We start from the raw sequence: 46,121 nt of genomic DNA, 5'->3' as shown, positions 1-46,121 counted from the left end.
TGAACTGCACCCAAAAAGTTGGACACCCAACGAAGTAAGGTGCAGTTTTTTATGAGCAAGTATTCTCTCAGCTTTAAGCTTGAGGTTGTGCAGCACTATCTTTCCGGGCAGGAAGGACAGGAAGCGACGGCAAAACGTTTTGGTATCGATCACAGTGCCGTTCGTAAGTGGTCTGCTGCCTGGAAGCTTCATGGCGAAGCCGGGCTTACAACCCGGCATTTTACCTATTCTCCTGCGTTTAAAGAGTCCGTTATCCTGCATATGCGTGAACACCACCTGTCTGTTCGCGAAGTCTGTGCAAAATTCATTATCCCGGCCTTTTCCACTGTTTGTCAGTGGGAACGACTGTATGATGAAGGGGGATTAGAAGCCCTTACAGACAGCCGACGCAGGAAAAAAACGATGCCAGAACACCCTGAGAATCACCCTGTCCCTCCTTTGCAGGCTCCTCTTGACCCGGATGAACGTGAGGAGCTTGAACAACTGCGTGCTGAAGTGGCATATCTAAAAAAGCTGCAGGCCTTACTCAGGGAAAGGAGCACGTCAGGACGCGGGATAAAGCGCAGGTCGTGAATGAGTTAAGGCTGAAGTTCTCTCTTGCACGCTTGTTAAACGCCGCAGGGCTGGCGAGAAGCACGTTCTACTGGCAACTGGCCAGCGGTAAAAAACCAGACAAATATGCTGATGACAAGCAGCAGATTTTAACGCTGTTCCATAAACATAAAGGACGGTATGGATACAGGCGAATCACGCTGGCTGGCCGCCGGGAAGGAAGCTTACTGAACCATAAAACGGTTCACAGGTTAATGAAGGCTCTGGGTTTAACCTGTTGTATCAGAAGGAAGAAATATAACTCTTACAAAGGCCGGTATGGGAAAGTTGTGGGTAATGTACTGAACCGGCAGTTCAGTGCGGATAAGCCCAACCAAAAGTGGGTTACAGATGTCACGGAATTTAAAATCAGCGGAGAAAAGCTGTATCTGTCCCCGATTCTGGATCTGTATAACGGAGAAATAGTTGCGTACCAGATGGGGCCCCGTCCTCTTCTGTCGATGGTGGATAACATGCTGTCGAAGGCTATATCTGTACTGGGCAAAAACGAATACCCGCTGCTCCACTCAGATCAGGGCTGGCAATATCAGATGGCACATTATCAGAACCGGCTTAAGGAGGCGGGTCTGAGACAGAGCATGTCAAGGAAGGGGAACTGTCATGACAATGCAGTGATGGAGAGCTTCTTCGGCACACTGAAATCTGAGTGTTTTTACCTCACGGAACACGAGAATATCAGCGAGTTGCGCATGGCTATCGATGACTATATCCACTATTACAACCATGAAAGAATAAAACAGAAACTGAAAGGCCTGAGTCCGGTAGAATACCGAATCCAGGCCCAGATAACCGCTTAAAATAAACTGTCCAATATTATGGGGTCAGTTCAAATTGCCGGTTTTTTTTCATGCAGAGCAATGGTCTTCCAGACATTACTCTTTATGAGAAAGCTTCTCAGCCTGAACGCTACCGTCAGCATCTTTCTTCGCATCGGCATTTTCATCGTTCATCGCTTTTTTGAAGCCTTTAATTGCCGTTCCCAGGTCTCCACCCAGTGTACGTAACTTCTTGGTACCAAACAGCAGAACGACCAGTGCGGCAACCACCAGCAGTTTGGTAATACTAATCTCACCCATAGATACCTTCTTGACTTAAACCAGGCTGCATAAGCGCCATATTAACCTGAGAATATTAACGGCCTTTCGACGCGCGCACACAATAGCAATCTGTAACAAGGTGAATCAAGCCTTGTTTAAAAAAACGTCATAATAATTGCGGTGGCGCAAAGCGCCGGTTACGTAACACCGGAAGTTGCGCCCTGACTTGCCTCACCCGCTCAGCAGAAACCTCTGTCATAATCAGCGCGGGTGTCTCTGCAGCGGCAGCAATGGTCACGCCAAAGGGATCGATCACCCGGCTTTGACCGATATTCTTATTACCGCACTCTCCTGCCGCAATCAAGTAGCAGGTGGCATCCAGCGCTCTTGCCGCCAGCAGCGTAGCCCAATGATGTTCTTTCATAGATCCCCTAACCCATGCCGCAGGTAAGACGAGGATTTCTGCCCCCTGCAAAGCGAGGGCTAACGCCAGCTCAGGAAAGCGTAAGTCATAGCAGGTCATTAACCCTACCTTTAACCCGTCTACGTCCAACAGCGGCGCTATGGCGTCGCCTGCATCCACATTACGCGACTCCTGAATCGAAAAGGCATCGTAGAGATGCAATTTCGCATAATGGGCAACAACCTTTCCTCTTCGTAGAGCAACTAACATGTTAAACGCCCGGGCAGGCAATGAAGGTACATGAATGGTCAGAATCGTTGTCATATCGTTTTGTGCGCTTTCACGTAACAACCGCGTCAGAAATCCCCCCTCTAATAGTTGAGCAGACTTCACGGACAGATCCGGGTCAAGATCGTCACGAGCCAGCAGTGCTTCAGGCAGTACCAGCAACGATACGCCCTCTCTGGCAGCCTGTGACATCAATAAGGCGCACGTTTCTGCATTTTTCTCCCATGAGGGACCGACGGCAAATTGCCCTGCTGCAACGAACATATTCCCTCCAGAAAAATTTGTTAAGCTCATCAACAATAATGACTCAGCGTTACATTCGCCCTGTATACTCTACATACTTCAGGTTGCGGCAAGCGCACGAGTCCCCTGGCGCATTGATAACTATGTGACTGGGATGAAAGTGCGCAGTCAACGCATCAACGACCTGAAGTATGATGAGTATAAAATCAAATAGCAGGATTATGCCGTGTTACAACTTCTATTAGCTGTTTTTATAGGTGGTGGTACAGGTAGCGTTGCAAGATGGATGTTGAGTATGCGGTTTAACCCGCTTCATCAAGCCATTCCCTTAGGTACGCTGGCTGCAAACCTTATTGGCGCGTTTATCATTGGTATGGGGCTGGCGTGGTTCAATCGCATGGCCCACATTGACCCAATGTGGAAAGTGCTAATTACCACGGGCTTTTGTGGAGGGCTGACAACATTCTCTACATTCTCCGCAGAAGTGGTGTTTTTACTGCAGGATGGACGCTTTGGCTGGGCGATGGTGAATGTGCTGATTAATCTGCTGGGGTCGTTTGCGATGACGGCACTGGCATTCTGGTTGGTTTCCGCCTCCACCGCACATTGAAGACAAAAAAAACCCGCAATTAAGCGGGTTTTGAATTCTTGCTGTCGTATGCTTACAGAGCGGTTACGTTTGCAGCAGAAGGGCCTTTGGCACCGTTAGTGATTTCGAACTCTACACGCTGACCTTCAGCCAGAGTTTTAAAACCATTGGTCTGGATTGCAGAGAAGTGTACGAACACGTCTTTGCTGCCATCTTCCGGAGTAATGAAACCGAATCCTTTGGACTCATTAAACCACTTAACGTTACCTTTAATCTTAGACATCAAAATTACCTTTACATGAAAAATAGACACAAATGCTGTGTCGGGTATCAGTACAACAATTGTGGTGCTGTTTGTCCAGTCAAACCTTGCCAAAAAGTGATAAATGTCGCGTTATTTTTCAGGTAAAGTTCATATCATTTTGTTATTAAAGGGATTTTAATATTCCAACTGACAATACAGGTAGCCCCTTAAAACTGGAAACGTAGCCAGGCAAAGTAGACATTTCCGTTGTTATACGTTCCTGGAATGTAGGTCATCTGAAACGTTGCCGGGCCATAACCGATTGATGCCAGCGGCAGCAACACGGGCACCGGGATGTAGTTCCAGTTATCACGAGCAGTCATGCCCGCCGTAAAACCCAATCCCATATGGAAGTTATCATCAACCAGTGGTCGCCAGGTTTTTTCCCAGCCATAGCCGCCAATCGGCTCCCACTTATTGTAGGAGTCCTTAAAGGCCATAATATAAAGTCCGTGCCAGTTGCCTTTATCGTCCCAACGCGACTGACCAAATCCAGCCCCCCAGGGACGTTCATTGTAGCGATCTGTTTTATCTTTATCGTAGGCAAAGCGCGCATGCCAGGTAATAGCGGGCACATACAGCTCATAATGTTCCGGCTGCTGCCAGGTTTCACTGACATTATCTTTAAAAGTATCAAACCAGCCTTTATCTTCCGCATAGGCCTGAGGAATAATAGTTAACTGAATAAAAAGAAATGAAAAAATGAATAAATATCGTTTAGCGACAATCACAAATTAATTACCGTCCAGAAATTTAAGATTAATTGTAGCAAACTCAACCTTAATGACAGCTTAACAAAAAATACTATTTTAAAAAATCAGATTATTCTATAGCGTATAATTTAATGGTTATTATCCATATATTTACTAAGCCTTTTCGCATGTAACTCGTAACTTTTATTAACCTGGATTGCTTGTTTTACGAGTACCCTCCAAATAATTCTACAATTTATTAACACAATAATATCAATAACGCATCAAATAACGTACAACAACTGCACCTCACTCTTTTTTTATTGCGATATTCCCTTTTCATCGGCTATGTTTGAAAAATGCCTTGGCCATCGGTTTAATCCGTATCTTTATTGATTTTAATCAGCAAGCGATGACCGTTTATTAGGCACATTCTGACTCCACTTTATGCTCTTTTTTATTTTTTACTTTCTGGGCGTTTACGCGACAGGGGAAACAATGTTGACATTTATTGAACTCCTTATTGGGGTTGTGGTTATTGTGGGTGTAGCACGCTACATCATTAAAGGTTATTCGGCGACCGGTGTACTATTTGTCGGTGGTCTGGTTTTACTGATTGTCAGCGCCCTGATGGGACACAAAGTTCTGCCTTCCAGCGCGGCAACGACTGGCTATACAGCGACAGACATTGTTGAATATATTAAAATTTTGCTGATGAGCCGTGGTGGCGATCTCGGCATGATGATTATGATGCTATGCGGTTTTGCCGCCTATATGACGCATATTGGCGCGAACGATATGGTCGTTAAGCTGGCCTCGAAACCTCTGCAATATATCAACTCGCCTTATATTCTGATGATTGCCGCTTATTTTGTTGCCTGCCTGATGTCACTGGCAGTCTCCTCCGCGACAGGGCTGGGTGTATTATTGATGGCGACGCTATTTCCGGTCATGGTTAACGTTGGAATCAGCCGCGGTGCTGCAGCAGCCATTTGTGCATCTCCTGCCGCCATCATTCTTTCTCCAACCTCAGGGGATGTGGTTCTGGCAGCAAAAGCAGCAGAAATGCCGCTGATCGACTTCGCGTTTAAAACAACATTGCCAATTTCCATCGCCGCCATTATCGGTATGGCTATTGCGCACTTTTTCTGGCAGCGCTATCTGGATAAAAAAGAGAACATCTCACACGAAATGTTAGACGTGGCCGAGATCACCACAACTGCTCCGTCTTTTTATGCCATTTTGCCGTTTACCCCTATCGTTGGCGTACTGATTTTTGATGGCAAATGGGGTCCACAATTGCACATCATCACTATTCTGGTCCTCTGCATGCTCATCGCTGCGGTTCTGGAGTTTGTGCGTGGATTCAATACCCAGAAGGTGTTCTCAGGTCTGGAAGTCGCCTATCGCGGAATGGCGGATGCCTTTGCTAACGTGGTTATGCTGTTAGTCGCGGCCGGTGTTTTTGCCCAGGGTCTCAGCACTATCGGCTTTATCCAGAGTCTGATTTCTATCGCTACATCGTTTGGTTCAGCAAGTATTATTCTGATGCTGGTACTGGTTATTCTGACCATGTTGGCAGCAATGACCACCGGCTCCGGTAACGCGCCATTCTATGCCTTCGTTGAGATGATCCCTAAACTGGCACACTCTTCCGGTATTAACCCGGCATACCTCTCCATCCCGATGCTGCAAGCATCAAACCTTGGACGCACAATTTCCCCGGTATCTGGCGTGGTTGTGGCTGTCGCGGGCATGGCGAAGATTTCACCGTTTGAAGTGGTAAAACGGACTTCTGTTCCGGTCATGGTCGGGTTGTTGATTGTGATTATCGCAACTGAAGTGATGGTGCCTGCAACGTCCGCTGTAATTGGTGGTTAACGCGACCAGTTAATATCCGACCTTGATACGCAAAATCTTTTAAGCTGCATTGAGGCAGCTAGTGAGGACATCCCCAGTCACATAGATAACGATGTGACTGGGGTTTCTAAAGGCAGCCAACAAAGAGGCAGCTTAAGGGATGACGGTATCAGCCACCGTGGTAAATACGCTGCGGCCTTCCTACCTTACCGTGAATAATCTCCGCAATAATCAAATGGCGGCCGGCACAATATTCCAGGTAACGTCTTGAGGTTGTGCGACTGATGGTTAATGCCTGTGCTACCGTTTCCGCCGTATGATGTACCGTTGGGTCGGTAAATAATTTCAACACCGCATTCAGCGTTAAGGCATCAATACCCGTGGGCAGATCCCCTTTCGGCTCTCCGCGCGCGTAGGCATTAAACATTTCATCAATCTGTCGCTGACTGGCGCTGTCGTTACCTGCCAGCATGCGTCTGCGCTGCTGATAGCGCGTAAGCGTCTGTCCCAGGCGCTCATAAGCAATCGGTTTAACCAGATAATCAAAAGCCCCGCTACGCACGGCCTCTGAAACTGTGTCCATATCGCTGGCAGCCGTCGTAAACACCACACCGCCAGGATAACGCGCCTGGGTCAGCTCATGTAGTAAGGTGATGCCCTTGCCGTCCGGTAAATAGTTGTCCAGAAGAATCAACCCCGGCTTGAAACGCTCAATCATCATCCTCGCCTGCTCAAGATTACCCGCCAGCCATATCTGGCTGAAGCCAGGTATATGGCGAATATATTCAGCATGCATTTCCGCCAGTAGCGTTTCATCCTCAACGATCAATAGCGTTAATGGTTCCGTCATCGTTTTTTTTCACTTTCGGAAGAAATAGAGAAAATAAAGTACCGCAGGGATCATTATCTTCGAGTGTAATAACCCCGTCACAGCGCCTCACATAACTTGCAATCAGATACAAACCGATGCCATGTTCACCTGGTTCATCGGTACGGGTACTCACACCCTGTTCAAATATTTTTTCACGCAATGCTTCCGGCACACCGCAGCCCTGATCGGCCACTTCTATGATCACCTCATCCCCTTCATCGCTCAAAAAGAGTTCGATGACCTTATTCCCTTGCTGGGTACGTAAGCTGGCCTCGAATGCATTATCAAGCAGATTACCAACAATTGCTGCAAACTCTGTGCTATCCAGCCCCTCAGGGAGTTGATGTAGTTGGCTACCGGGAACAATGATCATTTTTAACCCTAATTCCCGCGCACGCTGCACTTTACCAAACAGCAAACCAGCAACCTGACGATCGGCAAATGAGCCGCGTAAACTATCGATGAGCTGCTGCTGAGCCTGAGATTCTCCCTGAACCATCTCCAGCACCCGATCGTACTCTTTCATCTGCAGCAGGCCGTTGAGCGTAGACATCCAGTTCAGGTGTTCATGGCGTAGCGTTCTCAGGCTCTCAACGTATTGTTTAATTTGCGTTAATTGCGCATTGAGGGTAGCAATTTCATCTTTGCTGCGAAAACTGATAATCGCCCCAAGTAATTCGTCACCAGAGCGGATAGCTTCACGGTTGGCAATAACGCTCAACCCATTAAAATTCACCATCGCATCCTGACGTTTCTCCGCAATCTGCTGAGTAAAGAAATCCGCGGGCTGAACAACCTCATCAATCGGTTTTCCCAGCCATTGCCGTCCTGGCGATGACAGCCCCAGCATTTTTCTCGCACTGCGATTAATTGCCGTGATGAATCCTTCAGGATCAACGGCAATCAAACCTTCATACACTGAGCTAAACAGCGCTTCCTGCTGACGGACCACGCGAGCAATTTGCTTGGGTTCCATACCGAGCATCTGACGGCGGATGTGTGCAGCAAAAAACCAGGAGAGCAGCATGAGTAACAGTAGCAGCAGAATAAACACCCCGGCCATCGGCAATAAGAAATCCGAACGCCAGCTATCAATTTTGCTAATCAGGTATCCTATTGAGACAACACCAATAATCTTGCCATCCTCATCAAAGATGGGGGTTTTCGCTCGCATCGCCATCCCGATAGATCCTTTACCGGTAATGAAATAACTTTCCCCTTTTTCTAAAGCTCCCGGCTTGGTGAACTGCATCGGGTAGCCAATCTTTTCCGGGTTCGGATGGTAAAGACGAATCGAGTGATTGTCTCCGATTACGACATAGTCAAAATCCGTTCCACTTTGCAGTTTGTCGGCAATGGTTGCAAGACGCTGATAATCGCGGTGTTTGACTGCGGCGATAACGCTGTCATTGGAAGCGATGATCTTCGCCTGGTTCATCGCCATGTCGCGGACATGCGTCGCCAGATAATCTTCAAAGCTGGCGGTGAAGTATTTTGCCAGTGCCGCAATGATAAGAATGGAAACTACCAGGATAAGCAGAAAAATACGTAATGGAAACGCCAGCCTGCGAAAAAAAGAAAACCGTGTTTTATTTTTCTGGATTACCATAAACTTTCCTTGCCGACGTTAACCAACAACTTATTTTGTATTTGTAATAAAAATGTTCTATTCACAAGTTGAAGAATAAAGCAGGATCGTTACAGATTCCCCACCTTAAATCAATTAAACAAATAAAAACCACACCGCGAATGGTGATTAAATTAATTAAAAAACTTAAAACCATAAAACACATTAAAACCTTCTAACTTATTGTGAAATAAATCAAAATTTGCCTCCAAAATACTCCTTACGATGTATACAGCAGGGAAAAAAAGAAATACTCCGTAATAAAAAACAATTCCCTTCAATTGCAAAAAAAACGTTATCAGGTTGCTAAACAGAGCAACAAAAACAGAAACCCAGTAACAAATATAGCATCGGGGCTCTTTTTACTATGTTAGGTAATAATATATTCACGCAAGTTAAACGCTCAGAAAATAAAAAGATGGCGGTTATCGCTCAATTTCTGAAAGAGAATGATTTGAGCGTTGACACTACCGTTGAAGTATTTATCACCGTCACCCGTGAAGACCGCCTCATTGCCTGTGGTGGCATCGCTGGAAATATCATTAAATGCGTCGCGATCTGTGAATCCGTACGCGGTGAAGGCTTAGCGCTGACGCTGGCTACTGAGCTAATCAATCTCGCCTATGAGCGGCACTGCACTCACCTCTTCATCTATACCAAAACCGAGTATGAGTCGCTGTTTAAACAGTGTGGTTTTTCTACGCTCACCAGCGTACCAGGCATTATGGTGCTGATGGAAAACAGTACCACTCGCCTGAAACGTTACGCCGAATCGCTGGCCAAACAGCGCCATGAAGGGCAAAAAATTGGCTGCATCGTCATGAACGCCAACCCGTTCACCAACGGTCACCGTTTTCTGATCCAGCAGGCAGCCGCGCAGTGCGACTGGCTGCATCTGTTTTTAGTAAAAGAAGACACCTCACGCTTTCCCTATGAAGATCGGCTGGACCTGGTACTCAAAGGAACCAAAGATATTCCGCGTTTAACCGTGCATCGCGGATCGGAATACATCATTTCCCGTGCCACTTTCCCATGCTACTTCATTAAAGAGCAGAGTGTTATTAACCACTGCTACACCGAAATAGACCTGAAAATCTTCCGCCAATACCTGGCCCCGGCACTTGGTGTCACGCACCGCTTCGTCGGTACTGAACCGTATTGCACCGTCACCTCCCAGTACAACAACGATATGCGTTACTGGCTGGAGACCCCAACGCTCCCCGCCCCACCGATTGAACTGGTGGAAATTGAGCGGCTGTGCTTCCAGGAGATGCCGATTTCCGCCTCCTGGGTGCGCAAGCTGCTGGTTAAAAAAGATCTCACGGCTATCGCCTCCCTGGTACCAGAAGCCACTCTGCACTATCTGCAAAGCATGGTTGAACGGGCCTCATCGGGCGCGGTAGTCCGCCAAAATACCCCCGCATTAGCAACAGGTGAAAAATGAAAATAAAGCAGGCAGCCGTCGCAGGCACTCTTGAGTCTGGTGATGTGATGATACGCATCGCCCCTCTCGATACGCAGGATATTGACCTGCAGGTCAACAGTAGCGTTGAAAAACAGTTTGGCGATGCCATCCGCACCACCATTCTGGACGTACTGTCCCGCTATAACGTAAGCGGCGTGCAATTAAATGTTGATGATAAAGGCGCACTGGACTGCATTTTACGTGCGCGACTGGAAGCTTTACTGGCCCGCGCCAGCGGTATTCCGGCACTGCCATGGGAGGATTGCCAGTGATTTCCGCTTCTTTGCAACAACGTAAATCCCGCACACGCCGCAGTATGCTGTTCGTGCCGGGCGCCAATGCCGCAATGGTCAGCAACTCGTTTATCTATCCAGCCGATGCGCTGATGTTCGACCTTGAAGATTCCGTCGCGTTACGTGAGAAAGATACCGCGCGTCGTCTGGTGTATCACGCTTTGCAACATCCGTTGTATCACGACGTTGAAACTATCGTACGTGTTAACGCCCTTGACTCCGAATGGGGTATTAACGACCTGGAAGCGGTCGTTCGCGGCGGCGCTGACATTGTTCGTCTGCCGAAAACCGATACCGCCCAGGATGTTATCGATATCGAAAGCGAAATCCTGCGCATTGAAAAAGCCTGCGGTCGCGAGCCAGGCAGCACCGGTCTGCTTGCCGCTATCGAATCGCCTTTAGGTATTACCCGCGCAGTGGAAATTGCCCATGCTTCCGAACGCCTGATCGGTATTGCTCTCGGTGCAGAAGACTACGTGCGTAACCTGCGAACTGAACGCTCACCGGAAGGTACCGAACTGCTGTTTGCCCGTTGCTCAATTTTGCAAGCCGCGCGCTCTGCGGGCATTCAGGCTTTCGATACCGTCTATTCCGACGCTAACAACGAAGCCGGTTTTCTGCACGAGGCCTCGCACATTAAACAGTTGGGTTTTGACGGTAAGTCGCTCATCAACCCACGTCAGATTGAACTCCTGCACAACCTGTATGCGCCAACGCGCAAAGAACTGGCTCATGCACGCCTGGTTGTAGAAGCCGCTGAAGCTGCTGCCCGCGAAGGCCGTGGCGTTGTTTCCCTGAACGGCAAGATGGTCGACAGCCCGGTAATCGAGCGCGCCCTTCTGGTTATCTCCCGTGCAGAACTTTCCGGCATTCGCGAAGAATAAGGCAAAAAAATGACGCAGAAAATCGAACAATCTCAACGACAGGATCGCGTGTCGACCTGGAGTCGTCATGCAGAAAGCGAACTTTCCGCTTATCAGAGCACCGCAAAACGGGATTTGCAGGCGCAAAAACCGCGTGACAAAAAGCTGTGCGCTAACCTGGAAGACGCCATTCGTCGTTCCGGTTTACAGGATGGGATGACCATCTCTTTCCACCACGCATTCCGCGGTGGCGATCTGACGATCAACCTGGTGATGGATACCATCGCCGCGATGGGCTTTAAAAATCTGACACTGGCTTCCAGTTCCCTGAGCGACTGCCACGCTCCGCTGGTTGAACATATTCGCCAGGGTGTAGTTACCCGCATTTATACTTCCGGTCTGCGCGGACCGCTGGCTGAAGAGATCTCCCGCGGTCTGCTGGCTGAACCCGTACAGGTCCACTCTCACGGCGGTCGTGTACATCTGGTACAGAGCGGCGAGTTAAGCATTGATGTGGCATTCCTTGGCGTACCGTCCTGCGATCAGTTTGGTAACGCTAACGGCTACACCGGTAAAGCGTGCTGCGGTTCACTGGGCTACGCCCGTGTTGATGCTGAAAACGCCAAACAGGTTGTCCTGCTGACCGAACAACTGCTGACCTATCCGCACAATCCGGCCAGCATCGCACAGGATCAGGTCGATCTGATCGTACAGATCGAAAGAGTCGGCGATGCTGACAAAATCGGCGCCGATGCAACTCGCATGACCACCAACCCGCGTGAACTGCTGATTGCCCGTAGCGCGGCGGACGTCATTGCCAACTCCGGTTACTTCAACGAAGGCTTTTCCTTGCAGACGGGAACCGGCGGGGCTTCACTGGCCGTTACCCGCTTCCTGGAAGACAAAATGCGCAGCCGCGACATCCGTGCTGACTTTGCCCTGGGCGGCATCACTGCCACCATCGTTGACCTGCATGAAAAAGGCTTAATCCGCAAACTGCTTGACGTACAGAGCTTCGACCGTAACGCCGCAGAATCCCTGGCGCGTAATCCGAACCACATCGAAATCAGTGCCAACCAGTATGCCAACTGGGGTTCGAAAGGTGCATCGGTTGACCGTCTGGACGTTGTGGTACTGAGCGCCCTGGAAGTAGACACCAACTTCAACGTTAACGTGCTGACCGGCTCTGATGGCGTACTGCGCGGCGCATCCGGTGGTCACTGCGATACCGCCGTCGCTGCAGCGCTTTCAATCATCGTCGCGCCGCTGGTGCGTGGTCGTATCCCGACGCTGGTTGATAACGTACTGACCTGCGTAACGCCCGGTTCCAGTGTTGACATTCTGGTCACTGACCACGGTATTGCCGTTAACCCTGCTCGTCCGGAACTGGCTGAACGCCTGAAAGAAGCCGGTATGAAAGTGGTATCCATCGAATGGCTGCGCGAACGCGCGCTGCAGCTCACCGGTCAACCTCGTGCCATCGAATTCACCGACCGCGTGATTGCCGTTGTGCGTTATCGCGATGGTTCGGTGATTGACGTTGTGCATCAGGTGAAGGAATAAGCCATGCACCTGCTCCCTGAACTGGCCACCCGCCATGCTGTTTCTATTCCCGAGCTGCTCACCAGCCGTGATGAGAGACAAGCCCGGCAGCATGCCTGGCTGGCGCGCCATCGTGCGCCGCTGGTCTCATTTACTGTGGTAGCGCCAGGTCCGATTAAAGATAGCGAATTAACCCGCCAGATCTTTAACCACGGTATGACCGCCCTGCTCACGCTGGCGGAGAAATCAGCCTGGACTGTCAGGGAGCAAACCGCACTGGTCTCAGCCAGTGGGCCGGAAGGCTTATTGTCCATTGCAGCACCGGCCAACAACCTCAAGCTCGCCACTATCGAGCTTGAGCATTCGCACCCGCTGGGACGGTTATGGGATATCGATGTCCTGACCCCTGAGGGGGAAATACTGTCTCGTCGTCACTTCGCGCTCCCTGCCCGCCGCTGTCTGCTGTGCGGACAAAGCGCTGCCGAATGCGCGCGGGGTAAAACCCACGCGCTTTCTGACTTACTTATTCGCATGGAGGAACTGCTACATGATGCCGATTCCCGCAACATCGACTGATACCGCAGTCCTTCCTGTAGATTTACCCGACGCCTACGCCACGCTGGCGTGGCGCGCCATGCTGACTGAAGTCAACTTATCGCCAAAACCCGGTCTGGTGGATCGCATTAATAACGGCGCACATAAAGACATGGCGCTGGAGGATTTTCACCGTAGCGCACAGGCCATTCAGGCCTGGCTGCCGCGTTTCGTTGAATATGGGGCATTTAGTGCTCAGTCGGCGTCTGAAGATGTGCTGAAAGGACTGCGTCCATTAGGCATGGCCTGCGAAGCCGATATGTTTCGCGCCACCGCAGGGGTGAACACCCATAAAGGCAGTATTTTTTCACTGGGATTGCTGTGCGCCGCCATCGGCCGCCTGCACCAGCGGAGTGAGGCTGTTACAGCAGAAACCATTTGCTCTACGGCGGCAACTTTTTGCCGCGGCCTGACCGAGCGCGAACTGCGCCATAACAATCAACAACTCACGGCTGGCCAACGTCTTTATCAGCAACTGGGATTAACCGGCGCACGGGGTGAAGCCGAAGCGGGATATCCGCTCGTCATTGAGCATGCCCTGCCACATTACCGCGCACTGCTGGCTCAGGGTCGCGATCCTGAACTGGCGTTACTCGACACATTATTGCTGCTGATGTCTATCAATGGCGACACCAATGTCGCTTCACGTGGTGGCGCTGAAGGTCTGCGCTGGCTACAGCAGTACGCCGCCAAATTATTGCAGCGAGGGGGAATTCGTACCTCCGCCGATCTCTATTACCTGCACCAGTTCGACCAACAGTGCATCGAACGCAATCTCAGTCCTGGAGGCTGCGCCGATCTGCTGATTGTCACCTGGTTCTTAGCCCAGATTTCGCAAGTTCATCATTATCACAATTAAAGATCCTTTCCGGAGAATCATTCATGTCTTTATCAAAAGATAGTATATGGAAGTTATTCGCTCCATTGATTGTAATGGGCGTCATGTTTCTTATCCCCGTCCCAGATGGAATGCCTCCACAGGCCTGGCACTACTTTGCCGTGTTTGTGGCGATGATTGTCGGTATGATCCTCGAGCCAATCCCGGCAACGGCGATTAGCTTCATTGCCGTCACAATTTGCGTTATCGGCAGTAATTACCTGCTTTTTGATGCCAAAGAGCTGGCTAACCCGGACTTCAACGCCGGTAAACAGGCTCTGAAATGGGGGCTGGCAGGCTTCTCCAGCACCACTGTGTGGCTGGTATTTGGTGCTTTCATTTTCGCACTGGGTTATGAAGTCACCGGCCTGGGCCGTCGTATCGCGCTGTTCCTGGTGAAATTCATGGGTAAACGTACCCTGACGCTGGGCTATGCGATTGTTATTATCGACATTCTGCTGGCACCGTTTACACCGTCCAACACCGCGCGTACCGGTGGTACCGTATTCCCGGTTATCAAAAACCTGCCGCCGCTGTTTAAATCATTCCCGAACGATCCTTCCGCTCGCCGTATCGGCGGATATCTGATGTGGATGATGGTTATCAGTACCAGCCTTAGCTCCTCTATGTTCGTTACCGGCGCTGCGCCGAACGTGTTGGGCCTGGAGTTCGTTAACAAAATCGCGGGCATTCAAATCAGCTGGCTGCAGTGGTTCCTGAGCTTCCTGCCGGTCGGGATTATTTTACTGATCGTAGCCCCGTGGCTGTCCTACGTTCTGTACAAACCGGAAGTAACGCATAGTGCCGAAGTTGCCGCATGGGCCGGTGACGAACTCAAAACTATGGGTAAACTGACCCGTAAAGAGATGACCCTGATCGGTCTGGTTCTGCTCAGCTTAGGGTTGTGGGTCTTCGGTGGTGAACTGATTGATGCGACTGCAGTAGGTCTGCTGGCAGTCTCCCTGATGCTGGCTCTGCACGTTGTTCCGTGGAAAGACATCACCCGCTATAACAGTGCATGGAACACGCTGGTTAACCTCGCTACACTGGTGGTGATGGCAAACGGTTTAACCCGTTCTGGCTTTATCGACTGGTTCGCCAATACCATGAGCACCCACCTGGAAGGCTTCTCGCCTAATGCGACTGTCATCGTACTGGTGCTGGTGTTCTACTTTGCTCACTACCTGTTTGCCAGCCTTTCTGCGCATACCGCGACCATGCTGCCGGTTATTCTGGCCGTCGGTAAAGGTATTCCGGGCGTGCCGATGGAACATCTGTGTATTCTGCTGGTTCTGTCCATCGGTATCATGGGTTGTCTGACTCCGTATGCAACCGGCCCTGGCGTAATTATCTACGGCTGCGGTTACGTGAAGTCAAAAGACTACTGGCGTCTTGGCGCGATCTTCGGCGTAATTTATATCTCTATGCTCCTGCTGGTCGGTTGGCCGATTCTGGCAATGTGGAGCTAATCTCCCCGCTCAACGCATAGCTAAAATGATGCCAGTCAGCTAAACCTGACTGGCATTTTTTATGGTTAAATAGATGACATTCAGAAATCATATAAGTATCCGAATTCATCATGACATCAAGATGGCGTTATTGTTCTTTACTGGCTGCGCTTGTGCTCCCGGTTTCAGTGGCTCATGCCGACGAGCTTCAGGCAAAACAGTACAGCGATTTTAATAGCTACGTGCTGGCACTCTCCTGGCAGACTGGGTTTTGTCAGAGTCAACATGAACGTAACCGTCAGGAACCCGACGAATGCCGCCTGCAAAAAGAGACCGCAAACAAAGCGGATTTCCTGACCGTTCACGGCTTGTGGCCAGGTCTGCCTAAATCAATCGCCGCGCGCGGTGTGGATAATCGTCGGTGGATGCGTTTTGGCTGCGCAACTCGCCCTATTCCCAACCTGCCGGAAGCCCGTGCCAGTCGTAAATGTGCCGCACCACAAACCGGTCTGTCACCGGAAAGCGCGGCAAAACTAAGCACAGTGATGCCCGGTGCCGGCGGTAAATCCTGCCTGGAGCGTTACGAATACGCCAAACACGGGGCCTGCTTTGGTTTTGACCCTGACGCATACTTCGGTACGATGGTGCGTCTGAATAGTGAAGTAAAGAACAGCGCATGGGGTGTCTTTCTTGCGGACAACTATGGAAAAACGGTCAGTCGCGATGATTTTGACGCAGCAATTGCCAAAACATGGGGCAAAGAGAGCGTGAAAGCGGTGAAATTAAGCTGCCACGGTAACCCGGCTTATCTGACGGAAATTCAATTTACGCTTAAGGCCGCTATGATTAACGCCCCGCTTTCTGCGACATCGTTCCTGTCACAACCGCATCCTGGTAACTGCGGTAAACGATTCGTACTTGATAAAGTCGGTTATTGATCGCCTGAATGTGAACTAAATCACTTCAAACCTGGGGTAAGTCTCAGTATCATCGGTGAAGTTAAACCCTTGCCGCCTGACGGTGAGGGTTTTCTTTTGGGATTATTTACCTGCGCACCCGCAGTATCGACGACATGGAGTAATAAATGTCCAGACCAACTATCATCATTAACGACCTCGATGCCGAACGCATTGACCGCCTGTTGGAGCAACCTGCGTTTGCTGGTTTACCGATTGCCGACGCTTTAAACGCCGAGCTGGATCGTGCCCAAATGTGTTCTCCAGAAACCATGCCGCACGATGTGGTGACCATGAACAGTCGTGTGAAGTTCCGCAATCTAAGTGATGGCGAAATCCGTGTGCGTACTCTGGTGTATCCGGCCAATATGACTGACAGCAATACTCAGCTTTCGGTAATGGCGCCCGTTGGTGCCGCCCTGCTGGGTCTGCGCGTTGGCGACACTATCCACTGGGAGCTACCAGGCGGTACATCAACTCACCTTGAAGTCATTGCGCTTGAGTACCAGCCTGAAGCTGCGGGCGACTACCTGCGCTAACTCTGTCTTATCAAAGCACCCGCTTTATCTTACAGGGGATGCATCCGCATCCTCTTTCCGGTTTCATTCCTCCCACCGTTGCATTAGCTTTATTGCTGTTTCCCGCACTTCTGTTGGCAAAACATAAATCTGTGTCGTGACTGACAGAATCATATTTAATAGTATGCTGTTATGTATTCATGTAATGACAAGGAGAATGCTTATGTACAACACAATCATAATGCCTGTTGATGTATTTGAAATGGAACTGAGCGACAAGGCTGTTCGCCATGCAGAATTTCTGGCACAAGATAAAGGTGTGATCCACCTGCTGCATGTGCTTCCGGGTTCAGCCAGCTTAAGCCTGCACCGTTTTGCCGCTGACGTTCGCCGTTTTGAAGAGCATCTGCAACACGAAGCAGAAACTCGTCTGCAAACTATGGTCGGCCACTTCAGCATCGATCCTTCGCGGATCAAGCAGCATGTCCGCTTTGGCAGCGTGCGTGACGTCGTCAATGAGTTGGGTGAAGAACTGAATGCGGATGTAGTGGTCATTGGCTCACGCAATCCGTCAATTAGCACGCACCTCCTCGGTTCTAACGCCTCCAGCGTGGTTCGCCATGCAACTCTACCGGTACTGGTTGTGCGTTAATTCGAATTAAGATAAGACAGAAAACCCCAGCCAGGATTTTACCTGGCTGGGGTTTATATTTTATGGCCCTCAGTACAAATGACCAATATTCACGATGGTGCTGACGGTATCACCAAAGAAGGTCAAACGACTCAAAAACACGCCAATGAACAGCAGTACAAAGAGTGTTTTCGCTCTACGTTCACCATTGCGGCTCAGCACGAACGCCACCGCCAGGCACACCAGACTTGCCAGGTAAAGCGGGGATGTAAGCCAGGCATGAGCCGTCATCTGCATGATTGTTCCACCACTTAGCCAGATAATCGGCGCGACAATCAGTACCGCCATGCAGACCAGGATCCCCTGACGCAATGCAGCAACTGCCGGCGTGAGATTCAACAGTGGGATCGCCGCACAACCCATTACCCATACAGTGATAAAGAACAGCAGCATCGTCAGACCATTGGCGATAGCGACCATCGCTGGCGCGGCATAGGTCATGCCCTGCACCGCCACCAGCGCCATACCGAGAAGGGATGCCAGTACAGCCGGGATCTTATGCCCTTTAGCCAAAAACGTTACGCCGACCGCCGCGCCGTATAACGTTGCGCCGAGAATTTCGCGGCTCAGCCAGGCGTGCTGTAAGTTAATCAGGGCATTGTAGGCACGATCCGGATGCGCGAGGTGTAATACCGCCGCAACGGATGCCACCGCCAGTAACAGTCCGCTGACCAGCCAATAAAGACGTTTACTTTCCAGTTCTCCACGCAGCGTACGCAACGTCAGGATTAACGTCATCCCCACCGACATCTGGCTGAGTACGGTAAAGACCACCAGAGGAAGTTCGTATTTTTCCATTACTTGCCCTCCGGTTGCTTCGGTTGACGTGCCAGTATGAAACGCGTCCCGGGGTTAAGCTGCGGCATACGCGGGAATCCCGGCGGGTACTGCACCGCATTATTTGGTATGGGGTCGGCATCCAGGTCAATAAGCGTCAGCGCCCCCACCGGGCAGGCATTCACACACGCCGGATTCATACCGATATCAAGACGCTCGTAACACATACTGCATTTTTCCGCTTTTTTCGTTTCCTCATTAAAGCGCGGAGCGCCGTAAGGACAATTGCGGATACAGTTTTTACACCCGATGCAGCGCTCCGGGTTATGCACAACCACGCCGTCTTCACGTTTGGTGTATGCCTCTACCGGGCAGGCTGCAAGACAGGCCGGGTTTTCACAATGGTTGCAGGCCAGCGAGTAAAATGCCCGCTCCTCATGCGGATAAATTTCTTTATCCAGCGGATAGACATAACGCCAGTACCGCTCCGGCTCCAGTTGGTTAAAACTTTTACACGCCATCGCGCAGCCACGGCAGCCGATGCACTTATCGCTATTGACTAAAAACGCGCGTCTCATGCTGCGGCTCCTTTACTTCCCAACAGAGTAATATCAACAAATTGACTGTGAATGGCCGCACCTGGCGCACCGGTCGCCATTTTGCCCATATCGGCCGGAGTGTCCTTAACCACGTTCTGGACGTTGTAACTAAGCTTATTGAACCAGGATTCATACATCACAAGGAAATCTTCCGGGACGTTGGTAGTGATTTTGGCGCGCAGCTCAACGTGACCCGCCTCGTTGAAAACTTTGACGAGATCGCCTTCAGCAATACCCTTTTTCTGTGCGGCAAACGGATGGATATAAACGAACGGTTCAGGCCAGAAAACCTGCATCCAGTCCAGATTTACGAACTGTGAATGCAATCCGTACTGGAGGTGAGGTGTAAACAGGTGGAACGGCAGCGTTCCCATGGCACCAGCTTTATATTCAGGCAAGGCAGTGTGGCCATTTTCCGCACAGCGCTCAGATTTAAACTCGTACTTGCCAGATGGCGTTTTGAATTTGCGATCATACCAGGCCGCAGAGCTGACCATTTTCGCTTTGCGAGGCCCTTCAAGCAGGTCGTCCCAGCCAGCAATCCCAAATTGTTTACCCATCGCCTCATTGAATTCCTGATCCAGCCAGCTTTTGGCATCAAACTCTTGCGGGAAGGTACACGAACCAGGTTCCAGTTTATTGATGGTTTTAGATAACAGTGCGGCTATTTCCGGGTCGCTTTTGCACTCATACAACGGTTTAATCGCCGGTTGGTTGACGGATAACCAATAGTGCCAATAAGACGAAGATACATCCCATTGCTCAAAGGTTGTGGTGACGGGTAATACAATATCCGCATGCTGAACAGTCTCGTTAAAGAACTGATCGACGCAAACCACCATTTCCAGTTTGTCGAACGCTTTAACCATCTTGTTGCGATCGAAATCCTGGGCAAACGGGTTTTTAGAGGCCACCCATAACATTCGTACCGGTGGTTCGCTGGCGTCGAGAATGCCCTGTGCCGTCTGGTTGATATTCAACGCACGATCAGAGTATTCGCTTTTTTCACCGCTATCGCTGACAAACTCACCCACCGGGCCACCAGCACCTTTCATCCCCACAGAACCCTCTGGCGGTTTCTGCATCATGCCGTGGTAACTGTAGCCCCAGGTTTGCAAATGTCCGTAGCGAGCGCCGCCACCTTCAATACCGATATTGCCAGTCATCGCCACAAAGGCATCGATCGCTCGCACGTTTGCACCGCCATTGACGTGCCGCTGCATACCGTAGCCAATCCACACGGTGGCAGGATTAACAGCAGTAAACTCCTCCGCCAGTTCGCGGATAACTTCTGCTGACAGACCGCAAATTTCTGACGCCCACTCAACAGTGACGTTATTACGCAGGTAGTCTTCAAATTCCGCGTAGCCATGGGAATAGTTGTTCACAAAATCCTGATCAACCAGCCCCTTATCCACCAGATGCCGTGCCATGCCGAGGGCCAGCGCGCCATCTGAACCAGGGCGAACACGCAGGTACAGGTCGGCTTTTGCTGCCGTTTGCGTCAGCAGCGGATCAATAACGACAATCTTCGCGCCTTTTTCCCGAGCCTGGTAGATATACTTCATTGTGTGCATGGAGCACCACGCCGGGTTTGCCCCCCAGATGATAATGTATTTTGCTTTCACAAAATCTTCCGGATCGTTACACCACATATCCCCCATATCGTAATTCTGAGCATCAATACCCGCAGGCCAGCACGGTGTACCGGCGAAGCGCGTGGTGTACCCCAGAGAAGACATCATCCCTTCAACGGCATACCCCATCACTCCGAGGTTGCCGGAATATTTAGACAAAGCCAGCCCCAGCATTGAGCCGTCTTTCTTTTTGATTTCCAGCATTTTTTTGGCAATCCGTTGCATCGCCTCATCCCAGGAAACCCGACGCCATTTGCCGCTACCACGGCCATCCTGAACCATTGGATATTTAATGCGATCGGGGCTGTACACCCGGCGAGGATAAGTCAGTCCTTTCACGCAAGGCGTCCCGTGGGTAAATGTGGACTCCGTAGCCCCTTCCACAAAGGTGATCACATCATCTTTCACCCAGGTTTTCAGGCTGCAGGTGTCGTAGCAGTTACGTGGGCATGCATTGCGATGAATAGTGTAAGTTTTAGGGTTAAATGGAACTGGCGGTTGCGCGTAAGCACAGCGCGATGACAATAATCCCCCCGGTAAGGCGGCTACAGCACTAAGTGCAGCCAGTCCCTTTAAAAAAGAACGTCTGTTCAGAAGTCCCTGTTCATTGCTCATATGATACTCTCGTTATTAATTCACCAAGCCAATAAGATAATTTTTCCGCTATGTTTTGTAGTGCGGCGGTTTGTGCATTTATTTTGATTTTATCGATATAATCCGGCACCCATTTCGCTATATATTCCATTACATACTGATTAAATACCGGCATATATTCAGCAGATTGTCTGGCATTGGCACTCAGTAAAACTGCCAACTCCAGGACATAAGAAATATGATCATCTGGCATGCTATTTTCTTGATTTGCAGACAATCCGAGTTTTTCCATGAACTCCCGGTGGCACAAGGTGGCTTTTCCCATCACAAGCGCCTCGTCTTCCAGGTACACCGAGGCGTAGGGTGCAGCTTTCAACGCTAACGGGCCGACAAAAAGCGCATTGAAATCGTATTCGATATCCAGCCAGTCCTGACCAGTGAAATTACCCGATTCATCAGCCAGTGAAATATAAGCAGACTTAAGTGAACCCCCGTCATAAGAAATAAAAAAATCACGTAACAACAACCCTGCCGACTCAAATTTCGTCAGAGCTTCATAATTTAAATCCATGAATGAAAAGCCCCTCATTCACATAATGAATATATGTAACAAACAGAGGCGTTATAATATCGAAAGGGCTAAATCATTCTTTGATTAAATAAATCATTCGCTACGTTAAAAACGATGTCTTATCAGATTTATTGTTTCAAGAATTGACAATAGGGGGCGGGGAAAATAAAAAAACCGCCAGTGGGTAACTGACGGTTTTGGTTTTGCAGGTGAGTCTTACTTTTCTTATGCTGTAGTTGTACGAATCAGATAATCAAAGGAGCTCAGCGATGCTTTCGCGCCCTCGCCGGTGGCGATGATAATCTGTTTGTACGGTACGGTAGTGCAGTCGCCAGCCGCGAAAACGCCCTTCACGCTGGTTTCACACTTGGCATCGATGATAATTTCACCCATGCGGTTACGTTCAACGGAGCCTTCCAGCCAGTTGGTATTCGGCAGCAGGCCAATCTGAACAAAAATACCTGACAATTCGACATTGTGGACATCGCCACTGACGCGATCGCGATATTCCAGACCGGTAACCTTGCTGCCATCGCCTTTCACTTCGGTTGTTTGTGCATTCAGAATGATATCGACATTTTTCAGGCTGCGAACTTTATTCTGCAGAACCTGGTCAGCCTTCATTTCCGGAGCAAACTCCAGCAAAGTCACATGCTCAACAATACCAGCCAGATCGATAGCCGCTTCAACGCCAGAGTTACCACCGCCAATGACTGCTACGCGTTTACCTTTAAACAGCGGGCCGTCACAGTGTGGGCAATAGGTAACGCCTTTGGTGCGATACTGGTCTTCGCCTGGAACGTTCATGTTGCGCCACTTAGCACCGGTCGCAATGATTATACTGCGCGCTTTCAGTACTGCGCCGGAAGCGGTTTCAATCTGATGCAAGCCACCTTCCGTCGCCGCCGGAACCAGTTTGCTGGCGCTCTGGCTATCAATGACATCAACATCATAATCATCAACATGTGCTTTCAGTGCACCTGCCAGTTTCTGCCCCTCGGTTTTCGGCACCGAGATATAGTTTTCGATATCAACGGTATCAAGTACCTGACCACCAAAGCGTTCGCCCATCAGGCCGGTTCGAATACCTTTACGCGCAGAATAAACTGCAGCAGCAGCCCCAGCAGGACCAGAACCGACGATCAGCACATCGTAAGCGTCACGCTTATTTAGCTCTTCTGCTGCACGTTTCTCTGCGCCAGTGTCCACTTTTGCCACGATTTCAGTCAGCGTCATACGGCCCTGACCAAACTCTTTACCGTTCATATACACCGCCGGAACGCCCATCACGTTACGATCGGTAATCTCATTCTGGAATGTGCCGCCATCAATTGCCGTATGTTTGATACGCGGATTCAGAACCGCCATCAGGTTCAGTGCCTGCACCACGTCCGGGCAGTTATGGCAGGACAGAGAGTAATAGGTTTCGAACTCAAAATCCCCGTCGAGGGCGCTGATCTGCTCCAGCAGAGACTGCGCCTCTTTAGACGGATGACCACCGGTCCACAACAGTGCCAGTACCAGTGAGGTAAACTCGTGGCCCAATGGGGAACCGGCAAAACGCGGCCCCTGGCTGGAGCCCGGATTCGTAATCAGGAACGAGGGCTTACGTACTGCCAGAGTGTTGTCTTCTTTGAAGGTGACTTTCTCTGAAAGCTCAGCAATTTCAGTCAGCAGTTCCTTGATTTCTGCCGATTTAGCGCTGTCATCCAGCGTTGCAATCAGCTCAACAGGTTTGGTCAGTTTCTCAAGATAAGCCTTGAGCTGGGTTTTCATATTTGTGTCGAGCATTGTTCTTCCCTCTCTGAAAACATCATCATGCAAGCCGACTTCGCGGGACTGCATTAATGCAACTTGCGTCATGGTGCTGGAATGAAACAGGCGCAAATTTGCGCCTGTGGAATGCCGGATGCACTGCGTTTATCCGGCCTACAAATTATGCGACTTAAATCTTACCAACCAGGTCCAGAGATGGAGCTAATGTGGCTTCGCCTTCTTTCCATTTCGCCGGGCAAACTTCGCCTGGGTGAGAAGCAACGTACTGAGCTGCTTTAATTTTACGCAGCAGGTCAGACGCATCACGGCCGATACCTTCAGCGGTAACTTCGATTGCCTGAATGATGCCCTGCGGGTCAACAACGAAAGTTGCGCGGTCAGCCAGACCTTCATCTTCACGCATGTTGTCAAAGTTACGGGTCAGGGCGCCAGTCGGGTCACCGATCATCGCATATTTGATTTTGGCGATGGTTTCAGAGCTGCTGTGCCATGCTTTGTGAGTAAAGTGGGTGTCGGTAGAAACAGAGTAAACGTCTACGCCCAGCTTCTGCAGTTCTTCATAATGGTCTGCAACGTCACCCAGTTCGGTCGGGCAAACGAAAGTAAAGTCAGCCGGGTAGAAGAAGAAGACACTCCAACGACCTTCGGTATCTTTCTCGGTTACTTCGATGAACTCACCGTTTTTGAACGCCTGGTTTTTGAAAGGTTTAATTTTTGTATTAATCAAAGACATCTGTACTTCCTCCGTGTTTTCGTTGAGGGATAAGTTAACGAAAATCTCTTCTCAGGGCTAATGCGTTTCCTTTATCAAATCAATAAGCGTTAACTAACAACCGACTCAACCCATTTTGATAACTCTAAGCCAAAAGTAAAAAAGGCCCCCTTTGCAGGGAGCCCCATTACCCGAGTTACCCGCAGATAACTTCAGTGCCAGCAGTGCTGGCTAAGTGTTGCGCTCTACATTACCTTAACAAAGGTTGTAACAGCGATTGGGATTACATCACCCAGCGAACGAAAGGGCAATCGACAGACTGTCGGTCTTACCTATGGCTGTGATAGGTTTTACAACTCAGCCCCCTTTCCTTCTGATTTTATAAGGAAAATCAATGTTCAAACGTACATTACTCTTAGCCCTGTTACCTGCCGTCGTACACGCCGAAGACCTCCCGGACGCCGTTAAAGCGATTGAGAAACAAGGCATTACAATCCTGAAGCCGTTTGACGCGCCGGGTGGAATGAAAGGCTACCTGGGAAAATACCAGGACATGGGCGTGACTATCTATGTCACACCAGACGGAAAACATGCTATCTCCGGCTATATGTATAACGAAAAAGGCGAAAACCTCAGTAATGAGCTGATAGAAAAAGAAATCTATGCACCTGCAGGACGCGAAATGTGGCAGCGTATGGAAAAAGCACACTGGATCCTGGACGGCAAAAAAGAGGCTCCGGTTGTCGTCTATGTATTTGCCGACCCTTTCTGCCCGTACTGCAAACAGTTCTGGCAGCAAGCGCGTCCATGGGTTGAATCTGGTAAAGTTCAGTTACGAACGCTGCTGGTAGGCGTGATTAAACCCGAAAGCCCGGCTACTGCGGCGGCAATTCTGGCAACCAAAGATCCGGCTAAGACCTGGCACGACTATGAGGCCTCCAGCGGTAAAATGAAACTGGACATGCCGGCATCTCCCCCTTCAGAGCAACTGAAGGCACTGAATATCAATCAAAAATTAATGGACGATTTGGGCGCTAACGTGACACCGGCAATCTATTACATGAGTAAAGACAATACATTGCAACAGGAAGTAGGTTTGCCAGATAAGGAAAAATTGAACATCATTATGGGCACTGAATAAAGATAATACGATGAGTGATTATTATCATTTTCATATCGATCGCTCATCACACTTTTTCCTCGTACAATTAACACAGGCTGTGCTACTTTAGTTTTAGTTAACTGTTCATTAAGATTTAAATGGATATGTGCTAAGAATGATTAATAACTTAGACATAATGAAACGGAATATTTCAGAGCAAAGCTAAGACAGGAATGGATATATGGCTAACCTTTACGACCTCAAAAAATTCGATCTCAACCTGCTGGTTATTTTTGAATGCATCTATCAACATTTAAGTATTAGCAAGGCAGCTGAAACGCTGTACATTACGCCATCCGCAGTCAGCCAGTCGCTACATAGATTACGCACTCAGTTTAATGACCCTCTGTTTATCCGCTCCGGAAAGGGAATTACCCCTACCGTGACAGGGATAAACCTGCATCACCATCTCGAAAATAATCTCAATAGTCTGGAGCAGACAATAAATATAATGAATAACTCCACTCTGAAGAAGAAATTTATCATTTACAGTCCGCAAATTATTACCACCACAGGCGTGATGAAGTTAGTTCAATATCTCAGAGAGGATTCGAACGTTGAAATTGAGCATCGGGATATCTTAATGTCTGCAGAAACAGCTGAAGATTTATTGGCTTACCGAAAAGCTGATCTGATAATCACGCTGTCACAGATTGCTAATCGCTCAATTATATGCACCCCATTCAAAACCATCGAAAACGTGTTAATCTGCAGCGGAAATCACCCAAGGATCAATCAATCCAGTACACTTGAACAAATACTGGAAGAGCAATTTACATTATTTCTCTCCGATGACTCAGGCATTAAAGAATTTCAATCAAGAGCGAGTTCTTTTTTAACCAATCGTAAAATCGGTTTCTACAGTGACTCTTTAATTTCCATAACTAATATCATAGCCACTACCGATATTATTGGTCTGGTACCGCGAGAGGCTTACGACTTTTATGCAGCACCGCTTAATCTTAAACAGATTAAAATTGATGTGGCATTACCCAAAGTACAGCTTTTTTTAATGTACAACCGAGCATCACTTAATAATCAGGGATTCGCTAATACCATTAAAAAAATAACGGATAGTGGAATGTGATTTGATACAACAGGTTTTTACACAATACATTCATGGAGAAAATGTCATTACGTAACAAATACAACATTTGAATATTTATATATAAAGATTGCACGATACGCAAAATAGCATATCTTATTACGAGCATTTATTATGAATATCACCCGTAATATCTCATATGGATTTGATATGTCTGTTTACAAAATCCCGCTTAAACAAAACGTACTTGAAGCGGCCCAGGAACGCATATCCTGGACGCTAGAGACTTTACCTCGCATATGTGTTTCGTTATCAGGAGGTAAGGATTCCGGGCTAATGCTGCATTTAACAGCAATGCTTGCACGCCAGTTACATAAAAAAATCAGCGTCTTGTTTATCGACTGGGAGGCACAATTTTCATGCACAATCAATCATATAGAGGAGTTACGCGAACTTTATTCTGATGTTATCGAAGCGTTTTATTGGGTGGCGTTACCGCTAACAACACAAAATTCACTCTCACAGTATCAACCCGAATGGCAGTGCTGGGAACCGAATGCACAGTGGGTTCGTCAACCTCCCGCAGATGCTATTACCGATCCGTCTTATTTTCCCTTCTATCAATCCGGCATGACCTTTGAGCAATTTGTTCGCGAATTTGCTGATTGGTTTTCTGAAAAACGCCCAGCAGCCATGATGGTAGGTATACGTTCAGATGAGTCATATAACCGCTTTGTAGCGATAGCTAACTCGCGAAAACAGCGCTTTGCCGATGATAAACCCTGGACCACCTCAGCGCCTGGGGGGCATACCTGGTATATCTATCCCATTTATGACTGGAAAACTGCTGACATCTGGACGTGGTTCGCTAAAACGCAAAAGCCGTGTAATCCCTTGTATAACCTGATGTATCAGGCTGGCGTTCCTACACGTTACATGCGTATTTGTGAACCGTTTGGACCGGAACAACGCCAGGGGCTATGGCTGTATCATGTTATAGAGCCTGAGCGCTGGGCAGCCATGTGCGCCCGCGTTAGCGGCGTGAAAAGTGGTGGTATTTATGCCGGGCAGGACAACCATTTTTACGGTCACCGGAAAATATTGAAGCCAGAGCACTTAGACTGGAAAGAGTATGCCCTGTTACTGTTGAACAGCATGCCAGTGCCAACGGCAGAACATTACCGCAACAAAATTGCGGTCTACTTACAGTGGTACAGGAATAAGGGAATAGATGACATTCCTCTGATGCAAGAGGGTGATATTGGTTCAAAAGATATTCCGTCGTGGCGGCGTATTTGCAAAGTGCTCCTGAATAATGACTACTGGTGCCGCGCCCTTTCATTTAGTCCCACTAAACCTAAAAACTACCAACGTTATAGCGATCGTATGAAAGCAAAACGTCACGAATGGGGACTCTTATGCAACATCGATTAACTCAGGAAATTACCGGGTTTCTTTCTGGTTTGTCAGAAGAAGAACGAATTGATGCCATCAATGAATTCAGAATGGCAATTCACAGCGTCAGTCCATTTCGTAATGAACCGGTAGATTGCGTGTTATGGATAAAAAACGAACATATCTCTCCGAATGATTACAACCCGAACAACGTTGCTCCTCCGGAGAAAAAACTGCTACTGAAATCCATTGAGGCAGATGGATTCACACAACCTATTGTCGTCGTTGAATCAAGCGCAGAAGAGTATGAGATTGTCGATGGTTTTCACCGCCATGAAATAGGCAAAAACAAACCTTCACTGAAAGCACGGTTAAAAGGTTATCTTCCCGTCACCTGTTTACATCGTGAACGCCATGAACGTATGGCGGCGACAATCCGCCATAACCGTGCCCGCGGGCGGCATCAAATTCACGCCATGTCTGAAATCGTGAGAGAGTTGTCGCAACTGGGCTGGAGCGAAGAGAAAATAAGCACAGAGTTGGGAATGGATAATGACGAGGTGTTGCGACTGAAACAAATCAACGGCCTGCAAGAGTTATTTACCGACCGTCGATTTTCCAAAGCCTGGACTGTGAAATAGCTACAGCGAAGACAGGCGTTCTGCCGCCGCCAACAGCGTCGATTCTTGCTTGGCAAAACACAGACGAATCAGTTTATGTGGGAAAGGATCGGCGCAGAAAACGGACAGCGGGATTGCCGCGACACCTACCTCTTTGGTCAGCCACTGGCAAAACTCAACATCGTTGAGTTCAGAGACTGCACTGTAATCGATCAGCAGAAAATAAGTCCCTTCACAGGGCAAAATTTCCAGCCGACTGTCACGCAGCGCATCCACCAGAACATCACGTTTTTTCTGATAAAACGTCGGCAGGTCACGATAATGCGCTGGATCTGCCCGCAGCATATCCGCCAGCGCCAGCTGTGCCGGCGTGTTGACTGAAAAGGTCAAATACTGATGCACTTTGCGTAACTCTGCGCTGATGGCCTGTGGCGCAACGCAGTACCCGACCTTCCAGCCGGTCATATGATAGGTTTTTCCAAACGACGAAACGGCGACAGCTCGCTCCCGCAACTGCGGATGCGCCAGCACGCTGGAGTGCCCGTGCGCGGCAAAGCAGATATGTTCATAGACTTCATCGCTAACGACAAAAATCTCATGCCCTTTAATCGCCTGCCACAGCGCGTCGAAATCCGCATTGCACCAGACTGTCGCGGAAGGATTATGCGGCGTATTGAGAATAACCAAGCGGGTACGATCGCTGAGTAACCCGGCAAACTCCTGCCAGTCCACACGAAAATGCGGCGGTTGCAACGCAATGCGTTTCACTACGCCACCGGATAACGCCACTGCAGGCGCATAGCTATCGTAGCTGGGATCAAAACAGATAACCTCATCTCCGGGTCGAACCAAAGCTGTAATAGCGGCATACAACGCTTCTGTCGCACCTGCGGTGATCGTAACTTCGCTATCAGCATCTGGCTTGTAGCCGTACAACCCGGCGGTTTTGTCAGCGATGGCTTCGCGAAGCGGCTGTACACCCGTCATCGGCGCATACTGGTTCGCGCCCTGCGCCACATGATATGCCAGGCGTTGTTGTAAATAGTGCGGGCCGTCAAAATCAGGAAAACCCTGGGAGAGGTTAATCGCCTGATGTGCCTGCGCCAGCGCGCTCATTTGCGTGAATATAGTGGTACCTAAATTTGGCAGTTTGCTTTGCACAATCAGCGGGTTATTACTCATTATTGTTATCCCAGCGGGTGATGTTGTTGTTGAAGCCACTATAACACGATGCTAGTATTTGGCAATCAAGACGTTCAGACGTCTATATAAAAATAACCTGCCTCGACAGGACAGCCAAAAGGACAACACAACATGAGTAATACCGAGATTCGCGTCGTCACCGGCCCGGCCAATTATTTTTCCCATACCGGTAGCCTTTCCAGGCTGGAAGATTTTTTCTCTGCCGGGCAACTCGCGCGCGCCGTCTGGGTTTATGGCGAACGGGCCATCGCCGCTGCCCGTCCCTGGCTGCCCGAGGCGTTTAATCTCACCGGTGCAAAGCATCTGCTCTTTACCGGACATTGCAGTGAAACAGATGTGTGCCAACTGGCAAAAGATGCGGGAGATGACCGCAGCATAGTGATTGGCGTGGGCGGCGGAGCACTGCTCGACACGGCTAAAGCGCTGGCTCGTCGGCTGAATTTGCCTTTCGTGGCAATCCCAACCATTGCCGCCACCTGCGCGGCCTGGACTCCCCTCTCTGTCTGGTATAACGATGCCGGTCAGGCACTGCATTTCGAAATATTCGATGATGCCAATTTCCTGGTGCTGGTGGAGCCGAGGATCCTACTCAATGCACCGGAGGAGTATTTACTGGCGGGTATCGGTGACACGCTGGCGAAGTGGTATGAAGCCGTCGTACTTGCGCCACAACCCGAAACCTTGCCACTAACCGTACGTCTTGGGCTCAACGGCGCACTGGCGATCCGCGACGTCCTGCTCGAAAGCAGCGAACAGGCGCTGGCAGATAAACAGCACGGCGAACTGACCCAGGCTTTTTGCGATGTGGTGGATGCGATTATTGCTGGTGGTGGAATGGTTGGTGGTCTGGGTGAGCGTTACACTCGCGTGGCAGCAGCACATTCGGTACATAATGGCCTGACCGTGCTCCCACAGACGGAGAAATTTTTACATGGCACCAAAGTGGCGTACGGCATACTGGTGCAGAGCGCGCTGCTGGGACAAGACGATGTGCTGGCGCAATTGATTGCCGCTTATCAGCGCTTCAATTTACCTACCCGGCTGGCCCAGTTAGAAGTAGATATCACTAACCACGCCGAGATCGATAAAGTGATTGCGCATACTCTGCGCCCGGTGGAATCTATTCACGCGCTGCCGGTGACATTAACACCAGCAACCCTGCGTGCCGCATTTGAAAAGGTGGAGTCGTTTAGCGTGTGAGATGAAGAGCATTAACAGCAGCGTGCGCCGCCTTTCCCACCATAGCGCGCATCCTGCCGCTCACGGAAGAATTCCTCATAGCTCATAGGTGCCAGGTCCGGATGTGTGACGCGCATATGCTCAACATAATTGTCGTAATCTGGCACGCCAATCATTAATCGGGCGGTTTGGCCTAAATATTTGCCGGCTTTTGAGAGCGTTTCAAACATAGTAATTCCCTGTCGTACAAACGCCCTCCCCGTTCAGGAGAGGGCTTATTGGTTAAGAGAATTTTAGTGCGCGCCTTTCGCCTGCGCCACAATCTCTTCAACATTCTCTGGCATCGGTTCGTACGGTGTTTCTTTCGATGTTGGTTTGTCCTCTTTCAGTGCTGCCAGCGCTGTTTTGATGGAGAACAGACCCAGTACCACCACGACAACCATGAAGAAGACAGTCAGCCCGGCGTCAAGACGGTTGTTAAACACCAGTTGCGTAAGCTGTGACTGAGTATACTGTGCCGGAATGTTACCGCTGTCGATCATAGCCTGGAACTTGTTAGCGATAGCCAGGAAACCAATTTTCGCATCAGGGCTAAACGCTTTCTGCCAGCCAGCGGTCAGCGTACAAATCAGCAGCCACGCCGTTGGTACCAGGGCTACCCATGCGTAACGCTGGCGCTTCATCTTGAACAAGACCACGGCACACAGCATCAGCGCCATACCTGCCAGCATCTGGTTGGCGATACCAAACAGCGGCCACAAAGTGTTGATACCACCTAATGGATCCACCACGCCCTGGTGCAGGAAGTAACCCCAGGCCAGTACGCATAGCGCCGTCGCCAGCAGGTTAGCAGGCAGCGAGTCGGTACGCTTCAGGCTCGGCGACACCACGCCCAGCAAGTCTTGCAGCATAAAGCGCGCGGCTCGTGTACCGGCATCAACCGCCGTCAGAATAAACAGCGCCTCAAACAAAATCGCGAAGTGATACCAGAACGCAACATCCATCATGCCACCCAGCGCACCGTGCAGAATGTACGCCATCCCCACAGCCAGCGTTGGTGCACCACCTGCGCGGGAAATAATGGATTGCTCCCCGACCTCATTGGCGATTTGATGCAGAGTATCCGGGGTGATCGCAAAGCCCCAACTGCTCACTACCTGTGCTGCAGAAGCCACCACATCTACTGTACCCGCCGGAGCCAGCACCGCCATCGGGCTGTTCATCGCAAAGTAAACGCCCGGATCGATGATACAGGCGGAGACCAGCGCCATAATGGCGACAAAGGACTCCATCAACATCCCACCGTAGCCGATAAAACAGGCCTGCCCTTCATTCGCCAGCATCTTCGGCGTAGTACCGGAAGCGATCAGCGCATGGAAGCCAGACACCGCCCCGCAGGCAATAGTAATAAACAGGAACGGGAACAGGTTACCTGTCCACACCGGACCGGTACCGTCAACGAACTTGGTTAACGCAGGCATGGTCAGCGTCGGGCGCATGATCAAAATACCCACCGCCAGGCCAACAATCGTCCCGATTTTCAGGAAGGTAGAGAGGTAATCACGCGGAGCCAGCAGCAGCCATACCGGCAGCACGGCTGCCACAAAACCGTAGCCCACCAGCATCCAGGTCAGTTGCACGCCGGTAAAGTCAAAGTACGGTGCCCAGGTCGGGCTTTCAGCAACCCAACCGCCGGAAATAATGGCAAATACCAGGAACACCAGGCCAATGACTGACACTTCACCAATGCGACCTGGACGCAGATAGCGCAGATAAACGCCCATAAAGATCGCCAGCGGGATGGTGAACGCCACGGTGTAGGTTCCCCACGGGCTGTGAGTCAGCGCTTTGACGACGATCATCGCCAGTACCGCGAGGATAATCACCATAATCATGAAGCATGCCACCAGCGCAATAACGCCTGCCGTCGGCCCCATCTCTTCTTTCACCAGTTCGCCAAGGGAACGGCCATCGCGACGGGTTGAAACAAACAGCACCATAAAGTCCTGCACCGCGCCCGCCAGAACTACCCCGGCCAGCAGCCAGATCATCCCCGGCAGATAGCCCATCTGCGCCGCCAGCACCGGACCGACTAACGGACCTGCCCCGGCGATTGCCGCAAAATGGTGACCAAACAGCACTTTTTTATCGGTGGGAACATAATCCAGACCGTCGTTATGGCGCACGGCTGGCGTCATACGCGTCGGGTCAAGCGCCAGTACATTTTTAGCGATGTACAGGCCATAAAAACGATAGGCAATAAGATAGACACAGACCGACGCTACCACTATCCACAGCGCGTTGATCTGTTCACCACGGTTTAACGCAATATATCCCAGGGCAAATGCTCCCATGACGGAGAGCAATGTCCAGACGAGGTATTTCCCTGATTTGTTCATAGTTGTTATCCGTTTGCGTGTTCCAGAAAGATGTTACATTTTGTTTCTATAACATCTTTTCCGGATTTAACAACCTGACAACCACATAAACCCGAGACACTACTGACTATTTACATTGCATTGTTAACTAGATCACTTCATTTACCTGTTAACAATGCAATTTCATTTTACTCTGTCGGCAACTTCACCCCATCACCGCAGTTCCTAAACGACAGGTACAGCAGCGGCGTCCCTGCTCATCGAAAATCACGATTTCCCAGCTTTGGTTTTGACGACCGAGATGCAACGGTTGGCAAACACCACGCACTTTTCCCTGCGAAACCGCGCGATGGTGCGTCGCGTTCAACTCCGTGCCCACCACACATTGTCCGTCGCGAGTCATCAGGTAGCCCGCCATCGATCCCAGCGTTTCCGCCAGCGCCGCCGACGCGCCACCATGCAGCAGACCAAACGGCTGATGGGTACGAGCATCCACCGGCATTTCGGCTTCCAGTACATCATCACCCAGTCGGGTATAGTTGATACCTAAATGCGCAACCAGCGTGTTCTGACTGGTTGCATTCAGTTCATCAAGGGTTAAATGTCGTTTCCAGATCATCGTCATGCTCCCAGCGTAGAGCCGCCGTCCACCACGATATCCTGCAAAGTAATATGGCTGGCCAGATCGGAGGCGAGGAATAAAATGGTGTTGGCAATTTCCTGCGGACGGGCGATTTTCCCTAACGGAATACCGAGCTTAAACTGCTCGCCAAACCCACGAATACGCTGCTGTTCGGCGTCATCACTGACCCACAACGTACGCTGCATATCAGTATCGGTCGATCCAGGAGAAACCACATTACAGCGCACACCGCTGCCTGCCAGTTCCAGACCGACAGTCAGTGCCAGGCTTTTCAGCGCGGCTTTTGACGCCCCATAAGCACTCATACCGATCCGCGGCGTGTGCGCTGCATCAGAAGCTACGGTCACTATCGCCCCGCCCTGCTGGCGACGAAACTGCGCCATCGTCTGCTGAAACAGATTAAACGCGCCACCGACATTGACAGCAAACGTCTGCTGCCAGTCTTCCTGGCTCAGTGCGTCGGTTGGCCCCATACGCAAAATCCCAGCGGCATTGACCAGCACATCCAGCCGCTCACTCTTTTGCAACACGCGCTGGCACACCTCAGCCACCTGCCCGGCATTTGCCACATCCAACACTTCAGTGGCAAACGGGTACACATCCTGAGAAAACTCACGATCAAACCCTGTTACCCGCGCACCGGCGTCAACAAACGCCAGTGCCGTGGTGTAACCAATACCTTTACCTGCGCCAGTCACCCAGACAGTTTTACCTGCGAAATCAAACCCGGCCATTACTTCACCTCGCGGGAAAGCAGTTTCCACCAGGCGTCAATCGTCGGATTTTTCGCCAGCATCACGAAGTCGATATCGCTATGCACTTTACGCCAGCGTGCCGCCAGCGCCATCATACGCACTGAATCCAGGCCGTAGTCGATTAGATTTTCATCATCCATCGGCTCATCGGATTCATCCAGCAGCGGCAGAATAACGCTGCGTAGTGCCTCTTTGCTGGTGGGAACAGGTGCCGGCAATAACTCCTGCGTCATCACCACGCGACCGGAACGCCCTGCCACATATTTCAGCGACATCATGTGTTCGTCACGACTAAAGTCCGCCAGCGCATCGGCCACCATAAACGGCTTGATATCGCGCATAAAGGCATCCGTTGCCGTAGTCATACACCCGATATGGGCATAAACGCCGGTAATAATCAGCTGATTACGTCCGGTCTCTTTCAGCATCTGTTCCAGCGGAGAGCGATGGAATGCGCTGTAACGCCATTTCACCAGAATGGTATCCGCTTCGTCCGGCGCCAGCGCATCAACGATTTTTTGCTGCTCAGGCGAGCGTGTCAGACCCGGTCCCCACATATCATTAAGCAGGGCCCGATCTTCATCGCTCTGATCTTTCGGCTGTGCGGTGTAATAGACGGGGATATTGTGTTCTTTGCAGTACTGGCGCAGCGCGGCGATGTTCGCCACCACCTGCTTCATCATCGGGCAATTCTCGCCCCAGAAGCTGATAAAGTAATCCTGCATATCGTGTACCAACAGCGCAGCACGCTCTGGTTCAAACGCCCAGTCGACTTTGTTCACCGGAACATCAAGCGCTGTGGGCAGTGCATAAGCCTGCAGTTTAGGAATCGCCATCTTTTATTCTCCTTCAGGCCAGTGAGCGTGATGCCAGCCACTGACGTAATTGTTTTTTATCCACTTTACCGACCGGGGTCAGCGGCAATGACTCAACGCACTCCACACGGTCCGGTAATTTGAACTCCGCCACGCCCTGCTCGCGCAGAAAACGACGTACCTGTACCGCACGCAGCGGCTCTTTAACCACCAGCCAGGCACAGCTTTTCTCACCCATCAGCTCATCATCCATACTGACCAGCGCAGCGTGGATCACCGCCGGATGACGCAGTAACAGGTTTTCAATCTCTTCCGCGGCGATCTTCTCCCCACCCCGGTTGATCTGATCTTTCTCACGCCCTTGCACGGTGATGTAACCATCCTGATCGATAGAGATCAGATCGCCGGAGCAATAAAACCCGTTAGCATCAAACGCGCTGGCATTGTGCTCGGGGCTTTTGAAATAACCACGGAAAGTGTACGGGCCACGCGTCATCAGGCGTCCTGTTTCGCCCTGTGGTAAAGGGTTACCATCAGCATCCGCTACCCAGACTTCATCATCCGGACACATTGGCCGCCCCTGGGTATTGATGATGCGTTCCGGGCTGTCGTCCAGACGGGTGTAGTTCACCAGCCCTTCCGCCATACCAAAGACCTGCTGCAACTGGCAGCCAATTTCCGCCGGGATACGTGCCGCCAGCGTTGCGGAAAGTCGCGCCCCCCCCACCTGAAGCAGCGTCAGGGAAGCCAGTTGCGCATTGCTGCCCCACTCTCCAATCGCCTGTAGCCAAAGACTCACCGCAGGCGGCACCAGCGCCGTAACGTTAACCTGATGCTTTTCGATCAGCGGGAAGCACAGCGTCGCGCTCGGATCGGCCGCCAGTACCACGGTTCCACCCGCCAGGAATACGCCCAGCGAACCTGGTGAACTCATGGCGTAGTTATGCGCCGCCGGAATAGCGCACAAATAACGCGTTTGCTCAGTAAAATGACAAATCTCATTACTGCGACGCACGCTGTAGTAGTAATCGTTATGAGTGCGCGGGATCAGCTTTGGTGTGCCGGTGGTACCACCGGAAAGCTGGAAATACGCCACTTCATCGGCAGGCGACGGCGTGGCGCTAAAATCAGCAGCAGGCTGGCTTATCGCATTTTGCAGGTTGTGCTCACCCTCATCATTGAGCAACAGCACCACGCGCACGGAGTTGTGCTGCGCTACAAACGTGTTCAGAAAATCGTCACCGGCGAACAGCGCGTGCTGGCGATCGGCAATCAGCAGCGCTGGCTCAATTTGTGTCGCATAAGCATTAAGCTCTGTTCTCTGATGGCTGAACAATGCAAAAACGGGCGCAACACCCAGCTTAAGCAGCGCAAAGAAAGTGATATACAACTCGGCCACATTGCCCAACTGCACCAGCGCAGTTTCTCCGGGTTTGATCCCCTGACGACGCAAACTGCAGGCGAGATTGTCAGCCGCCTGGTTAAGCTGTCGGTAACTAAGATGGCGTTCCCCATCAATGACTGCCGTGTGATCGCTGTCGGCATGGCGGGTTAAAATGTCAGTCAGTGGCAGATCCTGCCAGTAGCCTTTTTCACGGTAGCGACGGGCAAATTCTTCCGGCCAACGGGTGAAAGGAATACTCATCATCACTCCTTAGAGCCTGTCAATAAGGCGTATATTGTTGCAGCCAGTTTGCCCCTGGGCAGTGCTCACAATCCTCACGTACTACAAGTACAATCCGGTTGCTCCGCGCTGTCCGTGTCCAAACTGGCAAATAAAATAACCTGATGGACCAGGCTCTTAATGCAGTCCAAAAACATTCAACATAGTCGAAAGCTTGGCGCCAGTTTCGCGCCACTCCGCAACAGGAGATGAGGCAGGGACAATTCCGGCACCAGCGAAGAAACGCACCTGATTGCGCAGCAGTTTCGCGCAACGGATCGTGACCACCCATTCGCCATTACCTTCGGCATCACACCAACCGACGATGCCGCCAAACAGTTCACGGTCAAATGGCTCCAGTTCAGCGATCAATTTCGTGGCGACCTGATGCGGGAAGCCGCTCAGCGCAGGTGTTGGGTGCAGCAGGCATGCCAGCGTCAGCGCATTCTCCTGGGCGTTGGCTTTACCTTCAAACGGTGTACCGAGGTGCCAAAGCGTTGGTGTCGTCACCAGTTGAGGAGATGACGGGAGTTGCAGTTCACTACTGCGTTCGCGCAAAACCGTTTTCATCGCCTGCGTCACCAGTTCATGTTCATGTCGGTCTTTCTCGGAGGCCAGCAGGCGGATACCCGCTTCCCGATCCAGTACATCATCCGGCTGACGACGAGCAGAACCCGCCAGCGGCAGTGAGCTAAAATGTTCGCCCTCTTTACGTAACAGCAATTCAGGGCTGGCACCGAGCAGGACGCCACCATCTTCTAATGGCACATGGAAGTTGTAGCTCGCCGGATTTTGCGCCACCAGACGTTCCAGCAGCGCACCGCTGTCAATGACAGCATCCGTCTCGATATCGATCAGGCGTGACAGCACCACTTTGTCAACTTCCGGAGTTGCCGTCAGCGCTGCCGCCCGGGAAACCATCTGTTCAAAAAAGTCCTGTTCCGGGATCGATTTACGCTCAATGACGCTCAGTGACTGATGCGCGGTAAAGTAACGTGATGATTTTTGCTTCTCCGTGCGGGAGAAAGTCTGCCATGACTCAGGAATAAACAGTGATGACGGCTGGCGGGTATCAAAAGGAATAGCTCCAACCATGATGGGGTTTGCGATACCCTGCGATTTAGCATCGGCAAACAGTGCGTGCATTTTCTGTTGGAAAGGGCTGTCTGGCGAATCGCCATCAATTGCCGGTTCCGCATAGCGGGCAAAGCATCCTGACGTCGTAAAGCTACGATACGGCGACATAAAGAAAAAATTGTCGGGAGCGAGAGTTGCCATAGTCTGCGTTTTTTCCTCGGCCAGTGACGTATCCATATCATCCTCCAAAAAATGATAAAGGTTTTAATAATGATTATCATTTATATTTTCGGTCGCTAACCTAAAAGCAAAGCGACAGCATGTCAACTCTTGCGGTAGCACAATGTGCGACTTAGGCTTGCATACCTGTCCCGTAACAATGAAAATGAGAAGCATTAACTACATTGATAACAGGAAGCTTATTTGTGAGACTCCTCGCTTTTTACCGCACTGCGCTCTTACTGGTTGGACTGTCTATTTCAGGAATTTCTTTAAGTCATGCCGCTGACTGGCCGCGTCAGGTTACCGACAGCCGGGGGACGCACACGCTGGAACAAAAGCCTCAACGTATTGTTTCCACCAGCGTCACTCTGACTGGCTCTCTGCTGGCCATTGATGCGCCCATCATCGCCAGCGGCGCTACCACGCCAAACAATCGCATTGGTGACGCTCAGGGATTTTTACGCCAGTGGAGTGACGTGGCAAAAGCCCGCAAGCTGAGCCGCCTGTATATTGGTGAACCGAGCGCCGAAGCCGTTGCGGCACAAATGCCCGACCTGATTCTGATCAGCGCCACCGGAGGAGATTCCGCTCTCGCGCTCTACGATCAACTTTCCACCATTGCCCCAACGCTTATCATTAATTACGACGACAAAAGCTGGCAATCACTGCTGACGCAGTTAGGTGAAATCACCGGTCATGAGGAACAGGCAGCGGCGCGTATTGCCGAGTTTGATAAACAACTGCTGGCGGTCAAACAGCGTATTACCCTGCCGCCGCAGCCTGTTAGCGCACTGGTGTATACCGCTGCCGCGCATAGCGCCAATCTGTGGACACCAGAGTCTGCGCAGGGCAAGCTGATGGAACAATTGGGATTCACGCTGGCACCACTGCCTGCCGGACTGCACACCAGCCAGAGCCAGGGTAAACGTCACGATATCATCCAGCTTGGTGGTGAAAACCTGGCGACAGGTCTGAACGGTGAAGCGCTGTTTCTGTTTGCGGGAGACAGCAAAGACGCTGACGCCATTTACGCGAATCCCCTGCTTGCACACCTGCCTGCAGTGCAAAATAAACGCGTTTACGCGCTGGGAACCGAAACGTTCCGTCTGGATTACTACAGCGCCACACTGTTACTACAACGTCTCGCTGCACTGTTTAGTTAAGTCGAAGCCGCTTTACATCATTGCCGGGTGAAGGCTTTGCCTTACCCGGCTTAGGGCACAGGTCAGATAAACCCTCAGGCGATATCGGGTTCTGGCGGTGCCTGACGGAATCGACGTAGTTCCCCCAGTAACAGCAGCAATAACAGGCCAACAATTACCAGACCAAATCCACTGGCGCTCGCCGATGCTACCGGCGTCATCATCGCGCCCAGGCCGCCTAACAGCGCCGCACCAATGGCATCTCCGGTCACATTTTGCGCGGTCCACAAACCGTTAATTCTCCCGAGCATCGCTTCCGGCGTCTGCGTCTGTAACATCGTGTACTGCAACAGAGAACTGACCGCACTCAGCCAGCCGAACAGCGCGAGGCAGATAACGCCCAGCGCCCAGACCGGCATCAACGCAAACAATCCGATGGCGAAGAAAGAGGCCACAGTAGAGGCCAGCATGATTAAACCAGGGCGAACGCTGTGCGCCAGTTGCCCACTGGTCAATGCCCCCACTGCGGCACCCAGCGGAATGGCGGCATACAGCAGACCAATCTGTGCTGCAGACATCTGCCAGCCGATGGCCAGCGCGGGGTAAAGGACACGCACCGCACTGGCCATCGTCAGAAGGCCGCCAAGCAACGCAATGCCGCCGATCAGCGGGCTGGCGAGCAGAAAGCGAAACGCCGCCAGCAGCGATTTGAGCGGGTGTTCACGTGGTTGCGGTGGCGGTGGCAATGCAGGAAGACTGAGCAGCGGTAGCAAGGTAATAAAGGTTCCCGCGGCTGCCAAACCATAGTTCCACTCAACGCCGCCGGTGGCGAGTAATACCCCGCCAATCATCGGTGAAATAACCGACCCGAGACGTACCGTCAGCATGGTAATCGCCCCGGCCTGCATCAGATTTTCACGCCCAACCAGCGCTGGAGTCGCCGCCAGCAGCGCCGTCACACCCAGCGAGGCAAAAAAACCGTCCCATAAGCCCAGAATATAAATAGCCAGCAGTGAAGGCTCCGGGAGTAGCGCATTCAGGCACAGACCAATAAACCCGATACCACAGGTTCCGCGTGCCAGCAGGATCACCTTTTTGCGCTCATAACGATCGGCCAGTACACCACCAACCATCAGACCAATAAACATTGCGCTACCGGTTAACGTCACCGACAGACCGACCTGCCAGGTAGACTGGGTCATCATCTGGATCTGTACCGGAACCGCGACACCGAGTAGCCCCAGAGAGACGATGGAAATAAAACGGGCAAGGAAGACTGCGCGAAATGCAGGATGAGTCTTTAACAGGCTGAGATTCAGCAGCCAGGGTTTTCTATTCATTACAAAGCCTTAAGATACATGCTCTCATTGAGGTCGCAGCCTGAAGAATGAGGTGCATACCTGTTTTTTTAAATATCCATTCTGTGGCTGCACATGCTAACATACCCAAATAAGATCGATAACGATAATTACTATCATTATCAGGGAAGTTGATATGTCATGCTCTGTTTCCGTGACACGCGCCTTTGCCGTGCCCGGACTATTGTTATTACTTGTTCTCTCCACCGCATTAAGTCTGGTTATTGGCGCCAGGTCGATACCCGCGTCTGCGGTTCTGGATGCGCTGACCGGCACCTGTCAAAGTGCTGATTGCACCATCGTGCTGGATGCGCGACTTCCGCGCACGCTGGCAGGACTCCTTGCAGGCGGTGCGCTGGGATTGGCTGGCGCATTAATGCAGACGCTCACACGTAACCCACTTGCCGATCCAGGCATTCTCGGTGTCAATTCCGGGGCCAGCTTTGCCATTGTGCTGGGTGCATCGCTGTTCGGTTTTTCCTCCCCGCAAGAGCAGTTGTTGATGGCCTTTTCCGGAGCGCTGGCCGCATCGCTGATTGTGGCATTTACCGGCAGTCAGGGTGGAGGACAGTTAAGCCCGGTGCGTCTGACGCTGGCAGGTGTCGCGCTGGGGGCAGTGCTGGAGGGATTATCCAGCGGTATCGCCCTGCTCAACCCGGACGTCTATGATCAGCTGCGTTTCTGGCAAGCGGGATCGCTGGATATTCGTAGCCTGCAAACGTTGAAAGTGGTGCTGGCTCCAGTGCTTATTGCCGGTGCTGTCGCGTTGTTTCTGAGCCGTTCCCTGAACAGCCTGAGCCTGGGAAGCGACACCGCTACCGCGCTGGGTAGCAAAGTCGCCCGCACCCAACTTATTGGTCTGTTGGTGATTACCGTACTGTGCGGTAGCGCAACCGCTATTGTCGGTCCTATCGCCTTTATCGGCCTGATGATGCCACATATGGCACGCTGGCTGGTGGGAGCCGATCATCGCTGGTCGCTACCAGTGACCCTACTCGCAACCCCCTCTTTGCTGCTGATTGCCGATATCATCGGTCGTCTGATTGTCCCCGGCGAATTGCGCGTCTCCGTAGTCAGCGCGTTTATCGGCGCACCGGTACTGATCTTCCTGGTTCGGCGTAAACAACGCGGAGGTGGTGCATGATGCATTTTCCCCGCAGATTGCTTATCAGTTGTCTGCTGCTCATTGTAGGCTGCCTCGCCGTCGGCTTGTGGAGCCTGCGTAGCGGCGTCGTAACGCTGGAAACCCAACAGATTATTGCCGCTCTGCTGGGCGATGCGCCGCGCAGCATTACACTGGTTGTGACCGAATGGCGTTTACCGCGCGTATTGATGGCGCTGTTGATTGGTGCGGCCCTGGGCATTAGCGGCGCGATATTCCAGTCGCTGATGCGTAACCCACTGGGCAGTCCGGACGTAATGGGCTTCAATACCGGAGCCTGGAGCGGTGTTCTGGTAGCAATGGTGTTATTTGGTCAGCATCTTACCGCTATCGCGCTGGCGGCGATGCTCGGCGGGATCCTGACCTCACTGGTGGTCTGGGCGCTGGCATGGCGTAATGGTATCGACACTTTCCGACTTATCATTATCGGTATCGGCATTCGTGCCATGCTGGTGGCGTTTAATACCTGGCTGCTGCTGAAGGCGTCTTTAGAAACCGCGTTGACGGCTGGATTGTGGAACGCCGGATCGCTCAACGGTCTGACCTGGGCTAAAACCTGGCCTTCTGCACCGCTGATTATCGTGATGTTGGTATGTGCCGCACTGCTGGTGCGCCGTCTGCGTTTGTTAGAAATGGGCGATGACAGCGCCTGCGCGCTGGGAGTCAGCGTAGAACGCTCGCGTCTGATGATGATGCTGGTTGCGGTTGTTCTGACCGCTGCAGCCACTGCGCTGGCTGGCCCAATTTCTTTTATTGCACTTGTCGCACCGCATATTGCCCGCCGGCTTAGTGGCACGGCACGTTGGGGATTAACCCAGTCAGCACTGTGCGGCGCATTGCTACTGCTGATGGCCGATTTATGCGCCCAACAGCTATTTATGCCTTATCAGCTTCCGGTTGGCGTTGTCACCGTAAGCCTCGGCGGTATTTATCTTATCGTCTTGTTAATTCAGGAGTCCCGCAAAAAATGACCGAATCAGTAGCCCGTTTGCGTGGCGACCAGTTAACGCTGGGTTATGGCAAATTTACCGTGGCAGAAAACCTTAATGTATCAATTCCCGACGGCCACTTTACCGCAATAATTGGCCCTAACGGTTGCGGTAAGTCGACGCTGTTACGCACGTTAAGCCGCCTGATGACGCCTGAACACGGCAAGGTCTGGCTGGACGGGGAGCATATTCAGCACTACGCCAGTAAAGAGGTCGCGCGCAGAATTGGTCTGTTAGCACAAAACGCCACCACGCCTGGCGATATTACCGTACAGGAGCTGGTTGCCCGCGGTCGCTACCCGCATCAGCCGTTATTTACCCGTTGGCGCCAAGAAGATGAAAACGCAGTGGCAAATGCTATGCAAGCCACGGGCATCACCCACCTGGCGGCACAAAGCGTGGATACCCTTTCCGGTGGACAGCGTCAGCGCGCATGGATAGCGATGGTGCTGGCACAGGAAACATCCATTATGTTGCTTGATGAGCCAACCACCTGGCTGGATATCAGCCATCAGATCGATCTGCTGGAACTGCTGAGCGAGCTAAATCGTGAGAAAGGATATACGCTGGCCGCTGTTCTGCACGACCTTAATCAGGCCTGTCGCTATGCCACGCACCTGATTGCACTTCGTGATGGAAAAATCATTGCCGAGGGTGCGCCAAAAGAGATTGTCACGGCGGAACTCATCGAAAAAATCTATGGATTGCGTTGTATGATTATTGATGATCCCGTTGCAGGAACACCGTTAGTAGTGCCGCTTGGGCGCAAGAAATAACGGGATGTAGTGTATGGCGACATTTCCGCCGCCATACAAAATCACTCACACCAACGACTGCCCCAGGAATTCTGCATTGTGTTTACGATGCATCATGGCATGGCTCAGCAACACCCCACCGCACGCTATCATTCCACCAAGCAAAGCTGCCAGAATAATGATCATCGATTTAGCCGGTCCATCTTTTTTCACCGGTAGTGAAGGTGAACGTTGATATTTAAACGGCGTAAAATTGACGTCATTCACATTCGTCGATAACAGCTGTTCAACGTGATATTGGCGATTACGTAATTCACCGTTAATTTCCGCAACATCTGTTACCGATTTTTCTATTTCTAATTTACGCGTGATGCCATCAGCACCCAATGAAATAGAGAAATCAGGGTCATCCTTCACCGCCTGGCCATTGCTGTAAACGGGTTTTTTAATTCCCGCAGCATTAGCAATCTCCAGCGAGTAGTTTAGTCGCTGAATATTCGCTTCCAGTTGATTCTTGAGCCTTACCCGATCCATTTCGAGTCTTTCTTTCTCAAAGCTGGTTTTAATGGCCAGTTTGTTGCGAATATCCTCAAGCGTTTCTTTCTCAGTAAGATCGGAAATGTACTGGATATAGCCGGTCAGTACCGCCTGTGCTTCTTCTGCTAATGGTGCAGTAAAACTCAACGTCCATGCGGTATAGAGCGCGGTTTCATTTTTTTTACTCAAATTGCTGTCAACCGCTGTCATTTTTTCACTGAGCCTTACGATCGCCCGATGAAGATCCATTTCGTCGAAATCGGCACCCTTCAATTGTTCTAATACATAGGGTGAAGAGCGCAGATATTCTTCCAAAAGTAATGGAGACTGGAATTTTTTGATAAACAGGTTAAACACATCCCCACGGCTGACGCTAATGTCCATGTCGAGCACACGTAATTTGGTTAACGTATTCTCAAGTTCCTGCCACTGAACAGGTTCTGCTGGCGTTACAACCGCCTCGCTGGTCCATTTTTGAGGAAGCAGAAAAGACACCAGAAGGCCTATGCAGGCAAATGCGAAAACGGTAGCGATGATTTTCGTCCTGGCTCGCCATAAAATCTCGATCAGGCCCACTAAATCAATTTCATTTCCATTTACTGTGGTTTGAGGATAAGCAGTGAATTCCGAATCTCTATCTTGCTTTATATTGAGTGATGACATTCTGTATAACCTGAAATCTTTGCCAAAAGAAAAATACTTCCTTAGCCGGAGTCTAACAGCTACTCAGAATTATTTGAAACAATCTTTACACGTAAATGCCTACCAAATGTTGTATTAGAAATTAATATCCTTTCCATTTACGTTTGAGACAAACAAAAAAACACACAAATTAATAACATATTTTTTACATTATAAGTTTATTCAAATATCTCCCCCCAAAATTATTCGAGTTGCTTGAAGCCAGCAACTTCTCGCCCCCCCAGTCACTTACCTGATAAGTGACTGGGGTAACCAACACCCAAACAACTTGAAGTATGACGGGTATCTATCGCAATGCTGATTTGTTTACCACTTATTGATCAACGCATTTATAACGGGACCTATCCTTTCAAATGCTGTCGGGGAAATAATATCGACATGCGCACAATCCTGGCTATATACCGCTAACTCCCCAACCCACGGAGCCCAGGCTGTTTGCGGATCGGCCTGGCGCGTTTTCTCGGCGACAAATAACGTTGCTCTGCCATCAAATTTTGCGCTGTGCGCCGTAGTTAACAAACGAACCGCATCGGCGTAATTACCTTCGATAGCGCTGAATAATGCCTCCGAAGCATTCCCTTGTTGTGCAGCAAGAAAGGCCTCACGCTCACGATCGATTTCCGCCAGCACGGCAGGATCCAATCCATTAGCCTCTTTTTCCTGCCAGTTTTGCGTCTCCGGTGGCCAGGTATCCAGCAGGCCAAGGAACGCGACGGTTTCCCCCCGGGCTCGCAAACGCGCCGCAATGCCCTGCGCCAGCGTGCCACCCAACGAGTAGCCCAACAAATAGTAGGGACCATGAGGCTGTTGGTGCAGTAGCGTTGCCAGATGATGTTCACAGACCTCGTCGAGGTTTTCCGCCGTCTGCATTGGCCCATCC

45 protein-coding genes (1 of these 45 cut by a window edge) are annotated in these 46,121 nt (G+C 50.8%); 22 read left to right on the top strand and 23 right to left on the bottom strand.

What is annotated here, in order from left to right:
• The first annotated feature begins 51 nt into the window (after positions 1-51).
• Positions 52-1,409, top strand: a protein-coding gene (locus OGX98_RS08740) for an IS3 family transposase (protein WP_286594712.1) whose coding sequence is annotated in 2 segments (ribosomal slippage) — positions 52-514 and positions 514-1,409 — 1,359 coding nt in all. Because the reading frame shifts where the segments join, the coding sequence is not laid out codon by codon here.
• Positions 1,410-1,484: 75 nt separating this feature from the next.
• On the opposite strand, the gene tatE is transcribed toward OGX98_RS08740, so the two are convergent.
• Positions 1,485-1,688: a twin-arginine translocase subunit TatE gene (tatE, locus tag OGX98_RS08735; protein ID WP_045441030.1), complete on the bottom strand. Its 204-nt coding sequence runs from the start codon at positions 1,686-1,688 to the stop codon at positions 1,485-1,487.
• 127 nt (positions 1,689-1,815) lie between these two features.
• Positions 1,816-2,604 (bottom strand): deaminated glutathione amidase, encoded by a 789-nt coding sequence (locus tag OGX98_RS08730; protein ID WP_045441029.1) that lies wholly within the window; start codon positions 2,602-2,604, stop codon positions 1,816-1,818.
• Between the two features lie 205 nt (positions 2,605-2,809).
• Here OGX98_RS08730 and crcB point away from each other — a divergent pair, with 205 nt between their 5' ends.
• A complete protein-coding gene (gene crcB / locus OGX98_RS08725) occupies positions 2,810-3,193 on the top strand; it encodes a fluoride efflux transporter CrcB (RefSeq protein WP_048221867.1) in 384 nt (127 codons plus the stop codon).
• Between the two features lie 52 nt (positions 3,194-3,245).
• Here crcB and cspE read toward each other — a convergent pair whose 3' ends face one another.
• Entirely contained in the window at positions 3,246-3,455 is a 210-nt protein-coding gene (gene cspE, locus OGX98_RS08720) for a transcription antiterminator/RNA stability regulator CspE (RefSeq protein ID WP_000034826.1), read from the bottom strand.
• A gap of 188 nt (positions 3,456-3,643) precedes the next feature.
• On the bottom strand, positions 3,644-4,207 hold the full coding sequence (gene pagP / locus OGX98_RS08715) for a lipid IV(A) palmitoyltransferase PagP (RefSeq protein ID WP_045441027.1): 564 nt from the start codon (positions 4,205-4,207) through the stop codon (positions 3,644-3,646).
• A 459-nt stretch (positions 4,208-4,666) separates the two neighbouring features.
• Between pagP and dcuC the strand changes: the two genes are divergently transcribed.
• Positions 4,667-6,049 carry an anaerobic C4-dicarboxylate transporter DcuC gene (gene dcuC / locus OGX98_RS08710; RefSeq protein WP_045441026.1) on the top strand — a complete coding sequence of 461 codons (1,383 nt, stop codon included), beginning with the start codon at positions 4,667-4,669 and terminating at the stop codon, positions 6,047-6,049.
• Positions 6,050-6,197: 148 nt separating this feature from the next.
• Here the strand turns inward: dcuC and dpiA are convergent, their stop codons facing one another.
• Positions 6,198-6,878 carry a two-component response regulator DpiA gene (gene dpiA, locus OGX98_RS08705; RefSeq protein ID WP_045441025.1) on the bottom strand — a complete coding sequence of 227 codons (681 nt, stop codon included), beginning with the start codon at positions 6,876-6,878 and terminating at the stop codon, positions 6,198-6,200.
• Positions 6,847-8,508, bottom strand: a complete 1,662-nt coding sequence (gene dpiB, locus OGX98_RS08700) for a sensor histidine kinase DpiB (RefSeq protein WP_286595124.1) — start codon at positions 8,506-8,508, stop codon at positions 6,847-6,849. Before dpiB ends, dpiA begins: the two co-directional genes overlap by 32 nt.
• Before the next feature lie 385 nt (positions 8,509-8,893).
• On the opposite strand from dpiB, the gene citC reads away from it, so the two are divergent.
• The 10 genes from citC to uspG all read left to right on the top strand — a co-directional run bounded on the left by citC (position 8,894) and on the right by uspG (position 17,734).
• The gene (citC, locus tag OGX98_RS08695) at positions 8,894-9,970 is read left to right on the top strand and encodes a [citrate (pro-3S)-lyase] ligase (RefSeq protein ID WP_045441023.1); all 1,077 of its coding nucleotides are present in this window, start codon (positions 8,894-8,896) and stop codon (positions 9,968-9,970) included.
• The gene (citD, locus tag OGX98_RS08690) at positions 9,967-10,263 is read left to right on the top strand and encodes a citrate lyase acyl carrier protein (protein ID WP_045441022.1); all 297 of its coding nucleotides are present in this window, start codon (positions 9,967-9,969) and stop codon (positions 10,261-10,263) included. The genes citC and citD overlap by 4 nt, the downstream gene beginning before the upstream one ends.
• Positions 10,260-11,168: an aldolase/citrate lyase family protein gene (locus OGX98_RS08685; RefSeq protein WP_045441021.1), complete on the top strand. Its 909-nt coding sequence runs from the start codon at positions 10,260-10,262 to the stop codon at positions 11,166-11,168. The genes citD and OGX98_RS08685 overlap by 4 nt, the downstream gene beginning before the upstream one ends.
• Before the next feature lie 9 nt (positions 11,169-11,177).
• Positions 11,178-12,710, top strand: coding sequence for a citrate lyase subunit alpha (citF, locus tag OGX98_RS08680; RefSeq protein WP_286595123.1), 1,533 nt, complete (start codon positions 11,178-11,180; stop codon positions 12,708-12,710).
• 3 nt (positions 12,711-12,713) lie between these two features.
• Entirely contained in the window at positions 12,714-13,265 is a 552-nt protein-coding gene (citX, locus tag OGX98_RS08675) for a citrate lyase holo-[acyl-carrier protein] synthase (protein ID WP_048221872.1), read from the top strand.
• Complete coding sequence (gene citG, locus OGX98_RS08670) at positions 13,237-14,142, top strand: triphosphoribosyl-dephospho-CoA synthase CitG (RefSeq protein WP_045441018.1); 906 nt, start codon at positions 13,237-13,239, stop codon at positions 14,140-14,142. The genes citX and citG overlap by 29 nt, the downstream gene beginning before the upstream one ends.
• A 23-nt stretch (positions 14,143-14,165) precedes the next feature.
• Positions 14,166-15,629, top strand: coding sequence for a citrate/succinate antiporter CitT (citT, locus tag OGX98_RS08665; RefSeq protein ID WP_045441017.1), 1,464 nt, complete (start codon positions 14,166-14,168; stop codon positions 15,627-15,629).
• Positions 15,630-15,739: 110 nt separating this feature from the next.
• Positions 15,740-16,546 (top strand): ribonuclease I, encoded by an 807-nt coding sequence (rna, locus tag OGX98_RS08660; RefSeq protein WP_286595121.1) that lies wholly within the window; start codon positions 15,740-15,742, stop codon positions 16,544-16,546.
• A 146-nt stretch (positions 16,547-16,692) separates the two neighbouring features.
• Positions 16,693-17,103 carry a nucleoside diphosphate kinase regulator gene (rnk, locus tag OGX98_RS08655; RefSeq protein ID WP_045441015.1) on the top strand — a complete coding sequence of 137 codons (411 nt, stop codon included), beginning with the start codon at positions 16,693-16,695 and terminating at the stop codon, positions 17,101-17,103.
• Between the two features lie 202 nt (positions 17,104-17,305).
• Entirely contained in the window at positions 17,306-17,734 is a 429-nt protein-coding gene (gene uspG, locus OGX98_RS08650; protein WP_005120854.1) for a universal stress protein UspG, read from the top strand.
• A 69-nt stretch (positions 17,735-17,803) separates the two neighbouring features.
• Here the strand turns inward: uspG and OGX98_RS08645 are convergent, their stop codons facing one another.
• From OGX98_RS08645 to ahpC, 6 genes are all read right to left on the bottom strand, one after another.
• Positions 17,804-18,571 (bottom strand): dimethyl sulfoxide reductase anchor subunit family protein, encoded by a 768-nt coding sequence (locus OGX98_RS08645; protein ID WP_048221875.1) that lies wholly within the window; start codon positions 18,569-18,571, stop codon positions 17,804-17,806.
• Positions 18,571-19,128 (bottom strand): 4Fe-4S dicluster domain-containing protein, encoded by a 558-nt coding sequence (locus OGX98_RS08640; RefSeq protein WP_045441010.1) that lies wholly within the window; start codon positions 19,126-19,128, stop codon positions 18,571-18,573. Before OGX98_RS08640 ends, OGX98_RS08645 begins: the two co-directional genes overlap by 1 nt.
• Positions 19,125-21,401 (bottom strand): molybdopterin-dependent oxidoreductase, encoded by a 2,277-nt coding sequence (locus tag OGX98_RS08635; RefSeq protein WP_048221876.1) that lies wholly within the window; start codon positions 21,399-21,401, stop codon positions 19,125-19,127. Before OGX98_RS08635 ends, OGX98_RS08640 begins: the two co-directional genes overlap by 4 nt.
• Complete coding sequence (locus OGX98_RS08630; protein ID WP_286595119.1) at positions 21,391-21,951, bottom strand: TorD/DmsD family molecular chaperone; 561 nt, start codon at positions 21,949-21,951, stop codon at positions 21,391-21,393. The genes OGX98_RS08635 and OGX98_RS08630 overlap by 11 nt, the downstream gene beginning before the upstream one ends.
• A 225-nt stretch (positions 21,952-22,176) precedes the next feature.
• On the bottom strand, positions 22,177-23,742 hold the full coding sequence (gene ahpF / locus OGX98_RS08625; protein WP_048221878.1) for an alkyl hydroperoxide reductase subunit F: 1,566 nt from the start codon (positions 23,740-23,742) through the stop codon (positions 22,177-22,179).
• A gap of 154 nt (positions 23,743-23,896) precedes the next feature.
• Positions 23,897-24,460 (bottom strand): alkyl hydroperoxide reductase subunit C, encoded by a 564-nt coding sequence (gene ahpC, locus OGX98_RS08620; protein WP_002894394.1) that lies wholly within the window; start codon positions 24,458-24,460, stop codon positions 23,897-23,899.
• Between the two features lie 373 nt (positions 24,461-24,833).
• Between ahpC and dsbG the strand changes: the two genes are divergently transcribed.
• The 4 genes from dsbG to OGX98_RS08600 all read left to right on the top strand — a co-directional run bounded on the left by dsbG (position 24,834) and on the right by OGX98_RS08600 (position 28,682).
• On the top strand, positions 24,834-25,580 hold the full coding sequence (gene dsbG / locus OGX98_RS08615) for a thiol:disulfide interchange protein DsbG (RefSeq protein ID WP_225760640.1): 747 nt from the start codon (positions 24,834-24,836) through the stop codon (positions 25,578-25,580).
• A 202-nt stretch (positions 25,581-25,782) separates the two neighbouring features.
• On the top strand, positions 25,783-26,688 hold the full coding sequence (gene citR / locus OGX98_RS08610) for a DNA-binding transcriptional repressor CitR (protein WP_045440998.1): 906 nt from the start codon (positions 25,783-25,785) through the stop codon (positions 26,686-26,688).
• Positions 26,689-26,856: 168 nt separating this feature from the next.
• Positions 26,857-28,080 carry a phosphoadenosine phosphosulfate reductase gene (locus tag OGX98_RS08605; protein ID WP_045440996.1) on the top strand — a complete coding sequence of 408 codons (1,224 nt, stop codon included), beginning with the start codon at positions 26,857-26,859 and terminating at the stop codon, positions 28,078-28,080.
• Entirely contained in the window at positions 28,065-28,682 is a 618-nt protein-coding gene (locus tag OGX98_RS08600; RefSeq protein ID WP_286595118.1) for an IbrB-like domain-containing protein, read from the top strand. The genes OGX98_RS08605 and OGX98_RS08600 overlap by 16 nt, the downstream gene beginning before the upstream one ends.
• Here OGX98_RS08600 and OGX98_RS08595 read toward each other — a convergent pair whose 3' ends face one another.
• A complete protein-coding gene (locus tag OGX98_RS08595; protein WP_200010509.1) occupies positions 28,683-29,843 on the bottom strand; it encodes a pyridoxal phosphate-dependent aminotransferase in 1,161 nt (386 codons plus the stop codon). It lies immediately after the preceding gene.
• Positions 29,844-29,975: 132 nt separating this feature from the next.
• Between OGX98_RS08595 and OGX98_RS08590 the strand changes: the two genes are divergently transcribed.
• Complete coding sequence (locus OGX98_RS08590; RefSeq protein ID WP_286595117.1) at positions 29,976-31,064, top strand: oxidoreductase; 1,089 nt, start codon at positions 29,976-29,978, stop codon at positions 31,062-31,064.
• Between the two features lie 11 nt (positions 31,065-31,075).
• Here the strand turns inward: OGX98_RS08590 and OGX98_RS08585 are convergent, their stop codons facing one another.
• From OGX98_RS08585 to entC, 7 genes are all read right to left on the bottom strand, one after another.
• On the bottom strand, positions 31,076-31,273 hold the full coding sequence (locus OGX98_RS08585; protein WP_225760637.1) for a YbdD/YjiX family protein: 198 nt from the start codon (positions 31,271-31,273) through the stop codon (positions 31,076-31,078).
• Positions 31,274-31,336: 63 nt separating this feature from the next.
• Entirely contained in the window at positions 31,337-33,442 is a 2,106-nt protein-coding gene (cstA, locus tag OGX98_RS08580) for a pyruvate/proton symporter CstA (RefSeq protein WP_045440986.1), read from the bottom strand.
• 184 nt (positions 33,443-33,626) lie between these two features.
• Positions 33,627-34,040, bottom strand: a complete 414-nt coding sequence (entH, locus tag OGX98_RS08575) for a proofreading thioesterase EntH (RefSeq protein ID WP_045449489.1) — start codon at positions 34,038-34,040, stop codon at positions 33,627-33,629.
• Positions 34,041-34,042: 2 nt separating this feature from the next.
• Positions 34,043-34,798 (bottom strand): 2,3-dihydro-2,3-dihydroxybenzoate dehydrogenase EntA, encoded by a 756-nt coding sequence (gene entA, locus OGX98_RS08570; RefSeq protein WP_286493220.1) that lies wholly within the window; start codon positions 34,796-34,798, stop codon positions 34,043-34,045.
• On the bottom strand, positions 34,798-35,655 hold the full coding sequence (locus OGX98_RS08565; RefSeq protein WP_225760634.1) for an isochorismatase: 858 nt from the start codon (positions 35,653-35,655) through the stop codon (positions 34,798-34,800). The genes entA and OGX98_RS08565 overlap by 1 nt, the downstream gene beginning before the upstream one ends.
• A 13-nt stretch (positions 35,656-35,668) precedes the next feature.
• Positions 35,669-37,279, bottom strand: a complete 1,611-nt coding sequence (entE, locus tag OGX98_RS08560; protein ID WP_045440980.1) for a (2,3-dihydroxybenzoyl)adenylate synthase EntE — start codon at positions 37,277-37,279, stop codon at positions 35,669-35,671.
• A gap of 156 nt (positions 37,280-37,435) precedes the next feature.
• Complete coding sequence (gene entC / locus OGX98_RS08555) at positions 37,436-38,611, bottom strand: isochorismate synthase EntC (protein ID WP_284097099.1); 1,176 nt, start codon at positions 38,609-38,611, stop codon at positions 37,436-37,438.
• 188 nt (positions 38,612-38,799) lie between these two features.
• Between entC and fepB the strand changes: the two genes are divergently transcribed.
• A complete protein-coding gene (fepB, locus tag OGX98_RS08550; RefSeq protein ID WP_286595116.1) occupies positions 38,800-39,759 on the top strand; it encodes a Fe2+-enterobactin ABC transporter substrate-binding protein in 960 nt (319 codons plus the stop codon).
• Positions 39,760-39,833: 74 nt separating this feature from the next.
• Here the strand turns inward: fepB and entS are convergent, their stop codons facing one another.
• Complete coding sequence (gene entS / locus OGX98_RS08545) at positions 39,834-41,078, bottom strand: enterobactin transporter EntS (protein ID WP_286595115.1); 1,245 nt, start codon at positions 41,076-41,078, stop codon at positions 39,834-39,836.
• Positions 41,079-41,232: 154 nt separating this feature from the next.
• Between entS and fepD the strand changes: the two genes are divergently transcribed.
• Genes fepD through fepC form a run of 3 tightly spaced genes read left to right on the top strand, consistent with a single transcriptional unit; the run spans position 41,233 to position 44,023 of the window.
• A complete protein-coding gene (gene fepD / locus OGX98_RS08540; RefSeq protein ID WP_286595114.1) occupies positions 41,233-42,240 on the top strand; it encodes a Fe(3+)-siderophore ABC transporter permease in 1,008 nt (335 codons plus the stop codon).
• Positions 42,237-43,229: an iron-enterobactin ABC transporter permease gene (gene fepG / locus OGX98_RS08535; protein ID WP_286595113.1), complete on the top strand. Its 993-nt coding sequence runs from the start codon at positions 42,237-42,239 to the stop codon at positions 43,227-43,229. The genes fepD and fepG overlap by 4 nt, the downstream gene beginning before the upstream one ends.
• Positions 43,226-44,023: an iron-enterobactin ABC transporter ATP-binding protein gene (gene fepC, locus OGX98_RS08530; RefSeq protein WP_045440968.1), complete on the top strand. Its 798-nt coding sequence runs from the start codon at positions 43,226-43,228 to the stop codon at positions 44,021-44,023. Before fepG ends, fepC begins: the two co-directional genes overlap by 4 nt.
• A 45-nt stretch (positions 44,024-44,068) precedes the next feature.
• On the opposite strand, the gene wzz(fepE) is transcribed toward fepC, so the two are convergent.
• Together wzz(fepE) and entF are read right to left on the bottom strand one after the other, a co-directional pair.
• The gene (gene wzz(fepE) / locus OGX98_RS08525) at positions 44,069-45,202 is read right to left on the bottom strand and encodes an LPS O-antigen length regulator Wzz(fepE) (RefSeq protein ID WP_045440950.1); all 1,134 of its coding nucleotides are present in this window, start codon (positions 45,200-45,202) and stop codon (positions 44,069-44,071) included.
• A gap of 345 nt (positions 45,203-45,547) precedes the next feature.
• On the bottom strand, positions 45,548-46,121 hold the final stretch of the coding sequence (entF, locus tag OGX98_RS08520) for an enterobactin non-ribosomal peptide synthetase EntF (RefSeq protein ID WP_286595112.1). It continues 3,308 nt past the right edge of the window; only the last 574 of its 3,882 coding nucleotides appear in the window; the start codon falls outside the window, past its right edge; it ends in the stop codon at positions 45,548-45,550.

This window comes from Citrobacter sp. Cm046 (genome assembly GCF_030333065.1).
Taxonomy (GTDB): Bacteria; Pseudomonadota; Gammaproteobacteria; order Enterobacterales; family Enterobacteriaceae; genus Citrobacter; species Citrobacter murliniae.
This window is presented reverse-complemented; position numbering and strand designations above follow the sequence as displayed.

Coding starts and splice junctions, on each gene's coding strand:
- tatE (WP_045441030.1), bottom strand. CDS start 1,688: ATGGGTGAGATTAGTATTACCAAACTGCTGGTGGTTGCCGCACTGGTC.
- OGX98_RS08730 (WP_045441029.1), bottom strand. CDS start 2,604: ATGTTCGTTGCAGCAGGGCAATTTGCCGTCGGTCCCTCATGGGAGAAA.
- cspE (WP_000034826.1), bottom strand. CDS start 3,455: ATGTCTAAGATTAAAGGTAACGTTAAGTGGTTTAATGAGTCCAAAGGA.
- dcuC (WP_045441026.1), top strand. CDS start 4,667: ATGTTGACATTTATTGAACTCCTTATTGGGGTTGTGGTTATTGTGGGT.
- dpiA (WP_045441025.1), bottom strand. CDS start 6,878: ATGACGGAACCATTAACGCTATTGATCGTTGAGGATGAAACGCTACTG.
- dpiB (WP_286595124.1), bottom strand. CDS start 8,508: ATGGTAATCCAGAAAAATAAAACACGGTTTTCTTTTTTTCGCAGGCTG.
- citC (WP_045441023.1), top strand. CDS start 8,894: ATGTTAGGTAATAATATATTCACGCAAGTTAAACGCTCAGAAAATAAA.
- citD (WP_045441022.1), top strand. CDS start 9,967: ATGAAAATAAAGCAGGCAGCCGTCGCAGGCACTCTTGAGTCTGGTGAT.
- citF (WP_286595123.1), top strand. CDS start 11,178: ATGACGCAGAAAATCGAACAATCTCAACGACAGGATCGCGTGTCGACC.
- citX (WP_048221872.1), top strand. CDS start 12,714: ATGCACCTGCTCCCTGAACTGGCCACCCGCCATGCTGTTTCTATTCCC.
- citG (WP_045441018.1), top strand. CDS start 13,237: ATGATGCCGATTCCCGCAACATCGACTGATACCGCAGTCCTTCCTGTA.
- citT (WP_045441017.1), top strand. CDS start 14,166: ATGTCTTTATCAAAAGATAGTATATGGAAGTTATTCGCTCCATTGATT.
- rna (WP_286595121.1), top strand. CDS start 15,740: ATGACATCAAGATGGCGTTATTGTTCTTTACTGGCTGCGCTTGTGCTC.
- rnk (WP_045441015.1), top strand. CDS start 16,693: ATGTCCAGACCAACTATCATCATTAACGACCTCGATGCCGAACGCATT.
- uspG (WP_005120854.1), top strand. CDS start 17,306: ATGTACAACACAATCATAATGCCTGTTGATGTATTTGAAATGGAACTG.
- OGX98_RS08645 (WP_048221875.1), bottom strand. CDS start 18,571: ATGGAAAAATACGAACTTCCTCTGGTGGTCTTTACCGTACTCAGCCAG.
- OGX98_RS08640 (WP_045441010.1), bottom strand. CDS start 19,128: ATGAGACGCGCGTTTTTAGTCAATAGCGATAAGTGCATCGGCTGCCGT.
- OGX98_RS08635 (WP_048221876.1), bottom strand. CDS start 21,401: ATGAGCAATGAACAGGGACTTCTGAACAGACGTTCTTTTTTAAAGGGA.
- OGX98_RS08630 (WP_286595119.1), bottom strand. CDS start 21,951: ATGGATTTAAATTATGAAGCTCTGACGAAATTTGAGTCGGCAGGGTTG.
- ahpF (WP_048221878.1), bottom strand. CDS start 23,742: ATGCTCGACACAAATATGAAAACCCAGCTCAAGGCTTATCTTGAGAAA.
- ahpC (WP_002894394.1), bottom strand. CDS start 24,460: ATGTCTTTGATTAATACAAAAATTAAACCTTTCAAAAACCAGGCGTTC.
- dsbG (WP_225760640.1), top strand. CDS start 24,834: ATGTTCAAACGTACATTACTCTTAGCCCTGTTACCTGCCGTCGTACAC.
- citR (WP_045440998.1), top strand. CDS start 25,783: ATGGCTAACCTTTACGACCTCAAAAAATTCGATCTCAACCTGCTGGTT.
- OGX98_RS08605 (WP_045440996.1), top strand. CDS start 26,857: ATGTCTGTTTACAAAATCCCGCTTAAACAAAACGTACTTGAAGCGGCC.
- OGX98_RS08600 (WP_286595118.1), top strand. CDS start 28,065: ATGCAACATCGATTAACTCAGGAAATTACCGGGTTTCTTTCTGGTTTG.
- OGX98_RS08595 (WP_200010509.1), bottom strand. CDS start 29,843: ATGAGTAATAACCCGCTGATTGTGCAAAGCAAACTGCCAAATTTAGGT.
- OGX98_RS08590 (WP_286595117.1), top strand. CDS start 29,976: ATGAGTAATACCGAGATTCGCGTCGTCACCGGCCCGGCCAATTATTTT.
- OGX98_RS08585 (WP_225760637.1), bottom strand. CDS start 31,273: ATGTTTGAAACGCTCTCAAAAGCCGGCAAATATTTAGGCCAAACCGCC.
- cstA (WP_045440986.1), bottom strand. CDS start 33,442: ATGAACAAATCAGGGAAATACCTCGTCTGGACATTGCTCTCCGTCATG.
- entH (WP_045449489.1), bottom strand. CDS start 34,040: ATGATCTGGAAACGACATTTAACCCTTGATGAACTGAATGCAACCAGT.
- entA (WP_286493220.1), bottom strand. CDS start 34,798: ATGGCCGGGTTTGATTTCGCAGGTAAAACTGTCTGGGTGACTGGCGCA.
- OGX98_RS08565 (WP_225760634.1), bottom strand. CDS start 35,655: ATGGCGATTCCTAAACTGCAGGCTTATGCACTGCCCACAGCGCTTGAT.
- entE (WP_045440980.1), bottom strand. CDS start 37,279: ATGAGTATTCCTTTCACCCGTTGGCCGGAAGAATTTGCCCGTCGCTAC.
- entC (WP_284097099.1), bottom strand. CDS start 38,611: ATGGATACGTCACTGGCCGAGGAAAAAACGCAGACTATGGCAACTCTC.
- entS (WP_286595115.1), bottom strand. CDS start 41,078: ATGAATAGAAAACCCTGGCTGCTGAATCTCAGCCTGTTAAAGACTCAT.
- fepD (WP_286595114.1), top strand. CDS start 41,233: ATGTCATGCTCTGTTTCCGTGACACGCGCCTTTGCCGTGCCCGGACTA.
- fepG (WP_286595113.1), top strand. CDS start 42,237: ATGATGCATTTTCCCCGCAGATTGCTTATCAGTTGTCTGCTGCTCATT.
- fepC (WP_045440968.1), top strand. CDS start 43,226: ATGACCGAATCAGTAGCCCGTTTGCGTGGCGACCAGTTAACGCTGGGT.